The sequence below is a fragment of the Rhizobium sp. A37_96 genome (genome assembly GCF_053521765.1).
The window spans coordinates 1-57,389 of the sequence record NZ_JBNWDS010000021.1; the positions used below are offsets into that span (position 1 = coordinate 1).

Annotated in this window: 52 protein-coding genes and 1 pseudogene (1 of these 53 running past the window's edge); 13 read left to right on the forward strand and 40 right to left on the reverse strand. The window is 59.8% G+C overall.

Annotated elements, in window-relative coordinates:
- From ACQZ6J_RS30545 to ACQZ6J_RS30675, 27 genes and pseudogenes are all read right to left on the reverse strand, one after another.
- Nucleotides 1-318 (reverse strand): electron transfer flavoprotein subunit beta/FixA family protein (locus tag ACQZ6J_RS30545; protein WP_449086772.1); only part of this gene is annotated, 318 nt, incomplete at its 3' end.
- A 60-nt stretch (nt 319-378) separates the two neighbouring features.
- Nucleotides 379-1,194 carry a substrate-binding periplasmic protein gene (locus tag ACQZ6J_RS30550; RefSeq protein WP_449086773.1) on the reverse strand — a complete coding sequence of 272 codons (816 nt, stop codon included), beginning with the start codon at nt 1,192-1,194 and terminating at the stop codon, nt 379-381.
- A 54-nt stretch (nt 1,195-1,248) separates the two neighbouring features.
- On the reverse strand, nt 1,249-1,908 hold the full coding sequence (locus tag ACQZ6J_RS30555) for an amino acid ABC transporter permease (RefSeq protein ID WP_449086774.1): 660 nt from the start codon (nt 1,906-1,908) through the stop codon (nt 1,249-1,251).
- A complete protein-coding gene (locus ACQZ6J_RS30560) occupies nt 1,905-2,546 on the reverse strand; it encodes an amino acid ABC transporter permease (RefSeq protein ID WP_449086775.1) in 642 nt (213 codons plus the stop codon). The genes ACQZ6J_RS30555 and ACQZ6J_RS30560 overlap by 4 nt, the downstream gene beginning before the upstream one ends.
- Nucleotides 2,546-3,307, reverse strand: coding sequence for an amino acid ABC transporter ATP-binding protein (locus tag ACQZ6J_RS30565; protein WP_449086776.1), 762 nt, complete (start codon nt 3,305-3,307; stop codon nt 2,546-2,548). Before ACQZ6J_RS30565 ends, ACQZ6J_RS30560 begins: the two co-directional genes overlap by 1 nt.
- Before the next feature lie 102 nt (nt 3,308-3,409).
- On the reverse strand, nt 3,410-4,558 hold the full coding sequence (locus ACQZ6J_RS30570; RefSeq protein WP_449086777.1) for an NAD(P)/FAD-dependent oxidoreductase: 1,149 nt from the start codon (nt 4,556-4,558) through the stop codon (nt 3,410-3,412).
- A 48-nt stretch (nt 4,559-4,606) separates the two neighbouring features.
- Entirely contained in the window at nt 4,607-5,860 is a 1,254-nt protein-coding gene (locus ACQZ6J_RS30575; RefSeq protein ID WP_449086778.1) for an aspartate aminotransferase family protein, read from the reverse strand.
- Nucleotides 5,861-5,981: 121 nt separating this feature from the next.
- Nucleotides 5,982-7,529: an aldehyde dehydrogenase family protein gene (locus ACQZ6J_RS30580; protein ID WP_449086779.1), complete on the reverse strand. Its 1,548-nt coding sequence runs from the start codon at nt 7,527-7,529 to the stop codon at nt 5,982-5,984.
- Nucleotides 7,530-7,783: 254 nt separating this feature from the next.
- Nucleotides 7,784-8,560 (reverse strand): annotated as a pseudogene (istA, locus tag ACQZ6J_RS30585) (IS21 family transposase); the annotation flags it as partial.
- A gap of 327 nt (nt 8,561-8,887) precedes the next feature.
- A complete protein-coding gene (locus tag ACQZ6J_RS30590) occupies nt 8,888-9,454 on the reverse strand; it encodes a hypothetical protein (protein ID WP_449086780.1) in 567 nt (188 codons plus the stop codon).
- A 566-nt stretch (nt 9,455-10,020) separates the two neighbouring features.
- On the reverse strand, nt 10,021-11,304 hold the full coding sequence (locus tag ACQZ6J_RS30595) for an NAD(P)/FAD-dependent oxidoreductase (RefSeq protein ID WP_449086781.1): 1,284 nt from the start codon (nt 11,302-11,304) through the stop codon (nt 10,021-10,023).
- Between the two features lie 31 nt (nt 11,305-11,335).
- On the reverse strand, nt 11,336-12,481 hold the full coding sequence (locus ACQZ6J_RS30600) for an aldo/keto reductase (protein ID WP_449086782.1): 1,146 nt from the start codon (nt 12,479-12,481) through the stop codon (nt 11,336-11,338).
- Between the two features lie 26 nt (nt 12,482-12,507).
- Entirely contained in the window at nt 12,508-13,242 is a 735-nt protein-coding gene (locus ACQZ6J_RS30605) for an aspartate/glutamate racemase family protein (RefSeq protein WP_163994800.1), read from the reverse strand.
- Nucleotides 13,243-13,312: 70 nt separating this feature from the next.
- Entirely contained in the window at nt 13,313-14,152 is an 840-nt protein-coding gene (locus ACQZ6J_RS30610; protein ID WP_163994798.1) for an ABC transporter substrate-binding protein, read from the reverse strand.
- Between the two features lie 25 nt (nt 14,153-14,177).
- Nucleotides 14,178-14,840, reverse strand: a complete 663-nt coding sequence (locus tag ACQZ6J_RS30615) for an amino acid ABC transporter permease (protein WP_163994795.1) — start codon at nt 14,838-14,840, stop codon at nt 14,178-14,180.
- Nucleotides 14,840-15,484: an amino acid ABC transporter permease gene (locus tag ACQZ6J_RS30620; RefSeq protein ID WP_449086783.1), complete on the reverse strand. Its 645-nt coding sequence runs from the start codon at nt 15,482-15,484 to the stop codon at nt 14,840-14,842. Before ACQZ6J_RS30620 ends, ACQZ6J_RS30615 begins: the two co-directional genes overlap by 1 nt.
- Nucleotides 15,481-16,245 (reverse strand): amino acid ABC transporter ATP-binding protein, encoded by a 765-nt coding sequence (locus ACQZ6J_RS30625; RefSeq protein WP_163994791.1) that lies wholly within the window; start codon nt 16,243-16,245, stop codon nt 15,481-15,483. The genes ACQZ6J_RS30620 and ACQZ6J_RS30625 overlap by 4 nt, the downstream gene beginning before the upstream one ends.
- Nucleotides 16,246-16,564: 319 nt before the next feature.
- A complete protein-coding gene (locus tag ACQZ6J_RS30630; protein ID WP_204326916.1) occupies nt 16,565-16,906 on the reverse strand; it encodes a hypothetical protein in 342 nt (113 codons plus the stop codon).
- Between the two features lie 246 nt (nt 16,907-17,152).
- The gene (locus ACQZ6J_RS30635) at nt 17,153-17,935 is read right to left on the reverse strand and encodes an FkbM family methyltransferase (protein ID WP_449086784.1); all 783 of its coding nucleotides are present in this window, start codon (nt 17,933-17,935) and stop codon (nt 17,153-17,155) included.
- A 569-nt stretch (nt 17,936-18,504) separates the two neighbouring features.
- Complete coding sequence (locus ACQZ6J_RS30640; RefSeq protein WP_163994783.1) at nt 18,505-18,714, reverse strand: hypothetical protein; 210 nt, start codon at nt 18,712-18,714, stop codon at nt 18,505-18,507.
- A gap of 74 nt (nt 18,715-18,788) precedes the next feature.
- Nucleotides 18,789-19,589 (reverse strand): ABC transporter permease, encoded by an 801-nt coding sequence (locus ACQZ6J_RS30645; protein ID WP_163994781.1) that lies wholly within the window; start codon nt 19,587-19,589, stop codon nt 18,789-18,791.
- Nucleotides 19,586-20,440 carry an ABC transporter permease gene (locus ACQZ6J_RS30650; RefSeq protein ID WP_449086785.1) on the reverse strand — a complete coding sequence of 285 codons (855 nt, stop codon included), beginning with the start codon at nt 20,438-20,440 and terminating at the stop codon, nt 19,586-19,588. Before ACQZ6J_RS30650 ends, ACQZ6J_RS30645 begins: the two co-directional genes overlap by 4 nt.
- A 92-nt stretch (nt 20,441-20,532) precedes the next feature.
- Entirely contained in the window at nt 20,533-21,705 is a 1,173-nt protein-coding gene (locus tag ACQZ6J_RS30655) for an ABC transporter substrate-binding protein (protein ID WP_449086786.1), read from the reverse strand.
- Nucleotides 21,706-21,753: 48 nt separating this feature from the next.
- Entirely contained in the window at nt 21,754-22,851 is a 1,098-nt protein-coding gene (locus ACQZ6J_RS30660; protein ID WP_449086787.1) for an ABC transporter ATP-binding protein, read from the reverse strand.
- A 1-nt stretch (nt 22,852) separates the two neighbouring features.
- Nucleotides 22,853-24,916: a hydantoinase/oxoprolinase family protein gene (locus ACQZ6J_RS30665; protein ID WP_449086788.1), complete on the reverse strand. Its 2,064-nt coding sequence runs from the start codon at nt 24,914-24,916 to the stop codon at nt 22,853-22,855.
- Nucleotides 24,916-26,592, reverse strand: coding sequence for a hydantoinase B/oxoprolinase family protein (locus ACQZ6J_RS30670; RefSeq protein WP_449086789.1), 1,677 nt, complete (start codon nt 26,590-26,592; stop codon nt 24,916-24,918). Before ACQZ6J_RS30670 ends, ACQZ6J_RS30665 begins: the two co-directional genes overlap by 1 nt.
- A gap of 113 nt (nt 26,593-26,705) precedes the next feature.
- Nucleotides 26,706-29,372, reverse strand: a complete 2,667-nt coding sequence (locus ACQZ6J_RS30675) for a LuxR C-terminal-related transcriptional regulator (RefSeq protein ID WP_449086790.1) — start codon at nt 29,370-29,372, stop codon at nt 26,706-26,708.
- Nucleotides 29,373-29,754: 382 nt separating this feature from the next.
- Between ACQZ6J_RS30675 and ACQZ6J_RS30680 the strand changes: the two genes are divergently transcribed.
- Nucleotides 29,755-31,035: a DUF882 domain-containing protein gene (locus ACQZ6J_RS30680; RefSeq protein WP_449086815.1), complete on the forward strand. Its 1,281-nt coding sequence runs from the start codon at nt 29,755-29,757 to the stop codon at nt 31,033-31,035.
- A 189-nt stretch (nt 31,036-31,224) separates the two neighbouring features.
- On the opposite strand, the gene ACQZ6J_RS30685 is transcribed toward ACQZ6J_RS30680, so the two are convergent.
- From ACQZ6J_RS30685 to hppD, 8 genes are all read right to left on the reverse strand, one after another.
- On the reverse strand, nt 31,225-32,502 hold the full coding sequence (locus tag ACQZ6J_RS30685) for an ABC transporter permease (RefSeq protein WP_449086791.1): 1,278 nt from the start codon (nt 32,500-32,502) through the stop codon (nt 31,225-31,227).
- Complete coding sequence (locus ACQZ6J_RS30690; protein WP_449086792.1) at nt 32,499-33,185, reverse strand: ABC transporter ATP-binding protein; 687 nt, start codon at nt 33,183-33,185, stop codon at nt 32,499-32,501. Before ACQZ6J_RS30690 ends, ACQZ6J_RS30685 begins: the two co-directional genes overlap by 4 nt.
- Before the next feature lie 4 nt (nt 33,186-33,189).
- Entirely contained in the window at nt 33,190-33,654 is a 465-nt protein-coding gene (locus ACQZ6J_RS30695; RefSeq protein ID WP_449086793.1) for a hypothetical protein, read from the reverse strand.
- Nucleotides 33,655-33,728: 74 nt separating this feature from the next.
- Nucleotides 33,729-35,483: an alkaline phosphatase gene (locus ACQZ6J_RS30700; protein WP_449086794.1), complete on the reverse strand. Its 1,755-nt coding sequence runs from the start codon at nt 35,481-35,483 to the stop codon at nt 33,729-33,731.
- A gap of 208 nt (nt 35,484-35,691) precedes the next feature.
- Nucleotides 35,692-36,324, reverse strand: coding sequence for a maleylacetoacetate isomerase (gene maiA / locus ACQZ6J_RS30705; RefSeq protein WP_163992953.1), 633 nt, complete (start codon nt 36,322-36,324; stop codon nt 35,692-35,694).
- On the reverse strand, nt 36,321-37,346 hold the full coding sequence (locus tag ACQZ6J_RS30710) for a fumarylacetoacetate hydrolase family protein (protein WP_163992955.1): 1,026 nt from the start codon (nt 37,344-37,346) through the stop codon (nt 36,321-36,323). The genes maiA and ACQZ6J_RS30710 overlap by 4 nt, the downstream gene beginning before the upstream one ends.
- Before the next feature lie 37 nt (nt 37,347-37,383).
- Nucleotides 37,384-38,745 carry a homogentisate 1,2-dioxygenase gene (gene hmgA, locus ACQZ6J_RS30715; protein WP_163992958.1) on the reverse strand — a complete coding sequence of 454 codons (1,362 nt, stop codon included), beginning with the start codon at nt 38,743-38,745 and terminating at the stop codon, nt 37,384-37,386.
- Between the two features lie 61 nt (nt 38,746-38,806).
- Nucleotides 38,807-39,916, reverse strand: a complete 1,110-nt coding sequence (gene hppD / locus ACQZ6J_RS30720) for a 4-hydroxyphenylpyruvate dioxygenase (protein ID WP_449086795.1) — start codon at nt 39,914-39,916, stop codon at nt 38,807-38,809.
- Nucleotides 39,917-40,046: 130 nt separating this feature from the next.
- Here hppD and ACQZ6J_RS30725 point away from each other — a divergent pair, with 130 nt between their 5' ends.
- The 9 genes from ACQZ6J_RS30725 to ACQZ6J_RS30765 all read left to right on the forward strand — a co-directional run bounded on the left by ACQZ6J_RS30725 (nt 40,047) and on the right by ACQZ6J_RS30765 (nt 47,657).
- Complete coding sequence (locus ACQZ6J_RS30725) at nt 40,047-40,547, forward strand: Lrp/AsnC family transcriptional regulator (protein WP_163992961.1); 501 nt, start codon at nt 40,047-40,049, stop codon at nt 40,545-40,547.
- A gap of 98 nt (nt 40,548-40,645) precedes the next feature.
- The gene (locus tag ACQZ6J_RS30730; RefSeq protein ID WP_449086796.1) at nt 40,646-41,362 is read left to right on the forward strand and encodes an SAM-dependent methyltransferase; all 717 of its coding nucleotides are present in this window, start codon (nt 40,646-40,648) and stop codon (nt 41,360-41,362) included.
- 173 nt (nt 41,363-41,535) lie between these two features.
- Nucleotides 41,536-42,519, forward strand: coding sequence for a TerC family protein (locus tag ACQZ6J_RS30735; protein WP_163992965.1), 984 nt, complete (start codon nt 41,536-41,538; stop codon nt 42,517-42,519).
- A gap of 72 nt (nt 42,520-42,591) precedes the next feature.
- The gene (locus ACQZ6J_RS30740; RefSeq protein ID WP_449086797.1) at nt 42,592-42,894 is read left to right on the forward strand and encodes a hypothetical protein; all 303 of its coding nucleotides are present in this window, start codon (nt 42,592-42,594) and stop codon (nt 42,892-42,894) included.
- Between the two features lie 47 nt (nt 42,895-42,941).
- Nucleotides 42,942-43,571, forward strand: coding sequence for an exopolysaccharide biosynthesis protein (locus ACQZ6J_RS30745; RefSeq protein WP_449086798.1), 630 nt, complete (start codon nt 42,942-42,944; stop codon nt 43,569-43,571).
- Between the two features lie 175 nt (nt 43,572-43,746).
- Nucleotides 43,747-44,463: a hypothetical protein gene (locus ACQZ6J_RS30750; protein ID WP_449086799.1), complete on the forward strand. Its 717-nt coding sequence runs from the start codon at nt 43,747-43,749 to the stop codon at nt 44,461-44,463.
- Nucleotides 44,464-44,562: 99 nt separating this feature from the next.
- Nucleotides 44,563-45,861, forward strand: a complete 1,299-nt coding sequence (locus tag ACQZ6J_RS30755; protein ID WP_163992970.1) for a flagellar hook protein FlgE — start codon at nt 44,563-44,565, stop codon at nt 45,859-45,861.
- Between the two features lie 172 nt (nt 45,862-46,033).
- Nucleotides 46,034-46,366 (forward strand): hypothetical protein, encoded by a 333-nt coding sequence (locus ACQZ6J_RS30760; protein WP_449086800.1) that lies wholly within the window; start codon nt 46,034-46,036, stop codon nt 46,364-46,366.
- 280 nt (nt 46,367-46,646) lie between these two features.
- Complete coding sequence (locus tag ACQZ6J_RS30765; protein ID WP_449086801.1) at nt 46,647-47,657, forward strand: hypothetical protein; 1,011 nt, start codon at nt 46,647-46,649, stop codon at nt 47,655-47,657.
- A gap of 481 nt (nt 47,658-48,138) precedes the next feature.
- Here ACQZ6J_RS30765 and repC read toward each other — a convergent pair whose 3' ends face one another.
- The 4 genes from repC to ACQZ6J_RS30785 all read right to left on the reverse strand — a co-directional run bounded on the left by repC (nt 48,139) and on the right by ACQZ6J_RS30785 (nt 52,837).
- Entirely contained in the window at nt 48,139-49,455 is a 1,317-nt protein-coding gene (gene repC / locus ACQZ6J_RS30770) for a plasmid replication protein RepC (protein ID WP_449086802.1), read from the reverse strand.
- Nucleotides 49,456-49,610: 155 nt separating this feature from the next.
- Nucleotides 49,611-50,612, reverse strand: a complete 1,002-nt coding sequence (gene repB, locus ACQZ6J_RS30775; protein WP_449086803.1) for a plasmid partitioning protein RepB — start codon at nt 50,610-50,612, stop codon at nt 49,611-49,613.
- A gap of 4 nt (nt 50,613-50,616) precedes the next feature.
- Nucleotides 50,617-51,810 carry a plasmid partitioning protein RepA gene (repA, locus tag ACQZ6J_RS30780; protein ID WP_449086804.1) on the reverse strand — a complete coding sequence of 398 codons (1,194 nt, stop codon included), beginning with the start codon at nt 51,808-51,810 and terminating at the stop codon, nt 50,617-50,619.
- A gap of 541 nt (nt 51,811-52,351) precedes the next feature.
- The gene (locus ACQZ6J_RS30785) at nt 52,352-52,837 is read right to left on the reverse strand and encodes a ProQ/FINO family protein (RefSeq protein WP_449086805.1); all 486 of its coding nucleotides are present in this window, start codon (nt 52,835-52,837) and stop codon (nt 52,352-52,354) included.
- 822 nt (nt 52,838-53,659) lie between these two features.
- Here ACQZ6J_RS30785 and ACQZ6J_RS30790 point away from each other — a divergent pair.
- A complete protein-coding gene (locus tag ACQZ6J_RS30790; protein WP_449086806.1) occupies nt 53,660-54,319 on the forward strand; it encodes a hypothetical protein in 660 nt (219 codons plus the stop codon).
- A 287-nt stretch (nt 54,320-54,606) separates the two neighbouring features.
- On the opposite strand, the gene ACQZ6J_RS30795 is transcribed toward ACQZ6J_RS30790, so the two are convergent.
- The gene (locus tag ACQZ6J_RS30795) at nt 54,607-55,290 is read right to left on the reverse strand and encodes a hypothetical protein (RefSeq protein WP_449086807.1); all 684 of its coding nucleotides are present in this window, start codon (nt 55,288-55,290) and stop codon (nt 54,607-54,609) included.
- A gap of 521 nt (nt 55,291-55,811) precedes the next feature.
- On the opposite strand from ACQZ6J_RS30795, the gene ACQZ6J_RS30800 reads away from it, so the two are divergent.
- Together ACQZ6J_RS30800 and ACQZ6J_RS30805 are read left to right on the forward strand one after the other, a co-directional pair.
- Nucleotides 55,812-56,513: a GntR family transcriptional regulator gene (locus tag ACQZ6J_RS30800; protein WP_163992992.1), complete on the forward strand. Its 702-nt coding sequence runs from the start codon at nt 55,812-55,814 to the stop codon at nt 56,511-56,513.
- Between the two features lie 124 nt (nt 56,514-56,637).
- A protein-coding gene (locus ACQZ6J_RS30805; protein ID WP_449086808.1) for a dihydrodipicolinate synthase family protein crosses the window boundary here: on the forward strand, nt 56,638-57,389 show its 5' portion. 211 nt of this gene lie beyond the right edge of the window; the window shows 752 of its 963 coding nt (coding positions 1-752); its start codon is at nt 56,638-56,640; its stop codon lies beyond the right edge, outside the window.

The window sequence follows — 57,389 nt, forward strand, 5'->3', positions numbered from 1 at the left end:
CTCGGCCACGCCCTTGAGGATCTTGGCGACCGCCAGCGGCTCGACGGCGTCATCGGTCTCGACCAGGATGGCGCGATCCGCACCCATGGCCAGCGCCGTGCGCAGCGTCTCCTCGGCCTTGGCAGGCCCGATCGACACCACCACCACCTCGTCCGCCTTGCCGGCTTCCTTCAGCCGCAGCGCTTCCTCAACCGAAATCTCGTCGAACGGGTTCATCGACATCTTCACGTTCGAAAGCTCAACGCCCGATCCATCCGCCTTCACACGGATCTTCACGTTGTAGTCAACAACCCGCTTCACTGGCACGAGTATCTTCAAATCAATGGCTCCTTGAAACGGCCCGAGGGCATCTCCATCGATGCCCTCGGATACGAGTTGTTAGTTGATGACCTGCGGCTTGCCGACGTTCGCTGCCGACGTGTCGAGACCATAGGCTTTAAGAGCTTTCGCGATATTGCCGTTGGAACGGTCGTCTGCGATGGTCTTGTTGACAGCGTCGACGAAAGCGTCATTCGACTTCGAAAGGAGGAACGAGGTCTGCGATGCGTTGGTGGTGGCAGTAATCCGTGGATCGGCCTTCAACAAGCGAACCTTCACATCGGTCCCCTTGTTGAGTTCGACCGCCGCACCAAAGCCCTCGAGACCGGCCTCGACGCGCTTGGCCTGAACGTCCTGCGCAAGGTTCAATGACGACGGATAGGTTCTGGAGCCGTCGAAGTTATTCTCCATTTCAGTCACCCAGGCGTATCCCTCGACGGTGCCGACCTTCTTGCCAACGAGCTGGTCTACCGTGTCGAACCCTTCCACGGATTCAACAGCGAGCTGATCCAGGTAGACCGGAGTGGAGAGCGTTACGACCTTCTCTCGAGCCGCGGTGCGATAGAAGCCGCCGATGGCGATATCCGCACGTCCGGACTGCACAGCCGCGACAGCCGCCGGATACGTGAAAATCTCATAGGTCACGTCAAGGCAATTGTCCTTGGCGAAGGCTTTCACAAGCTCTCCGTCGATACCGGCGATCGCGCCGTCCTTTTCCGAAGAATATGGAGGGGTGTTCGTGAGCGCGACCGTGAGTTTGCCGGCAGTGACAGTCTCGAACTTGTGCTTCGGGGCGCAGGATTCGGCGTGTGCTACACTCGCGCCAAAGGCCGCCAAGCTTCCCAATGCCACTGCGATTTTAATGGTACCCTTCACTTCTGTTCTCCTTCTGAAAGTGACGAGCTCTTTCTTGTCGAGCTCTTGTTGATGTCAGCCGAGATGGCTTCCAAGGCGCCGTTCGGTCCATGAAACCAGCCAACCGAACGGAATCGTGATCGCGAGGTAAAACAGCCCCGCCAGAACTAGGACATCGAGATAGAGGAAAGTGGCAGCCCCCACCCGATAGGCGCGAGCGAGCAGCTCCGGAATGGCGATCGTGAAGGTGAGAGCGGTTGCCTGAAAGATCAGGATCGCAAATCCCATTAGTGCGGGCACCGCGAAGAGGACACCTTGCGGGATGACGACATACCGCATCGTGTCGCTATGGGTCATGCCCAGGGCCATTCCAGCCTCAATTTCGCGGCGCGGCACGGCGTTAAGGCCCGCCCTCAGAATCTCGGTGGTGTATGCCGCCGTCGTCAGTGCAAGCGCCGTTGCGCCCGAGGCAAACGCATTGATGCTCAGCCCAGCGGAAGGCAGGCCATAGTAGACCATCTGCAAGACCACGAGCGCGGGGGCCCCTCGCCCGATCTCGACGACTGCGATTGCCGCGTAACGGACCAACCTTCCTTTCGATGAGGATGCCAAGGCCAGCAATAAGCCCAGAGGGAGTCCGAAAAGCAGCGCCAGACCGGCAAGCTGCAAACTGACCCAGAGGCCCTTCAAGAGTTGCGGCGACCATTGCAGCCAGTTGCTCATCAATTCATTCATCGAGCGATCCTCCGACGCAATGCCTCGTCCATCGCTCTTGAGAAGAATGCGACCGGGATCGACAGCAGGATGTAGACGGCAGCGGCAAGCAGGAATGGCGTGAATCCACCGCCGGCCGCCTGCGCCTCCTGCGACACGAACATCATCACGTCGCGGACGCCAATCGTGGAGGCGACCGTGCTGTCCTTGAGAAGGCTCACCAGAAAGGTCGCCATTGGCGGGATCGAGACGCGGAGCACCTGCGGGGCCAGAACGTATCGAAGAGTGTCAACTCGTTTCATTCCAAGCGCAGTCGCCGCTTCGTTCTGCCCCTGAGGAAGCGTCAGAAAGCCGCCGCGGTAAATCTCCGCCAAGTAGGCCGCCGATACGAGACCGAGGCCCAGCATGGCGGCCTGCATCGATGAGAGCCTCAAGATTCCGCTGCCCAGTCCGAAAAAGATAATGAAGAGCCATACGACGGGTGGAATCCCTCTTAGGACGTCAATGTAGATGCGCGCAGCTATCCGCGGGAGCCAAAGCTTGGAACGACGCATCAGGACCAAGGGCACCGCGACCACCGCCCCTAGGAAGAAAGCCCCAAGCGTTACGAAAAGCGTCGCCGGTATGCCTTTGAGAAGATTCAGAATCAGACCGCTCATCAGTGACGATCCAGGATTGCGCGGAAGAACTTTTGCGTCCGCGGCGACGAAGGCGTCTTGATCACCTGGTCGGGCGTTCCCTCCTCGATGATCTGGCCGTCCGCCATGACAATCACGCGGTTCGCCACCTCGGCGGCGAAGGCGATCTCGTGAGTCACGACGATCATCGTCATCCCTTCCTCGGCGAGTTCGCGCATCACGGACAGGACTTCAAGACCGAGTTCAGGATCGAGCGCGGAAGTAGGCTCGTCGAACAGCATCACCTTGGGATCCAGCGCCAGTGCCCGTGCGATGGCGATGCGCTGCTGCTGCCCGCCCGAGAGACGTGCGGGATAGGACTGCGCCTTGTCGGCAAGGTCCACGCGTTCGAGCAGTCGCGTCGTCCTAGCGTCGGCCTCAGCCTTCGAACGACCGAGCACGCGCATCTGCGGGAGCGAGATGTTTCGCTCCACAGTCATGTGGGGAAAGAGATTGAACGACTGGAAGACCATCCCGGTCGAGCGTCGGAGCTTCAAAAGATCCGCCGCTGTCAGGTCGTGATCCAGCGAAAACTCGAACTCGCCGACTTTGAGAACTCCTGACGACGGATGCTCCAACATGTTGATTGTGCGGAGCAGCGTGCTCTTGCCTGCGCCGCTCGGACCCACGATCGCCACGACCTCACCCCGCTCGATGTCGAGAGTGACGTTCTTGACCGCATGATATTGCCCGTATCGAACGTTGATGTCCTTTAGCCGGACGATATGGTTTGAATCCTTCATCTTCGATCCGACCCAAGACGCCGCCGAATCCTGTTTCGGCAGCGCGGTGAGTTCTTCCCCTTGTCTTCTGTTTGTTGATTGCAATCTCGTTCTCCCAACGGCTCAGGCGGCCACGTTTCTTTCCGGTGTCGGACGAAGACGCTCGGTGCCCGGCGCCGAGACCGGCGCCCCGTGCAATGCCCAGTCGGCGGCGACCTGTCCAATGGCAGGTCCAAGCTGGATCCCGTAGCCACCGGCGCCGGCCGCAGTGACAATCCGCGGTTCGGAAAGATCGATGGGACCGACGAAGGGCTTGTGATCCTTGGTTTCCGGGTAGAGGCCGGCCCAGCCGCGCCCAAGCCGCGCGCCTGGCAGGTCGGGTACGCGCTCGAGAAGCAATTCCGCCAGGAGGATCTTGGACTCCTCCTCACATTGGTCGTTATATGCGTCCGGGTTGGCGGGTTCCGCCGAAGTCACCTTGTGCACCTCGGCGATCAGCTCGTTCGGCTTCTCATGCCGGAAATTCAAGCCGCTCCCCTCGCCGTTCACGAGATCCATCACCATGGGCATGGTGTAGTCCAGCGGCTCATCCAGTAGGATGGTGACAGCCTCGTGGCGCTCGGGACGGACGTTGAGCGTCTGGCCGAAGAGCGCTGCGATCCGCGGCGCCCAGGCGCCGGCGGCGTTGACCACTGCGTCGCATTCGATGACGTCGCGCGAGGTCGTCAGTGCAAAGCCGTCCCGGCGGCGGTCGACGCCGATGACCCGGCAGAACTGTCGTACCGCGCCGCCAAATGCCTTTACCTTGTCGGTCAGGAGCATGCAAAGCTGATGCGGATCGATGAACCCGTCATCCGGGCCGAAGATGCCCCCAGCAAGACCGCTGACGTCCATGTGAGGAACCAGACGGGTGAGTTCTGAGGCTTCGTAGACCGACGAGGCGAAGCCAGCCTGGCGCTGATACTCGACGGAGCTATGGAAGAGGTCCATCTGTTCCTGCGTCCGGGCGAGACGGAGATAGCCGATGTGATTAAAGTCGAGACCTTCCTGCTCCCAACGACGGAATTGTCGCAGCGAATGCTGCCGCAGCAAAATTTCGAATGGATCCGTGAGCTGGGTTCCAACGACACCGACCGATCGTCCGCTCGAGCCGGACGCGATCGAGTTGGCTTCAAGCACGGTGACCCGTGCTCCCTGCTCGCAAAGATTTATCGCTGTTGACATACCGAGCGTTCCCGCGCCGATAACAACAACATGGGGAGAAGTCTTCATGTTATTCCTACAGTAAAATTCGCCGGCACCGAGGGCCTAAGCGCGTCATCAAAGGCGGGCGACCTCGCCCAGAGTATCGTCGATGGCCGACAGAATGTTGCTCGCGTCCTGGTCCGTCATTGGAGTGGAAAGGGCAAACAGGCCGTAGTTCGCAGAGAGCACGCCTCGGTTCAAAAGACCTTTATGCAGCACGGCGAGCTTCTTGCGCTCGCCCGCGTTGGGGTACACTGACCGATAGTCGGTGATCGGATTGCCTGTGAAGTGCAGCTTGAAGAGCGAACCCAGGCCGACGCACTGGCCGGAAATGCCGTGCTTCGCGTAGGAAGCGTTCGCCCCGTCGCGAATGAACGATCCGATGCGATCCAGGTGATCGAATGCCTGGGGAGTGAGCGCCTCCATGGCAGCAAGTCCCGCCTTCATTGTGACGGGGTTCGCCGTGAAGGTGCCGCCATGCGGCAGAGCCGGCTTCCCTCGGGTCGGGTCGAAGACGCTCATTACATCTGCGCGGCCGGCGACGGCGCCGACCGGATAACCTCCGCCAATGATCTTGCCCAACGAGGTCAGGTCGGGCTTGATATCCCACAGTCCCTGTGCGCCGGAGTATCCGAGCCGGAACGAGATCACTTCATCGAAAATGACCAGTGCTCCAGCCATATGCGCGCTTTCGACCAACGCCTCAAGATATTCGCGGCGCGCCGGAATAAGCCCGGCTCTGTTCGGCATTGGATCGATCAGCACGGCAGCGATTTCAGGCCCGTGGGCTTTGAAGACCGCCTGCAGGACTTCCTCGTCGTTGAATGGAACGACGATCACGTCACTAAGCACACCCTGCGGCGTTCCCTTTGCATATGCGGTGGAAGCTGGCATGTCTCCCCAGTTAGTGGGCGAACTATCGAGGCTAACTTCCGCGAAGTCGTAAGAGCCGTGATAGGCACCTTCGATCTTGACGATCTTCGGTCTGCCGGTGAACGCGCGAGCGGCCTTGATCGCCATCATGACGCCCTCGGTACCCGAGTTTGCGAACCTGATCTGTTCGACCGCTGGAAGTCTCTCGACCAGCAATTCAGCCAGTTCGATCTCGCTCAGCGTCGGCGCTCCGAACGCCGTTCCATCGGGGAGCTGCTTTGCGACCGCTTCGACGGCCTCGGGCTGTGCGTAGCCGTGGATCATCGCCGTGAAGTTGTTGATGCAGTCGTAGTATTCGTTCCCGTCGACGTCCCACACTCTGCAGCCCTCGCCTCGGGTCGCGTAGATAGGAAAGGGATCGATGAAAACGGTCGTGCGGGTGTTGCCACCGGGCATGACCTTCTGGGCGCGCTCGAAGAGCGCCTTCGAAGCCTGGCAGGAGTCGGGATAGATGGGCATGGTCTAATCCTGGATATGTTTCGCAACGAGCGGGCGGTCTACCGACCGCCGTCCCGGTTCATTTCGTCATTATCGTGTGGCTTTGCTCGCGCATGAACTGCGGCAGATAGTAGGGGCCGAGACCGCCCTTGCCGCTCACGCCAGTTCCCTTCCAGCCGCAGAAAGGCTGGGCGCCTGGCCACGCACCGGTCGTTGCGCCGCTAGCGCGGTTGGCATAGAGGACGCCTGCTTCGGCGCGATCCAGGAATAAGTCCAGTTCGTTCTTGTCTTCGGTGTATACGCCTGCAGAGAGACCGTAAGAGACGCTGTTTCCTTCCGCCAGGCCTTCTTCGAGTCCATCAACCCCGCGAACGACGACGAAAGGCATGAAGAGTTCGTCCTTCGTCAAATTGCCGGGACTGTGCAGTTCGACGATCGCAGGAATAAAGTAGTTGGCCGGTTTGCCCTCAATCTGGGCGCCGCCGAAGTGGACCTTACCTTCGGCCTTCGCCTGGGCTACGGCCTTGACGAAGCGATCTACGGTAGCAGAATTGTAGAGTGGTCCCATGAACGTTTCCTGGCGACGCGGATCTCCAACGACAAGCTTCGCTGCGAATGCCTTACAGCGCTCGATGAATTCGTCCTTGATGGAGTTGTCGACATACACGACCGAACATGCGGAGCACTTCTGCCCTTGCAGTCCGAATGCCGAACGAACGACACCTTGAGACGCGCGGTCGAGGTCGGCGTTTTTCGTGACGAAAGCGGGGTTCTTGCCACCCATTTCCGCAAGGACAGGCTTCATCCATGGACCCATGGCCATGTGACGGAAAATGCCCATTCCCGTCTTGTGCGATCCGGTAAACGCGACGCCGTCGACGTTCTCGTTCGTGGTAAGCAGACGGCCGACCTCGGCGCCGCCGAGAACGATATTGAAGACGCCTTCCGGAAGCCCGGCAGCCTTGATCGTCTCGGCGATCAGCAGGCCGCTCAGCGGGCATTCTGGTGAAGGCTTGTAAACGACCGAGTTGCCAGCGAGAAGCGCGCAGACGATCGGGCCAACGGAAAGAGCCACGGGGAAGTTGAAAGGTGCGACGACGGCGAACACCCCGTACGGCTTCAGGACGCTAAGGGCTGTTTCGTTTGGCACCAGTTCATTCATGGGCCGACGGTAGCCGTTGTTGGACTTCAGCTCAGACGGATAGTAGTCGAGCATGTCGAGAACTTCCTCGGCCTCGCCCATAGCCTCGATGCGCGACTTGCCTACTTCGTACAGAGCGGCGATGCCGAGGCGATATTTTGCCTCCGTCAGCGCGGTCTTCCAGCGCGCAGCAAACGCCAGGCGCTCCTCGACCGACACATGGTTCCAGACCTTGGCGCCCCCGCGTGCGGCAGCAATCGCCGCCTCGATGTCGTCGGCGGTGGAGACCGGAAACTCACCAAGAGAGAGAGCTGGATCTATCGGGCTAGCGACGGCTATCGCAGTTCCTGTTGCGAAAGGCGTCTTCCAGGACTTCGCAAGCGTTTCCTTCTCAAATTCCGGGACGACTTTGTCGAGGTATGCATGCACGGCAGAAAGGTCGGCGCCGATGTTCGAGTAGGTGATGCGAGGAAGCGTGTCAGGCATTTTAGTTGTTCCGCTTATCGGTTTTGATACCGATATTCGGTACTAAATCTAAAAATTTGTCAAGCAATTTTGCTTCGCGTTTTTTCGCCTGTGCATGGCTGTTGATGTGTTGGTTTCAGTACCTCTGCCAAGCAACTGTCCGATAATGCTTTAAGGAGCGCTGCGATCCATGAGCAAACAGTTTTGAGGACAGCAGTCGCTGATGCTTCCACCAAATCACTGAACGAAAACGAGTTGCCACAACCAGCGTCGGCTAGGCTCACCGGTCGATTGGCAAAGGATACAGGAACGCTGTAACGGTTACGATCAGATGCAAGAGGCAGGTCGGCGAGACCCCCTGGTGTATTCGACAAAGCCATCGAAGGGACGGGAGATCGGCATGAGAACCCGTGCCTGCGTAGCCCAGATCTCGGCGATGGTGCAGACATCTGACCATGCAGAGTCTGCACCCATAATTCCTTACAGCGCGGCTCCAGCCATTCGTTCAATACCTCCTGCGATGGAAAGCGCCGTCGATTGCCAGAGGCGATGACGCGCGTTCTGCACGTTCTTCTCGACTTGCCCCTTCTCCCATCCGGACGCAGGAGTGCAGAACTCGAGCTCGAATACGTGGTGGCTCGCCATCGCCATGAAACGCGTGTTGACGTCGCGCTCCTTGCCACGGCCAACCCTATCGACTGCCGTGCGCATGTTGTCGTAGATGCCGTGACAGGGAATGCCGCCAAAGACGCGGAATGCATGATTATGAGTGCCAAACAGCATCTCATGCGTCTGAAGAAGATAGGCCAGGACGATGAAAGCGCGGCTGAAGCTTAACTTTGTATGGGCGATCTGCAGCTTGGTGCGCTCATTGCCGATGATCGTCCAGTCTTCTGGCTAGTCGAACTGGAGGGCTTCGCTCGGCTCGAACACCAAGGGCACAAATGTCCCGCGGCCCGCCGTCTGCAATTCCCTCTGCCAATCATCGCACCATTCCCGAGCAAATGCAGCCATGCGATGTGGGACCCATCGTAGCCGAGGCTCATCAGTTCTTCCGAAGGAGCTGGACCAGTCTGTAATAATATCCTTTAAAGTTTCAATGGAGGGAAATCCGCCATTCGTAATGAAGTCCGTACCCCGATGAGCAATCATTGTTTCATTCGACCCGCTAACAGTCCAACTGTAGGCGCCAACGTTGAAGTCGACCAAATCAGCGTGCTCTATTCCCTTCATATCTTTAGAATTCGCAAGTACAGTTGCGTTTCCCACTTGATTGAAAAGAGCAATCTCATCTTTATAAGTAAGCTTTGGAAGTTTACGCCGCGAACAAGCATCCAAGGAGAGAAGCGCGAGCATTATATTTTTTGCGGCTGGGGTGCTCATCTACTACCAGATCCAAAAAAATCATCTACCGTTAGAACGAAGCCGATTGGCCGCATCTCAAGGGGCCGCAAACGTCCTGGTGGATCACTATCGAAGGCGTCTTTAGGAGTGTTTAGCCAAGGAAGGCGTTTGCGAAGTTTTGCAGTCAGCAGTTCGTCTACGATTTCGAGATCTAGACCCGTGAAAACAACTCCAGGAAAATACATGCCTAACTTTGCCGGATCGACTTCGTAAACAGTTTTCGAGTTATCTTCATCCGCGAAAGCTACAAAAGTAGGTAGCTGGCTATTGTCGATATTATATCGTCGGCGTCCTCGGGCATTCCTCAACATTTCAACATCTGAAGAACTTAAATTCCCAACACTATTTTTTACTCCGAAGGTCTTTAGGACCTTAAACTCATAAATATTATAAACTATACCCCCGCTGGGAGGCCTTCGGATGGGCAAAATATAAACTGTACCCTTGCCGCCGAGATCGAAAATCAATGCTTCGCCATAGAGTCGCGTGGTACCACCCGCTCCAATTAAACTGTGCGTCACCTTTGAATAGCTGATCTCCATTACGGACGAACTCTCGACCGGCCGACCGTCGACGGTGGCCGATGCGATGACTTTGAAGCGCACCGTCGCGCCCTCACCTTGGCATGAGGCGAGAGTCAATGCGCAAAGTGACGCCAAAAAACTTCTGCGCCTCATCGGCAACCCATGATCCTGCGGAAAAAATTCATATCGCGGAAGGGCCGATAACCCTTACGCGCAAACGTCGCGCCAACGTTCACCCACCAAGCCCCAAATTTTGCGCCTCATCACACGCGCCTCAGAAGAGCGACTGTGATCACACTACCCGTAACACGGGCAAAGCGAACCCCGCAATGACTGCACCTGGAGAGGATTGCAACTTATCAACGAAACCTGCGAGGCGAATATCCAGAATGTGTCTCGGCCAAGCTTCGATGGAAAGACACCGGAACATCTGCGCGCGATTGCAAATTACCGAAATACAGACACATCCGGCCTTGTCGAGCGTCCCAGCATGGCCGCAGAGGGAGGTTCGCCGTGCATCAGCCGTCGAAATCAGGCCTCGCCGACACGGGGCTCATTGCCATATCTGCGGAGAATTCGCACACCTATAACCGTTCGCCGGCAAAATGCGCGATCTGGGCGCCGACCTCGTAATAGGCTTCCTTGAGGCCCCTCAGCGAAGGCTGCTCCGTATCGCTGACGGGGAGCGGAAGATCGGCTTCGGGCAGGTCGCCGAGAATATGGCTCGCCAGCGTCCGCCCAAAGACCGTACCCGGTGCGATGCCGCGGCCGTTGTAGCCGGAAAAGCCTATGATGTTGCGCTCGAAGCGGTGAAACCGCGGCAGGGCGTTGTCCGTCATGCCGATCTTGCCATACCATTCATATTCGAAATCCACCGGCCCCAATTGCGGAAATAGCCGCGCAAGCGAACGCTTCGCCCAGCCAGCGTGAATGGCCCGGCCGGCATTGCGCAGGGCGCCGACGCTGCCGAAGACGAGGCGGCCGGCTCTGTCCATGCGAAACGAGGACAGAATTTCCTTGGTATCCCACACCCCTTCCCGGCCTGGAAGAATGGTGTTGCGAAGATCCGGCGGCAGCGGCCGGGTGGCAAGGTTGAAATAGGGAAGATGCACCTGTTCCCGACGCACCTCTGCCCACGGTCCCTCGCTATAGGCATCGGTGGCAACGACGATCCATTCGGCGACCGCAGATCCCTTTTCGGTTGACACCTTCCAACCCGCGCCGTCCCGGGTGCACGACCGGACAGGAGATCCGGTATACAGGCAGGCTCCGGCGCGCAGCGCGGCACGGGCCAGACCGCGCACATAGGCGAGCGGCTGCAATGTGCCTGCACGACGATCGAGAAGGGAGCCCGCATAGGCTTTCGTCCCGGTGCGCGCGGCCGTCTGCGTGGCATCCAGCAATTCGACAGGTGCGCCGCGCTTTTGCCACTGGCGGGCACGTTCGGTGATTTCCTTCAGGCCGGTTTTGCCGACGGCGCAGTGCAGGGTGCCGTTGTGCTCAAGCTCGCATTCGATCCCATGCCTGTCTATGACGGACATGACGATCTGCGGCCCCTCGCCCAAGAGCCGGAGAAGGCGTTCGCCGTGGACATCGCCAAGCTCGCCGGGCAGATCGTCCGGCATGACCCACATACCGGCATTGATAAGCCCGACATTGCGGCCGGAACCGCCAAAACCGATCTCGGCGCCTTCGAGCACCACAACCCTCAATCCCGCCTCGGCAAGATGCAGGGCGGTCGAAAGACCGGTGAAGCCTCCACCGACGATCGCAACGTCCGCGACCACGTCAGTCGTCAGGGTCAAGGTTCGAGGAGCCTCGCCGGCCGTCCTTTCCCACAGGCCATGGGAGCGTGCGTCGTTCAACATGGTCATGGCTCCTTTCGATCTCCCCGCGCCTCTACGGGCGCTCTTTGTCCTTCGGCTGGCCGAACGCATAATCCGTGACCTTGGGCAAGAGGATGTCGCGTCGATAGCTCGGCGGCTTGTCGCCGACGGATGTGCCCGTATTCAGGATGCCGGCCTGATAGTCATCGGCAAAAAGCGAATAGGGATAGGGCGCGTCGATGGCGGTGACGCCATCGAGCTCGGAGCGCAACTCGCTCGGGATCGTAAAATCCAAAGCAGCCAGGTTATCCTCCAGCTGCGAAAGCCTGCTTGCGCCGACGATTGCGGCGGCGACCCCTGGGCGGTTCACGCACCAGTTCAGCGCCACCTGCGCCATGCTGCGCCCGATCTCGCCGGCGATCCTCTCCAGCGCGGCGAGAATGCGCGTGTTGCGTTCGGTAAACAATCCGAGACCACTGCCGGAGTCGTCCTGCGAAAGCCGTCCCTGCTCCAGCGCGCCTGAGCGATACTTCCCGGACAGAAGTCCCATGGCGAGCGGGCTCCATGCCGTGATGCCAAGCCCGATTGCCTCTGAGAGCGGCATGAACTCGTGCTCGATGCTGCGCTCAACCAGCGAATAGGGCAGCTGCAGGCAGATCGGCTGCGTAAGCGCGTGCGCCTCGGCCCAGGTCTGTGCCCGGGCGGCATACCAGCCCGGCACATCGGAAAATCCGGCATAACGGATCTTGCCGGCACGCACGAGGTCGTCGAACGTCCGCATGACCTCTTCGGCGGGCGTCATCCGATCCCAAGTGTGGAGAAGATAGAGATCGATGTAATCGGTCTTCAGACGCTTCAGCGAAGCATCGACCGCCTGCATCATGGCCTTGCGCCCGTTGCCGCCGGCATTCGGATTGCCGGAGGAAAGGCTGTTGGAGAATTTCGTCGCTATGACGACGGCGTCACGCACACCTGCCTCGGCGACGAAGGTGCCGACAAGTTCCTCGCTCAGTCCACCGGCATATGAATTCGCCGTATCGATGAAATTGCCTCCGGCGGCGATATAGCGACTGAAAATCTCGCGGGCCGCCGGCGCGTCCGCACCCCAGCTTCCGGCGATGCCGCGAATGCCGCCATTGCCGAATGTCATGGTTCCGAGCGCCAGGCGGCTGACGCGCAATCCCGAACGTCCCAGAAGATAATAGTGATCGACAGACATGGTTGGCTTCCTGACAGAAATCGGCGCTACATGTTGCCGGCGTAGGGTCGCCGGGCAATGCTTTGCTGGACGTAGTTGATCATCGTTATGAAATCGAAGACCGGGCGGCCAGTAGCAGCTTGCACGGCATATGCATATGGCGGCAGATCACTGCATTCCAACAGGATCGAGCGTATCTCAGGATAGCTTTCGATCAGAGCACGGGCGACCTGCGTGACCTCCCGCTCGATCTCCCCGGAATCCAGCGTTCCTTTCTCCTCGAGAACGGCCTCGCGAAACTCCCTCTGCCCCTCCATGCCCGCAATCGCCAGGGGAATGCTCGCGGGGACGTTGCAGGCCTCGAAATGCCGCGGGGTCAGCCGCGATGCATTTGCCGTGATTATGCCGACGCTGCCGCCGCAAAGCGCGTGCATGAATGGAATCTGCATCAGGCTCGAGAGGAAGACGGGGATATCGAGCGCTGCCGCCACTTCCTCCTGAAAATAGGCCATGAAGCCGCAGGCGCCGGTAATGGCCTTGACCCCCCGGCTCTGCAAATCGAGGGCCGCCTCGACGAAGGCCTCCTTCAAGGCTGGATCGCGCTGATTGAGAAGCCGGTCGATCGACGCGCCGCGCACTTCCTGAAATCGAACCGGGTAAGTGTAGGTCGTTGCATTCCCGACATTGCCGGGAACGCAGGGGTAGGCCGCATCGAGGATCAGGATGCCGATCTGCTCTCCGTACCATGACTGCGTCCTGCGCGTTACCGTGTAGACCGTCATCGTTCATGTCTCCAAATGACTATTTGCAAAAGTGCGGGATCGGCTCCCTAAAGCTCCGTCGGAGACGAGGCTATTGTACGAGACGAGCCGCGCCGGTTTCGGCCGCCGTGCCGTCAAGACCATAGGATTTGAGAATCTTGACGATCGTGCCGTCCGTGTGCATCGCCTCGATATCGCTGTCGAGAGCTTCGCCGAATTCCTTTGCCTTCAAGGAATAGGGGAAGGCGGCTTGTGCTGCTTCCTTCGTTGCCTTGACGCGCGGATCGGCGGCCGCGACCGCGACTTTGACGTCCTTCAGCGCACCCTTCTGTTCGGCGACCACGCCCGTCGAGTAACCGTCGACTGCGACGTCGATCCGGCCGGCGAACAAATCCTGCTGCATGTTGACGGAGTTCGGATAGAGTTTCAGCGACGCGCCGAGCATCGTCTTGAGATCGGCAACCCAGAGATAGCCCTGAACGGTACCCACCTTCTTGCCCTCGAGATCGGAGACGTTCTTGAACCCCTGCTTCGAATAGATTGCCATCTGGTCGGTATAAAGCGGCGCGGACAGGTTCATGGCCTTCGCGCGTTCCGCGGTGCGATACCAGTCGCCGGTCGTGATATCGGCCTGACCGGAGAGGACATATTGGATCGCCGCGGCAGGATCGACGGCGACGGCCTTGACTTTCAGGCATTCGCGCTCGGCGAATTCGGCGGCGATGTCGCCGTCGATACCCTTCATGTTGCCGCTGTCGTCAAGGTAGGAATGCGGCGCATAGGTCGTGACCGCCACCGTCAGCGTGCCCGGCTCGATCGTGGTGAATTTGTGCTTGGGCACGCAATCCGCAGCATGGGCGACCTGTGCCGACAGGAGTATCGCGGCGAAGCCGGACAGAAGAAGGTTGGTCTTGGATGTCAATGAAGGCATGCCGGAATTCCTTGTCTGTTGCGAGTTAACGTTGGGCATAAAGGCTCGCCCGCTTCTCAACGTGCTCGACGAGGAGAGCGGCCGGGATTGAAATGCAGGCGTAGAGCGCTCCGGCGCACAGCAGGGCCGGGAAATAGCGGAATGTGGTCGACCCGATTTCGTAGGCGCGGCTTACCAGCTCCGGAAGCGCGATCGTGAAGCACAGGGACGTGCCCTGGAAAATTAGAATGGAGAAGCCGAGAAGGGCGGGCAATGCGACGCGCAGACCCTGCGGCATCAACACGAAACGCAGCTCGTCGATCCGGCCAAGACCGAGCGCCTCGGCCGCCTCGCGTTGTCCATGGGCAATCGACTGGAGGCTCGCTCGAATAATTTCGCTCGTGTAGGCGCCGGTGTTCCAGGCAAGCGCGATCACGGCCGCCGCAAAGGACTCGATCGTCAGTCCAACGCCCGGCAATCCGAAATAGATGAATTGCAGAAGAACCAGCGCCGGTGCGCCGCGTCCCACCTCCACAAGGATGAGCGATATGGCCCGCAGCGCCTTGTTGCGCGCCAGCACGCCCAATGCCAGCAGGAGCCCGAAGGGAATACCGAACAGCAGGCTGAGCACGGTCACCTGCAGACTGATGGAAAGACCGCCGAGGAGGTCGGGCATCCACGAGGCGATTTCCTCATAGCTTGGAAACATCAGCGTGCCACCTTCGATCGGAGATGAGCGTCCGCCACCCGCGACAGCCAGGCGACCGGGAGGCTGAGGACAATGTAGAAAATCCCGACGAAGGCGAAGATTTCCAGGCCGCGGAACGTCAGCTGCGAAAGCTGGTTGCCCTGATAGGCAAGTTCCGCCACACCGATCGTCGAGGCGACCGCCGTTTCCTTCATCAAGCCGATCAGATAGCTTGCCGCCGAGGGCAGAGCCACCCTGAAGGCTTGCGGTGCCACGACGTCCCTGATCGTCGACCAGCGGCCGAGATCGAGAGCCGCACAGGCCTCCCATTGACCATGGTGGAGTGCATTGAGTGCGCCACGATAGATTTCCGCCATATTCGCAGCGGCGATCAAGCCGAGGCCCGTCAGTGCGGCGGCGAAAGGGCTGATCGCAAAATAGCTCATCCCGACACCGAAGAAGATGATGAATAGCCACAGGATCGGCGGGATGGCACGCACGATCTGGATCACCACCGTGGCGAAGATGCGCAGGGCAAAAAGCCGGCTTCGGCGCGCGGCCAGAAGGGGAATGGCGAGAATGGCACCGATCGCGAAGGAGCCGACGGTCAGAGCGACCGTCCACGCAAGACCCCGGCTGAACAGGAGGAGATCGGCGGCACTCATCGATCATGCACCGCCCGAAGGAAGCGACGGGTGCGTTCATGCTGCGGATTGCGCATCACCTCGGCGGAAGGACCTTTCTCGACGATCCGGCCGTCCGCCATGATCATCACGGTATCCGAGACGTTTTCGGCAAAGCCCATTTCATGGGTTACCACGATCATCGTCATGCCGCTTTCGGCCAGCTCGCGCATGACCGCAAGCACCTCGAGCCCAAGTTCCGGATCAAGCGCGGACGTCGGCTCGTCAAACAGCATCACCTCGGGATCGAGCGCCAGCGCGCGGGCAATGGCGATGCGCTGCTGCTGCCCGCCCGAACAGCGTCCCGGAAATTGCGCGGCCTTGTCGCTGAGGCCAACCCGGCTCAACAGCTGCATCGAGCGTTCGTCCGCCTCGGCGCGGCTGCGGCCAAGCACCCGTTCCTGCGCCAGGCTGACATTGCGCAGCACCGACATGTGAGGGAAGAGGTTGAAGGACTGAAAAACCATGCCGACGCGCCGTCGCAGGCTGGAAAGCTCGACACGCGAAACGGGCTGAGCCGCGTTGATGGTCGTCGGGCCTATGGTGATCGTACCGCCCGACGGCGGCTCCAGATAGTTGATGCAGCGAAGCAGCGTGCTCTTGCCTGAACCGCTTGGTCCGATGATCGCGAGAACCTCGCCCGCGCTCACCTCCAGGTCGATTTCGTTCAGGACAATGTGCGATCCATAACTCTTGCTCAGCGCATGCAGGCCGATGAGCGTCTTGCCGGTAGCAACTGTCATATCCGGAACAACCCCATGCTGCCGCCGGAATAAAACTTGCAAGTTCTCGCCTTGGCAAATGACGCAGCCAAATTAGCAGCCTCCCGATGACACACGTCATGCCGGGCCGCGAGCGACCTCATTCATGGCCATGTTTCGTTTGCTTTGCGGTCGCTTCGTGTTGAAGCAACTCCGTTCCCACTTTGATTAAGGAGACAGTATCATCCTGGCGCAGCGGCGGGACTGCGAAAAAAATGCCAGTAAACATAACTTCAGGTTATGAATCAGCTGCGCTGTTTTGCAGCGATTTGCGGGGACGGGCCTTCTGAGCTTTTCTTCTTCAGGCCGGGTGCATCTTGAGAATGTGCTGGACTTCGTGCAACGGCATGCCCGGCTGATCGCCGGCTGCTGTCATCATCCCCCGACCGTTCCTGCCGCCCCCGTCCTGCAGCGTCCGCATCGCATCGATGACTTTCTTGAAATCCTCACCACCCTCCGGGTAGGACGGCGATGCGAGGCCGTCTACCACGCCGCTGCAGACCATCTGGATCTTATAAACGTAGCGTGGCTCCTCGGCGCCCCGGTGCTCGATACCCTTTGACACGCGGTAGTACATGTTGCCGGGATGCGGTTCGCTTGCCGGCACGTCGATATAGCTTATCGGGAAGTAGACTTTGGGCATCGCAAATTCCTCAATCCATAGCTCCTACGGAACCTGGATGATGGAATCGTGTGCTGCCAATTGCCCCACTCTCCCTTCAAGCCCCATAGTAGACCCCGCCGAAAATATCGAGCGGGGCCATAGTTTGAGTATCTGCTCCTGAAACACAATTTTTCCACCCCCCGAGCAGGTGACATGCAAAAATCCGGCTTAGGATATCGTGGCGTTGATCGCGGTTCGGAACACGGACGGTTCCGAACCGGCTCCTCACTGGACCCGAGGTATCGCCGCCAGAAAGAAGCGACCGGTGGGCACGGGGTCGGATTTTGCCCGCAGCTGGAACGCGTCGGTATGGTTGTCAATCGCGCTATACAGGTCATAGCCTTCTTCGAAGACGGCCAGAACGTCGCGGTTGCGGCCGCCGAATTGCCCGATCGTGTCGTCGCCATGGACTTCGATGAGCCACGAGGCCTGCGATCCCAGTGTCTCGCGTGCGCCCTTGAGAGCGTGCACCTCGAAGCCTTCGATATCCATGTAGACGAGGTCAGGAACACCGTAGGTCTTCGTCATCGTGTCGATGGAAATGCCATCGACGCTCACTGCCCGGAATTCCTTCTCACTCAGCGCAACCGACCCGTTGCCGCGCTGCGTGAAGAGCACAGGCCCGTCTTCATGCACGACGGCTGCGTGGCGCACTTCGATATTGTCCATGGAGTTCATGTCGGCGTTGCGCTTTGCCAACTCCGCGTTCGGCAGGGAAGCCTCGATTGCGACGACTCTTCCATTCGGACCGACCTGCTTGGCAAGCATCATGGCGACGACCCCTTGATGGGCGCCAAGATCAAACACCAGCGCGCCGGGATTCAGTCCCCGCCCTGCAAGCAGAGCAAATTCCTGCGGTAGGTCGATGTCCCGCCCATACCATTGTTGAGCGACCCTATCTTCAATGATGACGCGAAGGTGGTGTCCACCATACGTCCGGCTCGCAATATGCGGCCTGAAACTCATGTCCGAGACCAAGTGCTTGACGGTACGCATCTTGTTGGTCAAGGAGGGAAATAGTTCGAACGCTGACTGCTTGATTGAATGATACATGGATAATACTAAAACCTGTCGCTGGAATTGAATATTCCCCGTAGATAAATTCTACCCGCAGGTTTGTCATCCGAAACTACTTATGATGGTTAAATCGAAAAGCCGGCACACCGATGACTGGCGTTGTCCATAAATGGCACTCTGTAGCATTCTGTCTCTCCAGCGGTCATCCCAATCTCGCCGGAGGCACGGAGAGGCGAACCTTCCCCAAGTCCACCCCTTGATTTTGGTTGGCCTGACCCGTGGGTGCAGAAATTGGCGTCGTTATGCCTGTCCCGAACTGACCCACATCGAATTAACCTTGATTGCATCTTCATGGAAGCCTCGCATGTTCAGACTTGCGTGCGGGAACGCCCGGAAACGAGGGATCGGACTGCCGACGGCATTTCTGCCGGTCCATTCGAACAGATGCCTTTAGGTAAATATCCGACTGGAAGCTTGTTGGCTCTTCGCAGCCTCCCCCGCGATGGCCAAGCTCCTCGCCTCGTGTCGCCTGCACAATGGCGCAGCCGGATGTCGGTACTCTACTTTTTCTTCAGAACCGGGTCCCATCCACCCTGGATGTTTCTCACAAAGCGGCGGTTCCCCTTATAATAGGTGACGGCGCCTGTCCGGCCGACCTTGATCGACGTCGGCGGTAATTGCGTCGCCGCCTTCAGCCGCTCGAGCATGTCAAGCGCCTCCTGCCTCTTTCCAGCGCGGATCAGCGCCATCAACTTCGATTCTTGTTTCATCCTCTATACTCCCATTCATGGAGGACTAAGGGTGGACGGAGTGTGTGATCGGTCAGTCGCGTTGGCATATCCGGTCACCCCGCTCGGCGTTGCGTGAGCAGCGAGCGCAGTGCCACGGCCACCACGCAAACGCTGGAGACAAGGAAGATTGCGCCGGACATGGCGTAGATCGTCGGTGAAGCGCCGGCATTCATCTTGCCGAACAGCACCACCGGCAAGGTGTTTTGCCGGCCCGCCAGATAGAAGGCGCGCGTAAATTCATTGAGGGACAGCAGGAACGAAAAGATGAAGGCGCTGACGAGGCCCGGCCGGATCAACGGCAGGGTGATATCCCAGAATTGCCGGAAGCGGCCGGCGCCCAGATCGTCAGCGGCCATGAGGTAGGTCCGCTTGACCGCGGTAAAACTTGTCAGGATGACGATGAAGGCGAAGGGCATCGCCCATAGCAGATGGCCGGCAATCACCGTCAGGGCCGATGACTTCACGCCGACACGCGTGATGACGGTCGATAGCGCCAGCCCCTGTATGACCCCCGGCACGAACATCGGCAGAAGCACGGTCAGGAACCAAAGCCCACGCCCACGGTGAAGCTCGCGATGGGCCAGCGCCGCCCCGAGCGAGAGCAAAGTCGCGATAACTGCGGTCGCAAGCGCGATGACGATCGATTGGCCGAGCGCGGCAACGAGCGCGTTTTCCGCCCCGAGTGCAAGATACCACTTCAGCGTAATGTCGGAAAAATGCGGCAAACCCGGCTGCAAGGCCGGGTTGAACGAAACCCCGAGGAGATAGAGCGGCGGCGCATAGATCACGGCGAGACCGAGAACCGTCAGCGTCCAGATGACGATGCGAGGGCTCGTTCCTTCCCTGACGATCATTGGCCGCGCTCCTCGAACAACGAGGAGAGACCGAATATGGCGTTTCCGATCAGCACCAGCCCGAAGACGATGACGAGCATGAGCGTCGAAATCGCAAAGGCGAGCGGGAAATTGGCGACGCGCATGACGTCGTTGATCATCACGGAAACGATCGATGCGCCGGCACCGCCGAGCATCTGCACCTCCGTCGAGGAGCCGGCCACCATGACGAAGACGAACAGGAAACCCGCGAAAACGCCGGAATAGGTCAAGGGCAGCAGCACGGTGCGCCCCATCGTCCAGAAGCCGGCGCCAAGATCGCGCGATGCCGCCAGCGCGATCGGATCGACACGGCGCATGGAGAGCAGGACAGGAAAGGTTGCAAACGGCAGATAGGAAGCGACGAGCCCGACGATGACGGCGAAATCGCTGAACAGCAGCCAGTCGAGCGGCGCATCCGTAATGCCGGCTTGCTGGAGAAGCGTATTGATGACGCCGGTGCGGCCAAGCAGCAGCCGCCAGGAGAAGGAGCGAATGAGATAGGACGTGAAAAACGGGATAGTCAGAAGTGCGGCAAGCACGACCGAGAGCGTGCGTCCCGCAAGGAAATACATCGCGTAAGCCGTCGGGTAGGCGATAACGAGGCAAATGGCTGATGTCAGGAACGCCTTGCCGAGCGTCGACAGGAACACGCTCCAGCGCCCCGCCTCCAGGATGGCGCCATAAGCTGCCAGGCTGAACTCCGGCTTGATCCAGTAGGTGGCCGAGTCCCAGGCGCAAAAGCTCCAGATCACGACGAGGATGAGCGGCGCAAGGCCGAGCACGAAGATCGCCGCAAGCGGAGCAGCCAGCAATAGAACTGATGTCTTCATGGTCGAGCTCCGCTTCTACAGGCGTTGATCCCATCGGCTCGGGGCCGGCCTGTCCTCGGACAGATGAGCCGGCCCCGGTCCATCGCGCCACATCAGGCGTTGCGCAGCTTCTGCCACCATTCCTCGTAGAGTTGGAAATTGTCCGGGCGGCAATTCTGCCAGTAGACCTTTCCGGAAAACTTTGCCTTCACATGATCGGCGAGCTTGGCGACATCGTCGGCCTTGTATTCGTCGGAATGAGCCTTGGCGTAGGCGAGATTGTTGTCGGTCGGCACGAGATAGCCGCGCGCCTGGCCCAGTTCGCAGCCATAAAAACCGGCAAGCAGACCATCGACGAACTTGTGGGCGGCATCCGCCTTGCCTCGTTCCGCGGCCCCCTTCAGCAATACGGTATTGTTGCCCCAACCCTCATAGCCTTCGACGGGAGCGGCGTATTCCACCTGAAGCCCGCGCTTGCGGCCTTCATAAACGATCGGCTCCCAGCCCGTCATGGCATCGACTTCCTCGTTCGCCACCAGCTGGACGCCCTGTTCCCAGCCATTCCAGAATGTGCGGAACTGGCCATCCTTCTTGTGCTTGATCAGAAACTCCATGACGAGCCCGAGTTCGGATTCCGTTAGGTTGCCCGGCTCCTTGATCGGCTTGTTCTCGGCTTCCTTGAGGTAGATCGCCGTGAAGATGGCGCTGTTGATCCAGGCATCTTCCATGGCGACCCGGCCCTTGAGCTTCGGATCGAAGATGACGCCGTAGCTGTCGACCTTGCCGAGCTTGTCGGGGCGGTAAATAATGGAGTCGGCGTTGACGACGGTGGGAATGCCGTATTGCTTGCCTTCATAAGTCAGGGTCGGGATGTCCTTGGCCCACTGCCAGATACCGGCAAAATTCGGGATCTTGGAAACGTCCCAGGGAGCGATCAGCCCCTGCTTGGCAAGTTCCCGCTCGGCGCCGCCCTGAAAGCCGCCGACATCGAAGAGATCGTTGGCGTTGCCGGCGGCAAGGCGCGCGACCACCGGACCGACGTCGTTGCCGTTGTCGGTAAATTCGGGCGAAACGCCGCTCTGTTGCGCAAATTCCTGCCATTTGTCGCCGATATCGAGCGTGGCGGTTGCCCAGAATGCGACGGCTGCGTCATCGGCCATGGCGCGCGTAGCAGTCAATCCGCCCACGGAAAGCGCGGCCGCACCGGCGCCCATCAGTTTGAGCATGTCACGGCGTTGCATGTTGCTCCTCAACGCGGAGGAGACGAGATCATTGCCTTTGTTCATCGTGTCATTCCCTTCCCTCATTTTTGCTCATGTCAGCTATTTCGGGTTCTACTCATCGCCTCCAGCCAGGGCCGGAATTCCGGAACGATCAATCAGGAGCGCGGCACCCGGCCTCAGACACACACGCACGCTTTCGCCCGGCAAGGGCGGCGTTGCGTCCGCACTGGTCGTTAATACCACGCGCTGGCTGTCGGCAAACGCGAGCGTAACGTCATGGCTCAGTCCACGATAGATGCTTTCGACAACCTTAAGTTCAATTGTTTCGGCCGCCTCTTCGGCCGCCGGCACAAGCTCAATCCGGTCGGGGCGGATCGCGACAAGGGCGTTCGCCGGCGGCGCACTTCCGGAAAAGGTCGCGCTCACCCGCTGACCGGCAATGGTCGCTATGGCCTTGTCGCCTGAAATCGAGATGCTTTCAGGTCTCAGGAGCGTATCAATGCCGACGAAACGGGCAACAAAGGCATTGGCGGGCGCCTCGAAGAAGCGGGCCGGCACATCCGTCTGCTCGATCCGCCCCTTGTGCATCACGGCCATGCGATCGGAAAGGCTGAGGGCCTCGTCCTGATTGTGGGTCACGAGAATGAAGGTCGCGCCTGTCCGCTTGTGGAGCCGACCGAATTCGTCGCGCATCTGCTGGCGCAGCCGCTCGTCAAGCCCGGTCAGAGGCTCGTCGAGCAGGAGGATGCCCGGCTCCATGACGAGCGCGCGGGCAAGCGCTACGCGCTGGCGTTGGCCGCCGGAAAGAAGGTTGACATCGCGATCCGCAAAGCCGGAAAGCTCGACCAGATCCAGGGCATCCTCGACCTTGGCCTTAAGCGCGGCGCCGGAGAGCCCACGCAGTTTCAGCCCGTAGCCGACATTCCGGGCGACATTCATATGCGGGAAGAGGCCAAGCGACTGGAATACGGTGTTGACCGGACGGCGATTGGCGGGAACGCTCGCCATATCCTTTCCGTCGAAGAGCACGCGACCCGAGGTGGGACTGTCGAAACCGCCGATCAGCTTCAACAGCGAACTCTTGCCGCAACCCGAGGAGCCGAGCAGCGTAAAGAACTCCCCAGCCCGGATGTCGAGCGTCACGTCATCGACCGCACGCATCGGCCCGTAACTTCTGACGATGTGGTCGAGGCCGATCGCGATCGCCATGTCAGACGCTTCCCCCATCGCCTTCGCGAATGAGCAGCAATCCCTGCTCGCTCACGTCAAGCTCCTGTCCCGCAACCACCAGCAACGTTGCGGTCGCCTCCTCGACGATAAGAGGGCCGGCGATCTTCTCGGAAGACGGCAGTCGCGTGCGCTCGTAGACGGGGCAGGAAACCCAACCGGTCGCTCCGCCGAAATAGACCTCGCGACGCCCCTTGAAGGCCGCGTCCAGCGTTCGGCCGGCGCGGTCGAGTGTCGGGATGGCGATGACCGGCCCGTGCAGCACAGCCTCCAGGTGAACCATCGTGATCTCGACCGGTGAACCGGGCAGGCGGAACGTATAGGCCCGCTCATGGGCCGCGTGGAAGCGCTCCGCAAAGCTTTCGGCATCGTCATCGGGCTCGAAAAGCGCGAAAACGCCATGTTCCTGACCGCGATAACGCGCCTCGACGCGGCAGGCATAGCGTATCTCGGCGGCGTTGCCCTTGGCGAAATAGACAACCGCGTCGCGTTTCAGCTCGTCGAAACGCCGCTTGAGACTGCTTATGGCCTCCGCTCCGAGCGGCGCAAACCAGGTGCTGCGGAAGTCGGCCCGGGGCTCTGCCGCCAACATGCCCCAAGCCGAAAAGATGCCGGGATGCGGCGGCACGACTGTCATCTTCACGCCGAGATCGCGGCCAAGACGCGCGGCAAGCGCGGGGCCGGCGCCGCCGGAAATGACGAATGCAGCATCGCGAGGATCATGTCCACGCTGGACGGTGACGAGCTTCAGCGCGTTGATCATCGACGCATGGGCGATCTCGACGATGGCAAGAGCTGCGTCCTCGACCGAAAGTCCCATGGGCGTGGCAACGGTTGCTATTGCGGCAGCGGCCTGGGATTTGTCGAGCTGCATCTGCCCGCCGGCAAAGCTTGCCGGATCGAAAATACCGAGCGTCAACAGCGCGTCGGACAGGGTCGGCCTGTCTCCGCCCCGACCGTAGCAGGCCGGCCCCGGTGTCGAGCCGGCGCTCTCCGGTCCGACGCAGAGCGCGCCACGCCCGTCGATATGGGCGATGGAGCCGCCGCCGGCGCCGATTTCGACGATATCGACAACCGGCACCTGCACCGGATAGCCTGGAGCGATACGGGTATGCTCGAGCTTGTATTCGCTGTCGAGCGTCGGGCGGCTGTCATGGATCAGCGAGCATTTTGCCGTGGTACCGCCGACATCGAGCGAAAGCACTTCGGATTCGCCGAGTACGGCGCCGATGCGCGCCGCACCCGCGACACCGCCAGCCGGGCCGGATTCGACAAGCGTCAGCGGGCTCATCTGCGCCTGATCGAAGGTGGAGATGCCGCCGTTGGACTGCATGGCATAATAGGGGCAGGTGAGATCACGCTCGGTCAGCGCGCTTTCGAGCCGCGCGAAATAGCGCTTGATGATCGGCTGCACATAGGCGTTGAGAACCGTCGTATTCGAGCGTTCATATTCCCGCCACTGGCGGGAGACCTCGTGACTGGCGCAGACCGTCAAATTCGGCAGCGCTTCGGCGAGCACTTTTGCGCAGAGAATTTCGTGTTCGGGATTGGCGTAGCTGTGAAGGAAGATCACGGCCACCGCCTCCACGTTGCGGGCGCGGCACTCGCGGATGATCGGCTCGAGATCGCCAAGCTCGATGGGCATCAGCACCTGACCATCGGCATTCAGGCGTTCGCGTACCTCGAAGCGCAGGCTGCGCGGCACGAAGGGCTCCGGGCTCTTGAACTGAAGATTGTAGAGATCGGGGCGATTGCCGCGGCCGATTTCCAGCACGTCACGAAAACCGGCGGTGGTTACAAGCGCTGTTTTGACGCCCTTGCGCTCGGTAATGGCGTTGATAACGGTCGTCCCGCCATGTGCGAAAAAGATGACGTCGCGCGTCGAAAGCCCGTCCTTGTTCTCGGCAAGCTCGATCGCCGCAAGGACGCCTTCGGATTGATCGTGAACCGTCGTCAGGCTCTTGGCCGTAAAGATCTCGCCCGTGCGCTCATCATAGCCGACGAGGTCGGTAAAGGTGCCGCCCACATCGGTCGCCAGTCTGATCATTACGACGTCCTCTCTTCATATCCGTATTCGCTGCGTGCCACCTCGCTGGTGATATAGCCGTCCTCGACGTCGCGGCGGACGTGTTCCGGTTCGCGAGCGTGCGGTTCGCCCCAGCCGCCGCCGCCGCCGGTGATGATCCGCACCAGATCGCCACGGTTCAGCCCGATATGCGGCTCACGGCCGAAATTCCGAAGCTCGCCGCCGGCCTTATCCACTTGCAGGAGATTGATGCTTCCGGGCTTGCCCCCTTCGATGCCCCAGGGCGGCGTGTCCGTGCGGCCGAAGCTGCAATAGGCCGATGCGCCGTCTCCAAGGACCTCATAGTCGCGGATGACGCCGAAGCCGCCGCGATGGCGGCCGGCACCGGAGCCGCCCTCGAGGTTGAGCGCATAACGGCGCACGAGCAAAGGAAAGCGCGCTTCGATGACTTCGACGGAATAATTATAGGTATCGCCATCGGTGAGCGCGATCAGTGCATTGGCACCGTCGCCATTCTTGCTTGCGCCCCAGCCGCCATGCTGCGGCTCGATATGGATGAATGGCTGGCCGGCCGCATCCTGGCCGGCAATATAGACGACGCACAGGCTCGTATAGGAACCGGCCGAGAAACGCCCGGGCATGAGTTTGGCAAGAGCCTTCCAGACGAGTTCCGAGGCATGCACCGAGCCTTCGTAGTACCAGCCCGTCGGAGACGGCTTCTCGGCCGTGAAAACCGAACCCTTCGGCGCGACGACGGTGAGCGGTCGGAACCAGCCCTCGTTGGAGGGCGCCTGCGGCGCGACCAGAGCCTTGAAAATGGTGCGCACGGCCGACTGCAGCGCACCCGCCGCGCAGTTGATCGGTCCGGCGACTGCCGGCGGGCAGCCGGTGAAATCCGCCGTCAGGCAGTCTCCCGCAATCGTGACAGCCACCTTGACCGCGATAGGATCGGTCGTCACGCCATCGCCGTCGATGATATCTTCCGCTTCATAGCGCCCGTCGGGCAGTGCAGCGATAGCGGCGCGCGCCTGCTTTTCGCTGACCGCAAGGAGATGATCGAACGCGGCCTCCACGATATCGATTCCGTATTTGCGCGCAAGCTCACCCATGCGGCGAGCGGCAACGCGAACGGTCGCCACCTGTGCGGTCAGGTCGCCGATGGCGATTTCGGGCAGGCGGACATTCTCGCGAATGATCCGCAGAACCTCGCCCGAAAAGCGATCGCTGCGGACGACCTTCACACCGGGCAGCCGCAACCCCTCCTGGAAAACCGAGATGGCATTCGGCGCAAGCGAGCCTGGAACAGACCCACCGACATCGAGATAATGGGCGACGTTGATGGCATAGGCGAGAATCCGGCCGTCGAAGAAAATCGGCTTGACGATGGCAAAGTCGCAGGCATGCGTGCCGCCGGAATAAGGATCATTGGTCAGCAGAATGTCGCCGTCTTCCAGATCGTCGCCATAGAGCGCAATCAGCGATCTGACCTGGGTGCCGAACGTGCCGGTAAACAGGGTGATGCCGTTCATCTGCGCGACCAGCTGTCCATCGCGCGTCAGCAGGCCGCAGGCGAAATCCAGCACCTCGTAGATCACCGGGCTCATCGAGGTTCTGGCCATGACCACGCCCATCTCGTCGACGGTAGCCGCCAGCTTGCCCTCGATGATCTCCTGGGTCACAGGATCGACGATGATCACGAATCTACTCCTCGTCCTTGGTTCGCATGAAGGCAGATTAGGTGTTTTTTTCCTCGCCGAAAGCCTTCCCGATGGGTGGGTGGGAATAGCGAAACCCACCCGTTCGGGCAGGCCTATCGATTGAGCGTGCCCTTTTGGCGCGCTGCCGTCACGGCGGCCGTCCGCGTCGAGACGTTGAGCTTGGCGAAGATGTTGCGCAGGTGAAATTTGATAGTGTTGTCGGAAAGCGCCAGCATCCGGCCGATTTCCTTGTTGGAAAGGCCTGAGCTCAGCAATTCGAGCACCATGCGCTCCCGGCCGGTAAAGGTGGATCCGCCATCATCGACAGTTGCTTCCCGCGTCGCCTCCCCGCCCATGAGCAAGGATTGGAGACGCTTGCGGATGACGTTTGCAACGCTCGGATGATTGGCGAGCGCGCGAAGTTCTCCCAGGCCAGCGGCATAGTCGAGACGCAGCAGCGCCCTGTAGTCGTCGAGGGGCATGGTCAGGACGAGATCGGAAAGACGGGCGGCGGCGAGATCCGTGCGGCCTTCGGCAACCAGAATGCCAGTCTCGATGAGGGTCAGCTCTATCGCACGCGGCACATGCGGACGCTGTGACTGGCGCGTCCTGAATTGATCGAAGACCTCCCGCGCCTTGGAACTCTCGCCGAGTGCCAGGTAGGCGCGCGTCCAGAAGATCGCCGGCGTTGCGCCGCGCAGATGGATGGCGAGCGTGTTGGCCCGATCTGCGCCGATTGCCTGCATACCGAAGCCGTTGGCCTCGGCGTGCCGGATCGCCTGATCGAGATCGCCGGACGATATGAGAAGCATGGCGCGCTCTCCGTCGATCAGACGGGTGAGCCGATCAAAGCCACGACGACGCGCCGCTGCGCGGATACGGTCCATGGCGGCATGCGCGGCCAGCAAATCTCCCCGCATCCGCAGCACCCGCTGTTCGGCCATGAAGCCGGCGGCGAGAAGATCAAACCAGGTATCATGGCGTTCAAGATGCGGCAGCGCCCATCCGAGTATTTCCTCCGCGGTCTCCACCTCACCGCTCATCGACAGGACTTCGGCCTTCAGGACCTGGCCAACGGCATCGAGATCGCTGCCGGGCGCTATATTGGTCTGCGCTTCGCAGATCAGCTCGTCATAGGCCGCAAGCGCGCTTGCGCAATCGCCGGAGAGAAAGAAGGCCTGGCCGATATGCGTGTAGAGGTGCATCGCACCGAAATCGGCGCCGCCGTCGCGGAAGGCGCGAATGGCCAGATGGCCGTAGTGCAGCGCGCGATCAAGCTCGCTACGGATCAGGAAATTGTAGGAAAGCATGTTGAGCGCCAGCGCCTGATGGATGAGCTCCATACCTTCCGGCTGCCGCAAGTCGTCCTCCAGCGCGGAAAGATCGGCCGCGCTTGCCCAGTGGTCCGTATAAAGCGCCAGAAGAATGCGCACGACGCGCAGATCCTTTGCCAGGATGGGATCGCCGGCAGCCCGCCGTTCGGCGATGACGAGATAATGATTGGCTGCGGCAAGCTGGGCGGCCTTGGCGTTGAAGATCGAAAGCCCCAGTGTCGCCAGCGGAAACCGGACCAGATCGATCTCCGAAGCGCGCCCGCTTAAGGCCTGAAAAAGCGTTGCGCCGCCGCGCGTGGTCGCATAGACGCGCCGCCAGCCTCCGGCAGTTTCAACGATGCGCGCGGCAAGATTGGCGTCACCGGCCGAAAGCGCATGGTGAACGGCGCGATCTATATCGCCCCTGCCCTCGAACCAATGGGCCGCCCGGTTCAAAGCTCGCGCGGCATCGATGCCCCTTCGACCGGCAGTTTCCTTGAGGAACTCGTTGAAGACGGGGTGGAAGCGCATCCAGTTGCCGGGGCCGGCAAGCAGCGTCACGGGAAGGGCATATTCGTTCAGCCGCTCGATCATGGCGGCGCGCTCGCTGCTCTCCAGCGCCGCCTCGAGAAGCGGTTGATTGAACGCCGGCAGCGCTGCAATCTCGACCAGAAACAGACGGATATCCTCGGGCAGATGTTCAAACACCTGCTCGGAGAGATAGGAGCCCATATCGGCGCCGCCGCCATCGAAAGTGGCCAGGATGGCATCGCTTTGTTCGGAGTCCGAGACCAGCAGGCTAACCATCTGCAGCGCGACGGCCCAGCCCTCGGTGCGGCGATTGAAAGAGCCGACCTGCTCCTCGGTCAGATCTGCGCCCTTGCCATCAAACAATTCCCGCGCTTCCGCGTCGCTAAAGCCGAGTTCGGCAACACCGAATTGCTTGAACTCGCCGCGCAGCCGCAAAGCCGAAAGCGGAAAGCGCGGCGGACTGCGGCTCACCAGCACCAGCTTGACATGCTCCAGCGAAAGATCGGCAAGGATCTTCGCCATCAACGCCTCGGTCGCATCCGTCTGGGCGAAATGATAGTCGTCCAGGAAGATGACGACCGGCTCATCGATCTTGCGCAGGCGTGTTCCAAGCACGGAAAGAAGCGCCGCGGCCGGCAGATTGCCGGCGTCTGCTCCATCCTCGTCCAGAAGCGTTTGAAGACCATCGATCAGGGCAAGCAGGAAGGCTTCCTGATTGGCGTGCTCGGCATCGAGGGATACCCAGCAAAGCTTGACGCCATCCTCCTTCAGCATGTCATGCCATTGGACGGCGAGCGACGTCTTGCCGTAGCCTGCGGGCGCCACGATAGCCGTCAAACGGCGGAGGCCGGCGCGCCGAAGCTGCCGCAACAGGTCGCTACGCTTAATGGTTTGCTGCCCGCTGGACGGCGGAGCAAATCGATTCTGTCCGCTCATGGGCCGCGATGATGCTGTCTTGGCAGGCAGTTTGCAACCCGCGCGAAAACGTTTGCAAAGCCGGTTTATCCACATGGTTCGAATGCCGCCGCGAGATCCTACGACCGCTGCTTTTCCGCCCGGCCGCAGCCATGAGCCCGGAGTTCTTCAAGATGCGGAGTGACTGCCACGAAAGGGCCGGCTTCAGTCCCCATGAAAGCGCTCGAACCGGCAAAATCGCGCCATTTTCCGCTATAAACGGTCCGTTAGGGATTTATTGACCATAATTGGAGGTATAGCGATGCCGCGGGCGCGGCGCCTCTGATATCTGTGTCTGTTAGCAAGGGCGAAAGTCGTATCCGTGCATCAAGCGATCTTCTCCATTTCGGCGACAAGCTTCGCCATGATCTCCTCGTTCGTCGCCTGCCGCGTGGCATTGGCCGCGATGCTGATACTCGGCGCCTTTGCCGGCTCCGCCGCGGCCGAGGACAGGGCGCTCAAGCTCTTCTTCACGCATACGGGCGAAAGGGCGACCATCGTCTTCAAGCGCGGTGGCAAATACGATCCGAGAGGCCTTGCCCAAATCAACCGCTTCCTGCGCGATTGGCGAAAAAACGAGCCGACCCGGATCGATCCGGAACTGCTCGACCTTGTCTGGGAGGTCTACGATCGCAGCGGTGCGCGGGAACCCATTCATGTCGTCTCGGCCTATCGCTCTCCGTCGACCAACGGCATGCTGCGCAATCGCTCGCGCAGCTCCGGCGTCGCAAAGCACAGCCAGCATACGCTCGGAAAGGCGATGGATTTCTATATTCCAGGCGTGAAGCTCGCGAGCCTGCGCGCGATCGCCATGCAAATGCAGATCGGCGGCGTGGGCTTCTATCCCAATTCCGGATCGCCGTTCGTCCATCTGGATGTCGGCAGGGTCCGCGCATGGCCGAGGATGTCGCGTCAGGAACTCGCACGACTTTTCCCGAACGGACGGACACTGCATATGCCGGCGGACGGAAGACCTCTGCCGGGCTATGAGGTTGCCGTCACGCAATCCCGGAAGCGGCCGTCTCAACCGAGCGCCAAGATCGAAGCCGTCTTTGACGACGATGACGGCCCGTCGATCGCGTCTCGCGGGGATAAGCCGAACGCCAGTCTTCTGACCAGCATGCTTCCGACACCCAAGAGCCGGGCCGCAAGTGGGCTGGAACTTCAGCTTGCCAAGCGGGTGACAGAGGAACATAAGGCGCCGCCTTTTGCCGACCTTGCAGCCTATAGCGTGCCGCTGCCGGCATGGCGGCCCGCCAGCATTGTCGCCATTCCGACAGTCGCCCCGGAAAGACCGGCGCCTGCCGCGCTGGCAAGCCTGGTGGTCGGGCGAAACGATGCGGGAAGACTGGTGGTTGCCGGCCATTCGGAGACAGCGAACGATGGCGCCATGGCAAGGATGCAGCCGATGACGGCGCTCCCCATCTACGCCTCCCAGGACGTATCGGCGGGCGTCGGGTCGATGTCGACCGGGGCGATCGTCGCCTGGGCGCTGCAGCCGCCGGGGATGGCAATCAACATGACGCTCCCGGATCTCGTCGGTGCGCCGATCCCCATGGAAGACGATGTCGCCGACATTCAGGAGGGTAGCGCCAGTTACGATGGTGACGATTTCGATGTCGAACGGTTCGGCTTCGAAGGCTGAACGGCCATTCGCTTCGGGTAAGCTCATTCGATCGTCGCAGCCGTCGGGGACCGCCTCGAGACCAGGCCCTTCAGCTCAAAATCGATCCGACGAAGCCATATGTCTTCGGCGCGTCGGACGGCAATTCGATTTCAGCCGACATGCCCATGAAGCGGGCGCGCTCCCGCCAATCTTGTGGCCAACCGGTCGTCAGGCGCGCAGCGCGGCGGCCGGGCTGGAGCGTAAGGCGCTGAACGCGGGCACGACGGAGATGATTGCCGCGACGGCCGCGAAACCGCCAACGAGCCATAGATCATCGAAAGTGAAGCCGACAGGCAGATGGACCGCGGTCGATGCGGCAAGTCTGGCGGAGATCACCAACGCTGCGGTATAGCCGAGCGCGATACCAAGCAGGATGCCGGCGGCAAAAAGGATAAAGAGCTCGCCCCATACGAGAGTGACGATCGAGCCGACCGGTGTGCCGAGCGCGCGCAAGGCGCCGATCTGCCGACGCCGCGAGCCGACATGCATGACCGTGACCAGCACGATCGCGGCAATCACGATCGCCTGTGTTCCAAGGGCGATGCCCAGAAGCAGGCTACGGGCATCGCCAAGCGTCGCGTAGAGCCTGGTCAATACTTCCGCGGGAAAGACGCCGAGCGTCGTGCCGGTGCGATATTCCTGCCGCAGGCGATAGGCATCGGCAATCGTCTTCGGCTTGACGAGAACGGCCGGAACACCCGGCGTCTGCGCGTCGAAATACTCATCGAGCGGCGCATCGGCATCGACATGGCCGTGCTCATGTCCATGGCCTTCCTCCTGCGCCGCCGGTTCGGCACCATGCGGCTCAGCCGCATCGCCGTCGTGGTCGTGGTGCTCGTCTCCATGCATTCCGTGCAGCAGCCAGACCGCACGGATCGGCACGAGGATCGCGCGATCCCATGCAGTACCCGTCGGCGCCATGCGGCCGGTGACCCTATAGGCAATGGCCGTATGGGTTTCGCCACCGGCCTCGGCCGAGCCGTGCATGGGCTTGATCTCCGCGCCCGTCGACAAGGCGACATCGGAGCCCACCATCGCTTCTCCCAAGCGCGAGAAGATCACCCCCTGCGACAGCGATGGCGAAAGGGACGTTATCAGGCCGGTCGTCGTGCCGACAATCGGATGCCCGTAAGCGGAATCGCCGAAGCCGACCGGTGCCGCCAGCTCCACGCGCGGGTCGTTGGCAAGACGGGAAAGAACGGCTCCCTCCATCAGCGGCAGCGGCGCCGGCTGCAGGAAGACGGCCGAAAGCGCCAGCTGCGTCTCGCTGCCGGCAGCCCCCACAAGCAGATCGAATTTTTCAGCGGCGCGCGCGCTGCCCAGCCGTACGGCCCGCTCCTGCAGCGTGACCGTCACGCTCAAGGCGACCGACAGGGCAATCAGCACAACGACGGCAAGCGCCCCGCTCCAGAAGCGCCTGAGATCGGCAAGAATGAAGGTGATCATTGTGCGCCGGCCTCTTGAATGTCTTCCTCCATGCGGCCGCTCGCCAGATTGATGCGGCGGCCCAGTCGTTCGGCAAGCGACGCGTCATGCGTGACAACCACAAGCGTCGTCCCTTCCTCGGCCGCAAGCTGCAGCAGGAGTTCGGCAACCTCCTTGCCCGCCTGCCGGTCGAGGCTGGCGGTCGGCTCGTCCGCGACGACGACGCCTGGACGCGATAAAAGGGCGCGCGCAACGGCAACACGCTGCATCTCTCCGCGCGATAGCGTCTCGATCTTCTGCTGCGGACGGGCAATACCGGTTGCGGACAACAGGTAAAGCGCGCGATCCCGCTCGTGAGGTGCGAGACGCCGCGTGAGCCTGACCGGCAGCACGACGTTCTCGAAGGCGGACAAGCCGGGAAAGAGATGAAAGTCCTGCATGACGAGGCCGATGTTGCGCGCGCGAAACGCGTCGCGCCGGCCAGAGGAAAGACGGGTGATCTCCGTGCCGCTCCACGAAACGCTGCCGCGCGTGACCTTCTCCAGGCCGGTGATGGCGTTGACGAAGGTGCTTTTGCCTGAGCCGGATGCGCCGGTGATCGCGAGCCTGCCGCCCGCCGGCAGATGGAAACGCTCGATCGCGAGCACAGGCGTAGCCAAGCCGGGAAACTGCATTTCAAGACTGAAGACATCAAGCGCAAGCATATGATCAGGCCGTCCTGAAAGATGCATCCCTGAGACGCAACTGGCTGATGAAGCCGGTTTCGGGATCGGTCCAGGAGCCGTATTCCAGCACGCCCTGCGCAAGGATCGGCGCGTTGTACTGCACGAAGGTCTGCCTGCTTGAGAGATAGACGACCATGATGTTGTCAGGCCAGTCGGCATCGGAAGAGCAGAAGGGGCAAAGCGACATCGGAATTTCCGTCAGCACGAAGAAGGCTGCCTCCGCCTTCAAGGGCGGCGCCATGAAGCCGTTGATGGCGATTTCCTTGCCGCTCAATTGCTTCACCCTGTCGGAAAACTCCAGACCAAGCGGTCCGAAGCTCTTGTAGAGCTCGCCGAAGCCAAGCTTCTCGGCAGCCTTCGCACGCACGGCAATGCCCATGACCGGCAAAGTCGCGGCAACGGCCAAGAAGGTCCGGCGATTGATGGTGGCGATCTGGCTTTTGGACATCGCGTACCCCTTGAGAGAAAGAGAGACAGGCGGCCTTGAAGCCACCTGTCCATAGTCGGATTGTCTCTGACGAGTTAGATCTTTTCAGAGCCGAGCGCGAAGGTGTCGGCCAGCACGCGGTAAACATCGCTCTGTTCCATGTAACCGCGGAAGCCTTCGGCACCGGGACCAACCGCCTGCAGCACGATATCGTCCACGGCATGGACGCCGCTGTCTTCGTCCTTCGGAATATTGCCCTGCACGAAGACGGCGCCGGGCACGTCCTTGTAGGCTTCGTTGGCAACATATTCCTTCTTCTCGTTCTGGATTGCCGGAACGAAAGGGCCGTCGAGCTTCGGACGGAAGGTCTCGTAATGGTCGGGACCATTGTTGGCGGCCATGAACAGGCGACGGGAAACGTCGACGCGGTCCGGATAGCCGTCGCCATCCTTGTCCTCGTAGTTCGGAAAACCGGCAGCAGCATAGGTGCCGACCTTGTCGCGCATTTCCGTGCCCGGCTTTTCATCGTCGACAGTGCCGATGATCGAGACGCCATGCGTATGGTCGCCTGTGACGACGATCAGCGTGTCGGGGTTTTTCGCCTGAAACTCGCGGGCAACGGCAACCGCCTTGTCGAACTCGATCGTTTCGATCAAAGCGCGATCCCAGTCGAGCGGATGGCTCATCTTGTCGATGGATGCGCCCTCGACAACCAGGAAAAAGCCTTCCGGATTCTTGGCAAGCTTGTCGAGCGCGACCTCGGTCATGTCGACGAGGCCCGGCTGGTTCGGGAACTTGTCGACGGTGCCCTTCTTGAGGAATTCGCGATCGAGCGTGACGTCGAGATTGCCTGTGTGGAAGAGGCCGAGCAGCTTGTCCTGGTTCGAGCCGGCGGCGCTTGCCAATTCGGTCTTGTCGGTGGCAACGGCATAGCCGGCGTCCTTGAAGAGCGCGATGTAGTCCTTGTCGTCCTTGCGCTTGGAGCCCGGTACGCTCTTCGCCAGGAAATAGGCCGAGCCGCCGCCGAGCAGGACATCCGGCTTGACGTCATACATCATGCCGACAATCTCGGCCTTGTCGCCGCGCTTGCGCGTATGGGACACGAGCGCGGCAGGCGTCGCGTCCTCGAGTTCGGACGTGGTCACGATGCCGAGCGACTTCTTGCCGGTACGGCGCAGGGCCTCGCCGATCGTCTCGACCTTCGGATCATCCAGGCTTGCCGGTGTGCGGTCGGCATAGACGCCGAGCGCGTTCACGGCCGATTTGTGCCCCGTCATATAGGCCGACATGGTGTTGGCGCTGTCCGTGGCGATGGCCGATGTCGAGGAGGTACCGATGAAGGCGACCGGCGGAATGTCATCCATGGCGAGACGGCCGTTGGCCTTGCCTTCGGTCATGCCCTTGGACATGATACGGGCGCCGGTGCGATGCGCGACGGAGAGGCCGTCGCCGAGCAGGAAGATGATGTTCTTGGCCTTGGGCGCAGCGGACGTGCCGTAGACGTCCCAGTTGACCGACTTTCTCTCGTCACCGGCCGAAACCTCGACCTTGTATTGGCCGGGCTTTGCGAGCTTGACGCCACGCAGGATCAGAGCGGATCCGAGCACCTTGTCTTCGGTCCCCTTTTCCTCGGCGACGAAATCGGCAGCCTTGCCGAAAACCGCATCATAGCTTTCGCCGTTGACGGTGACTTTCACGTCCTCAGGCTTTACCACCTTGCTGAACTCGACCTTGAAATCGAAAGGCGAGCCGGCGAGTACCGTTGCCCGGTCCAACGGATAGACTGTCGCTGCATGGGCTGCGCCGGACATTACGGTCGCAGACATCATGGCGAGAAGAAGTTTACGCATTTATACCCCCTGCGTTGGTTGCTTCCCTCTCCCCACTTATAAAAGCCACATGACAATCACATAAAAAACACGCGACTTTCTGCAACCGGTAATTCAAAAGGCGACATCGCTAAGGAATGCTGATTGTATGTATAGCATCTAAAAGACGCGTGTTTATAGCTGCAGCGCCGACGCTCCGACACCTGGCACATTCGGCTTCGGGTCGTGCTTAGACCTTGACGCGATCCGGATGCGCAGCCTGAAAGGCAGGTAGTTTCGCGCAGTTTTCGTCGATTTCGACGATGCGCCTGAGGTCGGTCAGGTCCACGCCCCAGCGGCGGGCGTTATAGACCTGTGGAACGAGACAGATATCCGCCAGGGTCGGCGTATCGCCGAAACCGAACGCACCGTCGAACTTGCGCAGCATGATCTCGAGCTTGCGAAGGCCGCTGGCGATGAAATGCCTCATCCAGTCCTCGCGAGCGTCGGCCTTATCCGTCATCGTCGCGACATGGGCGGCTACATGCATATTGCATATGGGATGGATATCCATGGCAATCGCGTAGGCGAGTTCGCGCACATGCTGCCGATCTGTGATTTCCGGCGGGATCAATCCGCCATCGGGCCGAAGCTCGGCCAGATATTCGATGATTGCCAGCGACTGCGTCATGATCCTTCCATCGATCACCAGCGTCGGCACGAATCCCTGCGGGTTGAGGTCCAGGTAATCCGGACTCTTCTGTTCGCCATCCAACAGATTGATCGGGACGGTTCTGTAGCCGATCCCGAGGATGTTGAGCGCAATGCGAACGCGGTAACTCGCCGACGATCTCCAGTAATCGTAAAGAACGACGTCGCTCATCGCGCCTGCGGTCCTTCGTATCGCTGGACGGTCTGTTCGATCGCCCCGAAAATCGAATGCCCAGCGCGATCCTGCATCTCGATACGGACCTGATCGCCGAAACGCATGAACTGTGTCTTCGGAGATCCGGTTTCGATTGTCTCGATCATCCGGATCTCGGCGATGCAGGAATAGCCGTCGCCACCTTTCTCGACCGGCCTTCCCGGCCCGCCATTAAGCTTGTTGGATACCGTTCCCGAACCGATGATCGTGCCGGCGACGAGGCTGCGCGTTTTGGCGGCGTGGGCGATCAGTTGACCGAAATCGAACGTCATGTCGACGCCGGCATTCGCCTTGCCGAAGGGTTTGCCGTTCAACGCCACCAGGAGCGGCAGGTGCAGCCTGCCGCCATCCCATGCATCGCCAAGCTCATCCGGCGTGACGGCAACCGGAGAGAACGCCGATGACGGCTTGGACTGGAAGAAACCGAAGCCCTTCGCCAATTCCTGCGGGATCAGGCCGCGCAGCGACACGTCGTTGACGAGCATCACCAGCTTGATGGCGTGGCGCGCCGCCTCCGGACCGATCCCCATGGGAACGTCGCCGACCACGACGGCCACCTCGCCTTCCATGTCGATGCCATAGGCTTCATCGGCCGCAAGGATGGGATCGCGCGGCGCCAGGAAGCCGTCGGAGCCGCCCTGGTACATCAGCGGATCGACCCAGAAGCTTGCCGGCATTTCGGCATGGCGCGCCTTGCGCACCAGCTCGACATGGTTGACGTAGGCTGAGCCGTCGGCCCACTGATAGGCTCGCGGCAGCGGCGAGGCGGCATCGTGTTCGTGAAACCGTATCGTCGGTTCCGCGCCTGTTTCGATGCCTTCCGCAATCAAGGCGAGCCTCGGCGCTACGTGCTCCCAATCGTCAAGGGCAGCCTGCAGGCTGCGGGCGATGTGCCCGACCTCGGAACAACGGGTCAGATCACGCGAAACGACCACGAGCCGGCCGTCCCTTGTGGAGTCTTTCAAAGTCGCGAGCTTCATGGTCCGGTTCCAATATCGAAGAATGGATGGCTGATCGTCACTTGATCCCGGGAGTACCGTCGAACCGGCGCTCCAGACCATCCCAGCATTCCATGTAATCGTCCTGCAGTGTTTCGAGTTCAGCGGCATATTTCGTCAGCTGCTGCGGAAATCTGGTCTCGAACATAAAGGCCATTGTCTGATCCAGCTTCACCGGTTTCAGCTCGGAATTGGACGCTTTCTCAAAGCCGGAGGCGTCCGGGCCGTGGGGCAGCATCATATTGTGCAGGCTCATGCCACCCGGCACGAAGCCCTTTTCCTTCGCATCATACTGGCCGTGGATCAGGCCCATGAATTCGCTCATGATGTTGCGGTGATACCAGGGGGGCCGGAACGTATGTTCGGCAACCAGCCAGCGCGGCGGGAAGATGACGAAATCGACATTCGCGGTGCCGGCACTTTCTGTCGGCGCGGTCAGCACCGTGAAGATCGACGGATCGGGATGATCGAACAGGATGGCGCCGACCGGTGAGAATGTCCGCAGGTCGTATTTGTAAGGAATGTAGTTGCCGTGCCAGGCGACGACGTCGAGGGGCGAGTGGCCGATGTCGGTGACGTAGAACTTGCCGCACCATTTGACATGCACGCGGCACGGCGTTTCCTTGTCCTCATAGGCGGCAACGGGGGTCTTGAAGTCACGCGGGTTGGCAAGGCAATTCGCGCCGATCGGCCCGCGCTCCGGCAGCGTGAACTTCGCGCCGTAGTTCTCGCAGACATAGCCGCGCCAGACCTGCTCATCGCCTCTGCGCGTCACCTTGAACATCATGCCGCGCGGGATGACGCAGATTTCCAGAGGCTCGACATCCATGACGCCCATTTCCGTGAAGACCCGGATGGCGCCGACCTGGGGAACGAGGAGCAGCTCTCCGTCTGCATCGAAGAAGTAGTCGTCGATCATATCCTCGTTGAAGACGTAGGCGTGGGCGGCCATGCCGGTCTGGGTCAGCACGTCGCCGCCGGTGGTGATCGTGCGGATGCCTTCCAGAAAATTCAGCCGTTCGGACGGCGTCGGCACCGGGTCCCAGCGAAGCTGGCCGAGCGGCAGCGAATGATCGTCCAGGCAGGGTGCCGATTTCCAGAAAGGATAGGAGGCATTGGAAAAGCGCCGGGTGTGACGGACGCTTGGGCGGATGCGATAGAGCCATGACCGCTCGTTCGTTCCGCGCGGAGCAGTGAATGGCGAGCCGGAAAGCTGCTCGGCGTAGAGACCGTAATTGCATTTCTGCGGGCTGTTCTGGCCCTGAGGCAATGCGCCAGGGAGGGCTTCCGTTTCGAAATCGTTGCCGAAACCCGGCATGTACTGCAGCTTATCCGTCGCCGTGGCCTGGCGGTCGGACGCCTTGGATATCGTCTGGTCCATGCTTCACTCCTCCCGAAGACTGAAAGCGACCCCACGCTTGGGCAGGGTCGCCCGAAAAAGCTCACTCGGCCGCCGTGCCGATGACGCCACGCTTGATCTGGTCCGCTTCGATCGACTCGAAGAGGGCGCGGAAATTGCCTTCGCCGAACCCTTCGTCGCCCTTGCGCTGGATGAACTCGAAGAAGATCGGGCCGATGACGGTCTTGGAAAAGATCTGCAGCAGGATCTTGGTCATGCCACCATTCACCACGCCTTCACCGTCGATGAGGATACCATGGTTTTTCATGCGTTCGATGGGTTCTTCGTGCCCGTTCACCCGCGCATAGGACATATCGTAATAGGTCTCCGGCGGGCCCGGCATGAAGCGCAAGCCGTTGTCGGCAAGCGTGTCCGTCGCCTGATAGATATCATCCGTTCCAACGGCGATGTGCTGGATGCCCTCGCCCTTGTACTTCTTCAGGAATTCTTCGATCTGACTGGTGTCGTCCTTCGATTCATTCAGCGGGATGCGGATCTTGCCGCAGGGGGACGTGATGGCCCGGCTCACGAGACCGGTGATACGCCCGTCGATATCGAAGAAGTGGATCTGCTTGAAATTGAACAGGTCGCGATAGAAGTCCCACCACTTGTCCATGTTGCCGCGAAAGACATTGTGCGTCAGATGGTCGAGATAGTAGAAGCCGACACCTTCGGGGCGCGGGTCGCGCTCGCCGAGCCAATCGAACTCGGCCTCGTAGGCCGATCCCTTCTTGCCGTAGGTCTCGACAAAATAAAGCAGCGAACCGCCGATGCCGACGATTGCCGGAACATCGAGCGCCTTGTCATTACCCTCATAGGGAACCGCGCCTTTTGAGACCGCATGATCGAAGGCGTGCCTGGCATCGACGACACGCCAAGCCATCGACGGCGCCGCGGGGCCGTGATCCGCGATGAAGCGAGCGGCATGGCTGCCGGGCTCGGCGTTCAGGATGTAGTTGATGTCGCCCTGGCGCCAGACGGTGATGTCTTTCGTCTTGTGCTTGGCAACCGTGACGTAACCCATGCGGGTGAAGAGCTCGCGCAGCTTCTCTGGCTCGGGATGAGCGAATTCAACGAACTCGAAGCCATCGGTGCCGGCCGGGTTATCGGCGGTGATTTCCGACGGCGGCGCATCGTGTGGAAAAGGACCCATTTTCTCCTCCTCGGAAGACTGGACTTTGACTGTGCAAAGTATGGCCCAAAACGCACGCAAAGTGCTTGCATTATCGCTGCGAACTGAGAATATTATACACGATCTGTGAGCACTTTGAAAGATTCATGCAATGGATGAGCCACTCGACAAATTGGATCTGCGTCTGCTCGAAGAGCTTCAGAAGGACGGCAGGCTGACGAACAATGAGTTGGGCGAGCGGATTGCCCTTTCCCCCTCTCAATGCTCGCGCCGGCGCAGCAGGCTGGAGGCTGAGGGATATATTCGCGGCTACCAGGCCAATCTCGACAGGCAGAGGCTGGGCCTGGATATGCTGGTGGTGATTTCGGTGACGCTCGCCACGCACAACAGGGACAATGCCCGCCGGTTTTCGCAGCTGATCAACGGGCTGCCGGAAGTTCTGGAAGCCTATGCGCTGACCGGAGAAATGGATTATCACCTGAAGGTCGCGACGCGCGGACTGGCCGGCCTTTCAAGATTCGTCAACGACGTGCTGCTGCCGCACGAGTCGGTACAGCATGTGAAGACTTCGATCGTCCTCGACACGCTCAAGACCTTTGAAGGGTTTCCGGTCCCCTCTTCGCACGGCTGGCATGGCGACAGCCTTCGATGACGGCGGCCACATCTTTAGCGCGTTAAGGGGCTTGCTTTCGGCCCCTGCTGCCTTTCCTATCACGCCAGGCAGTACACCCCTAGCGAGGATAGACTTGCATGGCATGCACGGACGTACAGGCGCGAACTATCGAGGAATTCGCCGAGATCCTACTGAAGTGTAACCATCTATATCACCCAAGCAGCGACTCCATTGCCTTGCGCAACGCTGTCGAAAGCAGACGCCAGATCGAGATATTCGACTACAGCAGCTCCGCCGATGCATTTACGCGCGCTTTCGGGATGCGCAATTCTCTGAAGTGCCTGCAGGCGCTCACCAATCTGAAAGCTGCCGTGCATGGATATAAGAATGTATGCGATCTCGGCTGCGGCTCGGGCGCCTTCAGCCTGGCCTTTGCCTATCTTGCCGACAATCCCGGGCTGGAGCTTCACGGTCTGGATGTGTCGGCGCATCAACTCTCTCTTGCCAGGGAACTCATGTCGGCGGCCGAGCTGCCGGGGCGTTTCCAGTTCGAGCAACGAAACCTGCCGGCGCAGATCGGCTACCACCCCGATCTGACGATTTCCTCCTATTGGTTTTGTGAGAACGAGCATGTCATTTCCGATCCCGCGCTTTTCGATCTGATGGTCGGGCGCGAACTGCTGATCGTCGATTATGAAAAGATCATCGATCGCATAGCGACAGGTCTTCCTGACGGATTCCATATTCTGGCGCGATACAGCGCTCATGTCGAAATTCCCGCAGCGTTGACCGATTTCGTCGCGCAGGAAAGGGCAAGCGTCTATAGCCTCCACATCGGACGGACGTCGGACTAGAGAACCGGGCGAAATTACCGTTCCCTTGCGAACTGTTGCTACGCCCCTTGAAACGCGAACGCCCCCTTCCCAGCTATTGGCCAACCCGCTGGTCCGGGCCCCTCTGGTGAGAGCCGTCGGCGCTCTTGCGATGTCGGACCGTTCCGACATCGCGCCGACCGAGGTTCTCCGTCATGGAAACTTCCTTGCTCTTCGTGGAGTGGCTTGGAAAGCCGCTCTGGATGTGGGCGAGCTTCCTTGCGCTCGTCATTGCCATCCTCTCATTCGACCTTGGTGTCCTGCATAAAGAAAACAAGGAGATAGGTGTCGGCGAGAGCATCAAGCTCTCGGTGCTCTATATCTCCCTCGGCCTCGCCTTCGGCGGCTGGATATGGTGGTATCTCGGCGCCAATTCCGGTCTTGCCTATATGACCGGCTTCGTCGTCGAAAAGACGCTGGCTCTCGACAACGTCTTCGTCATCGCCCTCATCTTTTCTTTCTTCGCCGTTCCGCGCCTTTATCAGCACCGCGTACTCTTCTGGGGCATCCTGGGCGTCATCGTGCTGCGCGCGATCATGATCGGCGTCGGCGCGACGCTGGTGGCCGAATTCTCGTGGCTTCTCTATGTCTTCGCGGCGTTCCTCATCGGTACCGGCATCAAGATGCTGGTCGTAAAGGATGCCGAGCCGGATGTTTCCAAAAACCCGCTCGTCCGCTTCATGCGCAGCCGCTTCAACGTCACCGACCACCATCACGGCGAGCGCTTCTTCGTCAGGCAGCCGCATCCGCAGACAGGCAGGATGGTCTGGTTCATAACGCCGCTCTTCATGGCGCTTGCGCTGATCGAAGTGGCCGACGTCATCTTTGCAGTGGATTCGGTTCCCGCGATCTTCGCCATCACCACCGATCCGTTCATCGTCTATACGTCGAACATCTTCGCCATCCTTGGCTTGCGGGCCCTCTACTTCGCGTTGGCGGCCATGATCCATCGCTTCCAGTATCTGAAGCCGGCGCTCGCCATCGTGCTGGTCTTCATCGGCTCGAAGATCTTCATTGCCGATATGCTGGGCCTGGAGAAATTCCCGGCCGCCCTCTCCCTCGGCATCACCTTCGCCATCATCGCAAGCGGCGTGGCTTGGAGCCTGCTGAAAACGCGCGACAGGGCCGAACGCGCATAATGCAACGAGATGCCCGCGTGCTGCGGGCATCCTGCCCTCCCCGCTCCCACTGATTTTCCGAAAGGCAGACACATGATTTCCAATCTCATCGCGTCCCTCTTTGCAACCTTTGCTCTCAATCCGCTTCAGGCCGAAATCGAACGGCATGCCGCCGCCGCAGGCCAACCGATCGAAATCGTCAGGCAATCGCAGGCCTGTCTGTCATCTCAGATTCCGCTGCTGGTGCAGCGCGCATCGGAAGACACGGTCTGGACGATCACCACCGTCATCGGCGTCTCGACCGGCTGGAGCAATCCCGTTGATCTGCTCGACAAGAACAATCCGGCCTGCGCGACCGTCATGGGCCTGTTCAAAAATGCCGCCATCGAGACGTGAAGAGGCGCGATGCCAAGTGTCCCGACAACCCGGCGCGGTGAAATCGAATGATGGAACAGGCAACGGACGCGACGCAGGAGAACGCAGGAATCTCTGTTCGCCTGCATGAATTGCTCAAGCTCGCGCAAGCGCAAGGTGGCATCTCGATTGGCGAGATGCTGAGTGGCCTTGGCAGCGCGAGCATCGCCTTCACCATCCTGTTTCTCGCCTTGCCTGCGCTCTCTCCCATACCCGGGCCTTTCGGCATCGTCTTCGGAAGTGCGCTCGCCGTGGCGGCGGCGCAGATCGCGATGGGCCGTCGGACGATATGGCTCCCGGCGTTCCTCAGCAGACGCAGACTGTCGCCGGCGGTCGTTGAAATCATGGTGCGCTATAGCGCGCCGATCCTTGCAAAGGTCGAGACCATGGTGCGTCCCGGGCGCCTGGCCGTCTTCACGGGCGGAACAATGCAATGGCTGCTGTCATTTCCAATCTTCCTGCTGGGGGTCGCCATCGTTTTGCCGATCCCGCTCGGCAACTATATGCCGGTCGTCGCCCTTGTCGTTATCGCCGTCGCCCTCATGGCGCGGGACGGGGTGCTGATCCTTGCGGCTCTGTTCGTCTCGGCACTTGCCTTTGCTGCGACGGCCGGGTTGATACACATGACAGTTGCGGGCTTGAGCGCAATCGGATCGTAGTCGCCACGATCTCATGGCGCATTTCGATTATCTGCTTTGCGGCCAGTTGCCGCGGACAGCCACATTGGCATTTTGTGCCTTGCCAATGGCAAGGCTCCCGCCATCTATCCGCTGGCGAGCCTGTCAGGCACAAGGTTCGGCCCATACATCGTTTGCGCGCAGGATTTTATCGCCAATGCTCTTCACAGCCTCTTCACTCGTCCGCTTCCTTGCCCTGAGCGGTTCCATCGCCATCACCCTTGGCACGCAGACCGTAGTGGCGCAGGACATGTCCGCTCCGTCGCAATGGTCGGATACGCCGACCTCGCGACTGGAGGCGCTTGCCATCCTCCAGACCTTGAATGCCGATCTCCTCAGCAATGCCAGCGCGACGCTGACGCTCGACCGGTGGTGCGCCACGCACAAGCTTGCACCCGATGGATCCAAAATCGTCGCTCAGCGTGTACGCGGGCAGGACAAGCCGGCTGACGCTACGGTCCGAAAGCTGCTCGCCATCAGCCCCGATGAATCCGTCGCCTATCGGCGCGTTCGCCTTGCCTGCGGCGATCGGGTCCTGTCCGAGGCAGACAATTGGTATCTGCCGGCAAGGCTGACGACGGAGATGAACAAGGCTCTCGATACGAGCGACATCGCCTTCGGCCGCGCGGTTCAGGCGCTCAATTTCACGCGCACGAATCTGTCGGCCAAATTGCTTTGGGCACCCCTGCCGGAGGGATGGGACACGGGAACCAAACTGCCGCCATCCGGCACGGTGCCGCTTACCTTGCCTCCATTCCTCCTCGAGCACCATGCCGTGCTGAAGCTCCCGGATGGTACGCCGTTCAGCGCGCTGGTCGAAAGCTATACCAGCCGCGTACTGGATTTCCCGGCTCCCCATATCGCGCCGCAATAGGTCTTCAGCGGCTTTTCGACCTCAAGGCATTGGGAAAAAGCCAGTTTCACACAAGTCACTCTGGTTATCGTGGTGGCATCAGCAACGTGCGAGGAACCAATGAGCATCTTTGGTAGCATGAAAACGGCGGTTTCAGGCATGAATGCGCAGGCAAACCGCCTTAGCACCGTGTCGGACAACATCGCGAACGTCAACACAACGGCCTATAAGTCGGCAAGTGCCAGCTTTTCATCGTTGATCCTGCCCTCGGGCGGCGGCAACTACAATTCCGGCAGCGTCGAGACGAATGTCAGCTATTCGGTTTCGCAGCAGGGTGACACCGTCTCGACCTCGTCGACCAGCGACCTGTCGATCCAGGGCGCCGGCTTCTTCGTCGTGCAGGGCGCCGACGGCAAGACGGTCCTGACGCGCGCAGGCGACTTCGTGCCCGATGCCAACGGCAATCTCGTGAATTCAGCCGGCTACACCTTGATGGGTTATTCCTATCAGTCGGGAGCGCCCGCCGTCGTCGTCAACGGCTTCGATGGCCTGGTGCCGATCAATGTCAATCAGAGCGGTCTTGCCAGTTCGCCGTCGACTTCGGGCAGCTTTACCGGCAACCTCAATTCAAATGCGTCGGTCGTCGTACCAAGTTCGACCGAGACACTTCCGAGTGCGAACCAGGCGACCACCACGGCGAACACCCAGAAGAGCTCCGTCGTCGCCTACGACAAGCTCGGCAATACTGTCATGTATGATATCTATTATACCAAGACGCAGGCAGCCGATCCGACGGCAACCCCGCCGACGACGGATCAGTGGGAAGTAAGCGTCTATCGCAACGCCGACGCCAATACCTCCGGCACCAGTTCTTTCCCTTATTCCTCGGGGCCGCTCGCCACCAGCACGTTGAAATTTGATTCAAACGGAAATATGACGAGCGGCGGAACCTTCAACATTACCGACCCGAAAACCGGTGGTTCGATCGCGATGGATCTGACCCAGATGACCCAGAAGGCGACCGATTTCAGCTCGAAGGGTTCGACCGACGGACAGGCTGCAAGCCCGGTGACCGGCGTCTCGATCGACAAGAACGGCGTCGTCTATGCCAACTACAAGACAGGCGACCCGAAGGCGATCTATCAGATCCCGCTGGCGACCGTCGCAAGCCCGGACAAGCTGACGCTTCTGAGCGGCAACGTCTATCAGGCCAATGCCGATTCCGGCGTCACCGTCACAAGCTTCGCCAACAGCAACGGCCTTGGCTACATCCAGTCGAACTCGCTGGAAGCATCGAACGTCGACCTGGCCGGCCAGCTGACCGACATGATCCAGGCGCAGAAGAGCTACACGGCCAACTCCAAGGTCTTCCAGACAGGCTCCGACCTGCTGGACGTACTCGTCAATCTCCAGCGCTGATTTTCAGCCTGCGAAGTCAAAGGGCCCTTCGGGGCCCTTTTTTGTTTTCTGGTTCGACGCGAAGCCCATCTCGAGTTTCCGGTATCCCGTCATGCCTCATACCCGACCGCATCCTAGTAAGATTCGTTCGGGCGCAGCGTGCTAACGTCTCGTGGAAATGAGCAGTGGCGTCATGGTGATCTTGGACAATGGCTTTGTCCCGAGCTTTGACTGCGATCAACGAATAGGCGCGATATTCCTGAGCACCTTGCTTTCGCAGGTCGTGATCGTTGCCGGCGAGTATCGGATGAATCGGACCAAACTGAATATCACCTTCGATCGCGATCCCGACTGGCTAAGCAAACGATCGCTGCAAATCGCCTATCTGGCGATTGCGCAGTCCGACAAGCTCCGGCCGATTTTCATCCATCTTCAAGGTCGGCCCGGCTCGAAGGAGCTTTTCGAGCTGGCGCCGGAGGCAATGGCAGATTATTCCCGCTATCGAGCGAGCCAGAGGGCTCGATAGTTTCCAAGGCCGCCCGCCCGAAGTTCGCCATATTTGCGCCGCGATCGGTAAGGAATGCTGCGAAGCGGGTCGAGAAAATCCAATGGCGAGCGAAGAATTTGCCGTCGCGGCCAGGAAACGTCGCCTCCGTTAGGTCTACGTTCAGCAAAGCAGCGCACAACTATGGTTTCTGGATCTGAGTGCATGGCAGTCGCGCTTGTGGGGCAGGCAGGCTGTCGATACCGCTGTAGCCGGCAGCGGCGCGTTCAGGTCCGAGATGTTTGATAGGAGATCCAATTCCGTGCGGTCGAGATACGCCCTCCGAAGCATCGTCAGGATGCTCAGCCTTTGCTCCCTTTCCATCATTGTCCCCGCAGCAGCATCGCAATCCCTTGCCGCAGAGCGTCAATCGGAAATTCCGTCATGGCTGACCGCTTATGTCGGCCAAGGCGAAGGCCAGATCGCCCAGCCGATTCTGCAAAGAGCCCGCGCGCTTTACATGCGCAAGGTCAGCGAGGGCAAAGTCAGAAATCCCTGCTATTTCGCCATGGACGCGACGCGCCCCAACAATCCGGCCGACGGCAAGTCGGCCGGTCGGTTCTATATCGTCTGCGAGGCGACGCAGACGTTCCGCGTCGTCTCCTCCGGGCACGGCAGCGGCCGGGATCTCAAAGGCGTCGCAGACTTCGGCAACGGCCGGATGTGTGCCAGGAATTTTGGCAATGCGATGGATTCGAACCTGACGATGGGCGGCTCCTATGTGACCGAGGAAACGAAGACGAGCTTCAAGGGCTATTATCGGCTCTCCCAAAGCAAGGATGCCGCTTTCCTGCGCACCTTCATCCAGTTCGATGGCGAGGGTGAAACCGCGAATGCGCGCGCCCGGGCGATAGGCGGACATGCCGCGGCGAAGGTCGCCGGAATATGCATGAAGAAGGATCCGCAAAGTCCCTATGCCAACCGTGACGGATATGTGCCGCTCGGAAAGCTGGTGGAATATGCCGGCGGCCGCAGCGATGGCTGCACGAGCTGGTCGGCCTCGGATGCTAGCCAGATCATCTCCATGGTGAAGGACAATCCGACAACTCTTTACATCTATCCGGAGTCCTCGGACATCAAAGCGGTTGCCAAGGCCGTTGCCGCCGGCCGCTCGCCGGCGCAGTCAGGCTTGTACTGGAACGAGTCCTGCCTGAAGGAAATCGGCACGCCGAAGTTCTGGCCCAGGGAAACCCTTGAGCCGATCATCGTTCAATACAAGAAGGACCATCCGGCACCGCCCGCCCGGCCGATACCAATTTGTGATCCGCAGTAATATCCGTTCCGCCTCGGCCGGAGAATTAGACAAGCGACGGTCCGGAACGGGATCGTCGTTTTCGTTTTGGGGATGCTTCCGCGATGCACGCCTGCTCCGGCGCGAATTATGCGATTGCTTAACCTCTCACTCTCTGAGTGCGGAAGCGACTTCCGAGTCGAAACATATGGACATTTGCCGGCAAAAGCGGCATAAAAATCGGGCGTTCTCGGGTATCGGACACGTCTTTCACGGTTGATCTTGTCATTTCGACTGAATTTTGTACCCTTCCTAGCCAATTGATTTTATTCAAATAAGCGTCCAAAGCGGAAGCTATTCGGTACTTTGCTACCGCTCGATCTACAACGGTCGTGCAGAACCTTTGGCTCACCGAATGAAATCGCTGATGCCTCGGATGGTTTCAGTGATCCTGTGGTCCGTATAGAACCCTGGGTTAATGACAGAACCGGATCCCGGTCTTCAGTATCGGTACGGTGCCGAGTTACGCCGCTTTGTGGGCAGGCAGGGCCGTATTTGCCCGCAACAGGCTCATAAGCATGGGACCAATGGCAAACTCTCCTTTCTGTGTACGTCGCGTCAGATCGCGGAGATAACCCCCAGCGGAGTTGATATGTTCTGCGCGTTGCAGGATGCAGGCCATCACCGTCGCGGCGTTTTCGATCCCCATGGTAGCGCAGGCCTCCTGATAGGCAGCCGTGCTGATATCGAGCATTGATTTGACGATAATCGAGGCGGCGAGCAGATCCCGCCAGCTGCCGATTTCACCTGCCGGTCCATAAGACACAATCTCCGGGCAGGCACGCAGAACGAGATCCAACGGGAATGATTTCAGCTCAGTCCGTACCTTTGGAGTTTCGGTATCGGTGTGAGAACGGCGAGGTACGAAGGATGCGGCGCTAAAACGAGCTGAAGCCGTCTCAATTCCTTCAGAGACAGGAGCTCTCTGCGGAACATCGAGGCTTGTGGGTCCCGATTTCTGCTGTTCTGCCCAGGTTTCAGATTCAATTTGAGATTCGGAGTCTGAATTCTGTATGTGCCGCTCATTCTGATAGGGATTGCCGCCTAATTTCGAGGCTTTTGCGTGTGTTTCCAATCGGTTGATAATTTCGGCGTGCAGACGGCCGAGTTTATCCAAAAGAGTTTCCAGCTCTTGTGTCGTCGGAGAACGGGCCAGGCCATCGATCAGGCAGCGAAAGCCGGTATGGACCGTTTCCCATGGACCTTCGATCGCCTCCGCAATGGCGGTTTCGATGAGCTTGGTGATATCGCGCCGGTGAAGGCTTATGCGTTCGCGCAGGCTCTGGACGTGAAGGCGCTCCGCGGCGACCTGGGCTGCCAGGCGTTCGATCTCTTCGGCACGGGTCAGCAGAGGCGCCAGCGAGAAACCATAGGCCTCGCTGAGGTCCCCTGCCCTGCTCCGACGAGCATAACGCTTGCCGTTGGGGCTATCCCTGCGGACAAGCAGACCGGCAGCGATAAGTGCTGCCAGGTGGCGGCGGATGGTCTGCTCGGCCATGCCATGGGCTCGCAGAGACAATTGCGCGTTCGACGGAAATACGATCAGGTTGGCATCATCCGAGAGTTCGTTCTTCGGATAGAAGCTCAAGAGCGCATTGAGAACTGCTAGCGCCCGGTCGGTTACCCCGAGAAGAGGTTTCGCCTCGCAAAGCGCACGATGAATTTTCCATTTGTCGACGGACTTGACTGGCTTGTCATGTTCAGCTCGTCTTTGAGCCATCAACATGGCAAGCGTCATCGGCCGCCGCCCAAAAGGCGTCGTCACATATTCGGCTTCCATTTTCTTTCACCTACGTTGTGGCAAAAGAACTCTGCTCACCAAAACGGCGCCAAATACTCTTGACTGTGATTCGGGGAAATGCGATTCTCGATTTGCTTAAGATCAGAGAAGGGCTTCCACGACAGCGTCGTTTGGGGGCCTTTTTCTTTTGCGGGTTACGTTTCCTTTCGCTGTTGAAACTCATTGAAGAGAGATCTCAGTCTTTCTTCAACGAACTGGTCGAAACCGGGCGCAGCCTTGCTGTCAAAAACAAAAGTGGCGCGCGCCGGCGTTCGCTTAAAAGTTACCGGAATGCCGGTTATGGATGATGGCTGTGCGGTCGATTTGGCTGAAACCGGCTTGCCTGTCGCCAAAGCCAGCGCCTGCTGGAAGCGTTCGTCGCTCGACATCTTGCGGTGGTTGTCCGCGGACAACTCGGCAATGATCGGCTCTGGCGCGATGCTTTCCAGACGTTCTCCCAATTCGAGCCAACGCCGCCGTCCGATTTCAGGAGCAGGGCCTATGGCGCTGATAAGAGCCATGGGCACCTGTCTGGTCACGATCAGCATCTTCGAGAGGGCCGCCTTGTCCACGCCAAGCGCGGCCATGATGATATCACGGCCGAAATCGCGCTGCTCGAGGCGCAAGGCAAACAGGGCCCGCTCTATGTAGGACAGATTGGTGCGTGCGCTGTTTTCCTGGCCTTGGCTGACCACCAGCTGATCGTCGGTGAGCTGGCGCACGACAGCCCGCACCTTGATGCCGAGTTCCTTCGCAGCCGCCAAACGGCGGTGTCCGTAGGCGACTTGAAAACGTCCCCTCGATTCCGGATGCGGACGCACAAGAATCGGAACCTGCTGCCCGTGCTCGCGTATCTGGTCGACAAGCTGGCCGAGTTCGACCACGTCTATTTCAAGACGATCGGCAACGAACGAGCCGTCGATCAGCTCCGGTTCGAGTTCGACGACGGTTTGCCCCTCAGCCAGCTGCCGTTCGAGATCGCTGGCCCGCTCCATCTTTTCCGTGATGTTGCCAAGCGTTCTGGTGATGCCTCCGACCGGGCCGGAGCCCCTCGCCTGCGGCAGGAAGCCGGCAATGGGGCGGCTATCCTTTGCAGATGGCGCGTCTGTGCGCCCAGTGTTGGGCGCCGAGATTTCCAGGAGATTTTTTCGCGCCATCTACTTATTTCCTTCCCCAGGTCAGGCGGATATGCGTCTCGATCTCGCTGTTGACGAGATTGAGCGAATCCATAGCGCGGTCGTAGGTGCCCCTGGTGAACTGAGCACGATCGACCTCATAAAGGGTTTGTTTGGTGACGCCGGCATCGGCAACGGCCGTCGACTTGACCATGGCGTTCTGAAGCATCCGGTTACCGAAGATGGCTCTCATGAAACCGGTCATCTGGCTTTGCGGCCCGTCATTGGGCTCGAAGCGCGTGACGAGATAGCGCATCCAGTCATAGCTGGTGCGGCCGCCTGCCTTTTCGACCACGGACATGAGTTCGCTGGTCATGGTGAGGAACTGCGACATCGACATGACGTCGAGCATCTGCGGGTGAACGGTGATGAGGATCGATGTCGCAGCGCAGAGCGCGGACATCGTCAGAAAACCGAGCTGCGGCGGGCAGTCGATGACCACCACGTCGTAGAAACTCTCGATCTCGGTCAGAACTTCGCCAATGCGCGCAAAGAACATCGTTTCGGCCCGACCCGCCGCCATTGCTCGTGGTGTCTCGTGCTCGAATTCCATGAGCTCGAGATTTCCGGGGATCAAATGCATGTTCGGCGTATAGGTCGAACGAACGATGTCAGCGATCGGGCGGGGCTCTTCATAGCGAATTGCGCCGTAGAGCGTTTCGTTTTCACCGACATCGATCTCTGGCTGATGCCCGAAGAGGGCCGACAGAGACGCCTGGGGATCGAGATCGATCGCAAGTACGCGATAGCCCCTCAGCGCCAGATACTGGGCGAGGTGAGCGGCGGTGGTGGTCTTGCCCGAACCGCCCTTGAAATTCATGACCGAGATGACCTGGAGTTTTTCAGACCCGCGGCGCCACGGCACGTATTTCGGTGTTCCGTTCCGTTCGTCCAGAACCTTGCGGATCCGGTCCATATCCTCCGCCGCATAAAGCCGCCGTCCGTTGGCAAGCGGATCCGGTCCGTGGCCCTCGGCTGCGATCTGGCGAAGATAGCCCTCTCCAATACCGATGAACGCGGCAGCCTCGGCTGGCGAGAACATCCGCATAGTTTTCTGTGACTGCGGCGGGAAGATCTTTGCCTGATGCTGCTGGAGCTGATACGACAATTCTTGCGCATCTGTCGCCAGAAGCGTTGGAAGGTGCTCTTGATCTTCTTGGAGCGCGAGACTCGGCTGCATCGTTATTTTCCCAATTAACTGCGCAATTGTGACGGAATGCTACTGAACTACGCAGTTATAATATGCGCCGATTCGTGTCCGTTTTACAAATGCTTAGATAAAAGGCAGCTTTTGAGTGGTTTTTCGTGCATCAACAGGGTGCCGCCACGTTTGCCGAGCGGCGCTTTACTATCTCGTCGGTTCAGAGCAGGCGCGACCGCACGGTGATTCGGATGCCGGGTGCGTTAGCATCGCGCACGCTGTAGTCCGCGGACTACAGCGGTGACGGGCCTGTCGTAATTCGATGGTGATGGCGATTGCGCGGAGCAAGCCCTTCTTTTCGATAGGGGCGCATTTTATCCGGTAGTCCGCGGACTACCGGCGCATTTCAAGTGCCGTTTGCTGCTGGCCAAAAACGAAGGCGTTCCCGTCTTCGGCCGTAGGATGCTCAGTCGAGTGGAGTAGAAACCTTAACCGTCAGCGCTGGTTAAGCATCGCTTTCCAGCGGACGGCTTGTCGATTTCATTTTGATGAGGTTTGCGCGGCTATAAGCGACCACGCGTCAGCGGGCGACGCGATCGGACCGTTTGCTGCGACCGAGGAGCGACGCGCGAATGAGTTCGGCCTTGCTGACGGCGGGCGGTGGGGGAGCCGGCTCGTCGCGATGGGTACTGGACTTGGCGGGTGCCTGCCGCAGCGCATTCAGTCGCTCCTGAGCGGCAAGCCTGTCCTCAGCCGAAAGCGGCTCGACGGGATTGCCGGCGAGATCATGCCGCATCGAGTCAGATTGAGCGCAAGCATAATAATATCGTTTGGAATGGAGAAACGCGCTGGTGGAGCGGCGCAACGACATGACCGGCACGTCGGGTTTCAGAAGCGGCCGGATTTCGTTCCAGAGGCCGAGCGCGAAAGGACGGATCGTATCGCCGGCCTTTGCGGGCAGGATGTCGATCGGGCGAAGCAAGAGCGAGTTGATCGCGGCCGCCTTCTTCACGTCGAGCTCGGTCGCGGCGATCGGTCCGCGATTGGTCGTCCAAGGTTCTTCCATGAAATCGTTCCTCTGCGTGCAAATCAATTACGGATTGATTGTGAAGTGATTTTGACGGAACGGAAAGAAATCCGTCCTCGCTATTTGCCCTCAAACCAAGTCGATGACCATATATTGGGTGGCGTTGCACTCAGCAAGTTTGGTTAACGGGATTTTATGATTGTGCGGTTAGCTTTCGCCATGCCGCGAGATGTACCGCGTACGCGGCGCTCCTTCGCTTAAGCTGTAATCCGTAACAGGCAGCTTGCAAAAGTGTCGCAGTGTCGCATGCCTCGATTTTCGTTTGACACGGCAACAGCGTTGCAATGCGCCAGGCGCGATTTTCCGACCGGCACATCTTCTGAACGGCTCATCAATCAATGTAAGAGTGTACAGCGACGGACCGCCGCATCGTTCCGCCGAAGCCATCGCGGCGGCGCATGGTGCGTATTGGTTGTCCGCGGCGAATGCGGGGCCGCAATCATCTTCCGTAATAGCCATCCCCACATTTTCTCATTATCCGCACCTCCATCTGTCGAGAGAGGAGATCAGGTTCACTCGAACGGGGCGACAGAAGGGGAGGGGCACGACGCGCCGTCGTGCAATCGGATCGAAGCAGGCCGGGATTTCTTGGCCATCTGATAATGCGTGCTTGTCTGCATCAGGATCGGATTCGATTGGAATGGCACCATGAAGGGGCAGGTTGCCCACCTGTCCTCCGGAGTGCGACCGAGGCGAACGTGCTGTCGGTCAACGCCTCGAAGCGAGGCGGCTCGTCATCAGAAGCAACATCGGCATTCGTTCGGGTTCGCTCCATGGGCACATCGATAGGAGACGCGAACAATGACGAAGATTCTGGAGATAGCCGTAAGAAGCGGCTTGGCTCGTGCCTGCTGCGACGGTACATGCAATGGCGTGATCGGAAACCCAAGCTCGCATGATTCAACCGTCATCTGGGACCATATCTTGAATATAACAGCATCTCTGTCACTCGGCACCGTTCTTGCTCTTTCGCTCGGCTCGAATGCCCTCGCGTTCGAGAAATCGACTTTCTTCGATGCCGCACTTTGCAAGCCGCCATATTCGACAGCCTCCGCCACGAGAATGTACGATGAGGCCGAAAAGCTCGCGAAGGCCGATACGTCACTCATGACTGCGGCCGTCTATAAACTGCCCGCGGACTTCGGCAGGCAAGGCTTCAAGACGGACGAAGTCGTCTTCGCCGGCACCAGCTTCGGTGTGCTGGTGGAGGGTCTGCGTGCCGACGATCTTGCCAAGTCTTATCACCTGTCATCGGACGGCCTTGGCAATCTCTTCGGAACCGCGACGAAATCATACGGACGCGCGTTGGCAAAGGCAGAGCAGCCTGCCGCCGACATGGGTATCGTATCCGTCATCGCCCGAGAGTCGGCAGCCTTCCCGGGCAAGACCTTGCTGGCTTGCGAGTTCGTCTCGCACGAAGACCTCGAAGCGATGAAGAGCCTGCAATCCCAGTCAAAGTAAGGTGGGTTTACGCACTGCGCAAAGCTCTTTGAGCCAGGCTGGAAGGCAGTGGTCATACTGCCTTCCACAAAATGAGAGCCATCTTCTCGGCCGGGCGGGCGATAGCTTCATTCATACTTGCATGAAATACATGTATGACGCCATGCATGAATGGCGGAAGTAAATTGGCGAATAGCTTCACTTAAAGAGAGCGTTAACCATGTTCTCAAGCTATTGAGCCAGCCGGCGTTTGATGCGTTCGATAGCAGCCGGCCGGGTACGCAGGGTCAAAACCCCACGCCACGCGGTCACTGTCGTTTGCCGACGGTCAGTCGCCCGGTGCTCCCGTCTGACAGCTTCACCTTCCCCCAGGCTGACATGAGGTCGGGCTCTCTTGTCACCTCGACTTTCCCGGTACGGCCATCCGAGCATTTGACCGGAAGAGTGACTGTCGGGCGGCGGTCACTCAGGTCGTAGGTGCCTGAACATTTCACCGAGCGGCGTGACGATAGCACCGAGAAGCGGCCGTTGCCGTGTGACGCTATGGTCGAGCCTTTGAATGTCTCGCCAGAGTCCATTCTTGCTGAAACAGGAAGGACGATGTCGCCTCTGTCGCGACCCTGCGGTTTCAGAGGACGCGAACCGGCGATCCTCAATGCCCGCAAAATGCTCGGAACCATAACGTGGCTTTGGGCAAACTGAACGTAGTCCTCGTAGGGAATGGCACCTTTTGCGTAAGCGGTGAGCACGCGGCGGCAAAACTCGCGTCGGACATCGGCTCCGGAAACGCCCATGAGTCTGGCGAGTTGCGCCTGGATTTCAGGTGTAATGGCGCCGTGACTGCATGCCTCGATGTTCCAGTTGAGAGCCGACGGGTCGCTCAACATATTCTTATCGTATTCGTAACCGCCCTTGCTTGTGACGGATGCGGCCATCGACGGCCCGGAAAAAACCAGCGTACCGATGGCCGCCAGAACCATAAGCTTTTTCATTCTGCTCCCATTTTCTATTTCTGTGCTGGAACTTGCCCGTCGTCTCGGGTGAGATCTGTGCGGGCTATGACCTCTATTTCAGTATCCGACCCTCGCCGTTCGCAATTTTTATTGTGGTGCCGCTCCCTCCAAGCTATCCCCATAGCAACCGTGCATAAGTCATTTTTTCATCCACTCATACGCGCAAATTTTCGCAAAGTTAATGGCGCTTGCCGCTTACCAAACGATCATTTGTCGGTAATTCTCTTTTGGGTAAGCATCTGATGGATGCCATCCCGAAGCGTGATCTGCTAGATGCGAAGGCGAGTGAACCTCGATCGGTTGTCAGCGTATTGAACCGCGGAGGCGCCGGCCGGCCGAGGAACCCCGATCCAGCACTCCAATGCCGCAAGCCCTAATCATGATTGTCCCGATCAAATGCCGAACCCAGCTTCGTTTGAGAGCTGCGGGAGCGCAGAGTGCCGTTGATTTACCGGACACGCCCCTTTATTTCTCACCCTGAAAGAAGAGGTCGGCAAACCATGGATAATGAAACAAGCCTCAGAAACGAGCGCAAGCGCGGCTCCGGCGTGAAGGTGGTCTATGATATCTTGCGGGACGAGATTCTGGATCTGGAACTGCCGCCGGGCAGTCCTATCGACGAGGTGCAGCTTTCCGAGCGTTTCGGTATGTCGCGCACGCCGATCCGCGAAGCGCTGGTGCGGCTCGCAGGCGAGGGGCTGATCGATACGCTGCCCAACCGCTCGACGATGGTGTCGCCGATCGATTTCCTCAACATGCATAGCTATTTCGACGCGCTTGTCCTGATGTACCGGGTCACGACGCAGCTTGCCGCCAAATACCACCGGCCGGAGGATCTGGAGGTCGTGCGGGCTCTCCAGGCGGAATTCGCGGCCGCAGTCGAGGCACAGGATGCGCTCGCCATGATCTCCACCAATGCCGCGCTGCATCTTGCGATCGCCGAGGCTGGCCGCAATCCCTATTTCACCGGCCTTTTCACACGGCTATTGAATGAGGGCCGGCGCATTCTGCGCCTCTACTATCAATCTTATAATGATCGCCTGCCACGCCGCTTCGTCGAGGAGCACGACGAAATCATCGCGGCTGTCGCCGCGCGCGATACGGAGCTTGCCGAACGTCTTGCGCGCGAGCATGCGGAACAGATCGTCAGCCAGGTCCAGAAATTGCTGGTGCGTGGAGACCGTCTCGATATCCAGCTGTAGCTTTGCATATTTCTTGTCGACAAATTAAATACAAAGGTATATCAATGTTGCAAAGACGGTAAGGCACGGCGGCGAACGCGGCTGGGCTGGTTGCCGATCCACCCCCAGCCAAGAGGATAGACAGATGAAGTCCAGCATTTTCTCCGGCGTGATCCCCGCCCTGATGACCCCGTGCAAAGCCGATCGCAGCCCCGATTTCGACGCGCTTGTGCGCAAGGGCAAGCAATTGATCGCCGATGGCATGTCGGCAGTGGTGTATTGCGGCTCGATGGGCGATTGGCCGCTCCTGACCGACGCGCAGCGCATGGAAGGCGTCGAGCGCCTGGTCAAAGCGGGCGTGCCCGTCATCGTCGGCACCGGCGCCGTCAACACGGCATCGGCCGTCGCCCATGCCGCGCATGCACAGAAGGTCGGCGCTCAGGGCCTGATGGTCATTCCCCGCGTCCTGTCGCGCGGTTCGGTGATCGCTGCCCAGAAGTCGCATTTCAAGGCAATCCTGACCGCCGCGCCGGATCTTCCGGCCGTCATCTACAACAGCCCTTATTATGGCTTTGCGACGCGTGCCGATCTGTTTTTCGCATTGCGGGCCGAGCATGCCAACCTCGTCGGCTTCAAGGAGTTCGGTGGCCCGGCCGATATGCGTTATGCCGCCGAAAACATCACCAGCCGCGATGACGACGTATCGCTGATGATCGGCGTCGACACGGCCGTCTTCCACGGTTTCGTCAACTGCGGCGCAACCGGCGCCATCACAGGCATCGGCAACGTTCTGCCCAAGGAAGTCATCCATCTTTGCAATCTCGCACAGGCTGCTGCCACAGGCGACGTCGATGCGCGCCAGCGCGCGCTTGAACTCGAGCAGGCGCTTGCCATCCT

Excerpts from the sequence above, each read along its gene's own strand:
- ACQZ6J_RS30555 (WP_449086774.1), bottom strand. The coding sequence starts at position 1,908 with ATGAATGAATTGATGAGCAACTGGCTGCAATGGTCGCCGCAACTCTTG.
- ACQZ6J_RS30560 (WP_449086775.1), bottom strand. The coding sequence starts at position 2,546 with ATGAGCGGTCTGATTCTGAATCTTCTCAAAGGCATACCGGCGACGCTT.
- ACQZ6J_RS30565 (WP_449086776.1), bottom strand. The coding sequence starts at position 3,307 with ATGAAGGATTCAAACCATATCGTCCGGCTAAAGGACATCAACGTTCGA.
- ACQZ6J_RS30570 (WP_449086777.1), bottom strand. The coding sequence starts at position 4,558 with ATGAAGACTTCTCCCCATGTTGTTGTTATCGGCGCGGGAACGCTCGGT.
- ACQZ6J_RS30575 (WP_449086778.1), bottom strand. The coding sequence starts at position 5,860 with ATGCCCGGTGGCAACACCCGCACGACCGTTTTCATCGATCCCTTTCCT.
- ACQZ6J_RS30580 (WP_449086779.1), bottom strand. The coding sequence starts at position 7,529 with ATGCCTGACACGCTTCCTCGCATCACCTACTCGAACATCGGCGCCGAC.
- ACQZ6J_RS30590 (WP_449086780.1), bottom strand. The coding sequence starts at position 9,454 with ATGGAGATCAGCTATTCAAAGGTGACGCACAGTTTAATTGGAGCGGGT.
- ACQZ6J_RS30595 (WP_449086781.1), bottom strand. The coding sequence starts at position 11,304 with ATGTTGAACGACGCACGCTCCCATGGCCTGTGGGAAAGGACGGCCGGC.
- ACQZ6J_RS30600 (WP_449086782.1), bottom strand. The coding sequence starts at position 12,481 with ATGTCTGTCGATCACTATTATCTTCTGGGACGTTCGGGATTGCGCGTC.
- ACQZ6J_RS30605 (WP_163994800.1), bottom strand. The coding sequence starts at position 13,242 with ATGACGGTCTACACGGTAACGCGCAGGACGCAGTCATGGTACGGAGAG.
- ACQZ6J_RS30610 (WP_163994798.1), bottom strand. The coding sequence starts at position 14,152 with ATGCCTTCATTGACATCCAAGACCAACCTTCTTCTGTCCGGCTTCGCC.
- ACQZ6J_RS30615 (WP_163994795.1), bottom strand. The coding sequence starts at position 14,840 with ATGTTTCCAAGCTATGAGGAAATCGCCTCGTGGATGCCCGACCTCCTC.
- ACQZ6J_RS30620 (WP_449086783.1), bottom strand. The coding sequence starts at position 15,484 with ATGAGTGCCGCCGATCTCCTCCTGTTCAGCCGGGGTCTTGCGTGGACG.
- ACQZ6J_RS30625 (WP_163994791.1), bottom strand. The coding sequence starts at position 16,245 with ATGACAGTTGCTACCGGCAAGACGCTCATCGGCCTGCATGCGCTGAGC.
- ACQZ6J_RS30630 (WP_204326916.1), bottom strand. The coding sequence starts at position 16,906 with ATGCCCAAAGTCTACTTCCCGATAAGCTATATCGACGTGCCGGCAAGC.
- ACQZ6J_RS30640 (WP_163994783.1), bottom strand. The coding sequence starts at position 18,714 with ATGAAACAAGAATCGAAGTTGATGGCGCTGATCCGCGCTGGAAAGAGG.
- ACQZ6J_RS30645 (WP_163994781.1), bottom strand. The coding sequence starts at position 19,589 with ATGATCGTCAGGGAAGGAACGAGCCCTCGCATCGTCATCTGGACGCTG.
- ACQZ6J_RS30650 (WP_449086785.1), bottom strand. The coding sequence starts at position 20,440 with ATGAAGACATCAGTTCTATTGCTGGCTGCTCCGCTTGCGGCGATCTTC.
- ACQZ6J_RS30655 (WP_449086786.1), bottom strand. The coding sequence starts at position 21,705 with ATGAACAAAGGCAATGATCTCGTCTCCTCCGCGTTGAGGAGCAACATG.
- ACQZ6J_RS30660 (WP_449086787.1), bottom strand. The coding sequence starts at position 22,851 with ATGGCGATCGCGATCGGCCTCGACCACATCGTCAGAAGTTACGGGCCG.
- ACQZ6J_RS30665 (WP_449086788.1), bottom strand. The coding sequence starts at position 24,916 with ATGATCAGACTGGCGACCGATGTGGGCGGCACCTTTACCGACCTCGTC.
- ACQZ6J_RS30675 (WP_449086790.1), bottom strand. The coding sequence starts at position 29,372 with ATGAGCGGACAGAATCGATTTGCTCCGCCGTCCAGCGGGCAGCAAACC.
- ACQZ6J_RS30680 (WP_449086815.1), top strand. The coding sequence starts at position 29,755 with ATGATCTCCTCGTTCGTCGCCTGCCGCGTGGCATTGGCCGCGATGCTG.
- ACQZ6J_RS30685 (WP_449086791.1), bottom strand. The coding sequence starts at position 32,502 with ATGATCACCTTCATTCTTGCCGATCTCAGGCGCTTCTGGAGCGGGGCG.
- ACQZ6J_RS30690 (WP_449086792.1), bottom strand. The coding sequence starts at position 33,185 with ATGCTTGCGCTTGATGTCTTCAGTCTTGAAATGCAGTTTCCCGGCTTG.
- ACQZ6J_RS30695 (WP_449086793.1), bottom strand. The coding sequence starts at position 33,654 with ATGTCCAAAAGCCAGATCGCCACCATCAATCGCCGGACCTTCTTGGCC.
- ACQZ6J_RS30700 (WP_449086794.1), bottom strand. The coding sequence starts at position 35,483 with ATGCGTAAACTTCTTCTCGCCATGATGTCTGCGACCGTAATGTCCGGC.
- maiA (WP_163992953.1), bottom strand. The coding sequence starts at position 36,324 with ATGAGCGACGTCGTTCTTTACGATTACTGGAGATCGTCGGCGAGTTAC.
- ACQZ6J_RS30710 (WP_163992955.1), bottom strand. The coding sequence starts at position 37,346 with ATGAAGCTCGCGACTTTGAAAGACTCCACAAGGGACGGCCGGCTCGTG.
- hmgA (WP_163992958.1), bottom strand. The coding sequence starts at position 38,745 with ATGGACCAGACGATATCCAAGGCGTCCGACCGCCAGGCCACGGCGACG.
- hppD (WP_449086795.1), bottom strand. The coding sequence starts at position 39,916 with ATGGGTCCTTTTCCACACGATGCGCCGCCGTCGGAAATCACCGCCGAT.
- ACQZ6J_RS30725 (WP_163992961.1), top strand. The coding sequence starts at position 40,047 with ATGGATGAGCCACTCGACAAATTGGATCTGCGTCTGCTCGAAGAGCTT.
- ACQZ6J_RS30730 (WP_449086796.1), top strand. The coding sequence starts at position 40,646 with ATGGCATGCACGGACGTACAGGCGCGAACTATCGAGGAATTCGCCGAG.
- ACQZ6J_RS30735 (WP_163992965.1), top strand. The coding sequence starts at position 41,536 with ATGGAAACTTCCTTGCTCTTCGTGGAGTGGCTTGGAAAGCCGCTCTGG.
- ACQZ6J_RS30740 (WP_449086797.1), top strand. The coding sequence starts at position 42,592 with ATGATTTCCAATCTCATCGCGTCCCTCTTTGCAACCTTTGCTCTCAAT.
- ACQZ6J_RS30745 (WP_449086798.1), top strand. The coding sequence starts at position 42,942 with ATGATGGAACAGGCAACGGACGCGACGCAGGAGAACGCAGGAATCTCT.
- ACQZ6J_RS30750 (WP_449086799.1), top strand. The coding sequence starts at position 43,747 with ATGCTCTTCACAGCCTCTTCACTCGTCCGCTTCCTTGCCCTGAGCGGT.
- ACQZ6J_RS30755 (WP_163992970.1), top strand. The coding sequence starts at position 44,563 with ATGAGCATCTTTGGTAGCATGAAAACGGCGGTTTCAGGCATGAATGCG.
- ACQZ6J_RS30760 (WP_449086800.1), top strand. The coding sequence starts at position 46,034 with ATGGTGATCTTGGACAATGGCTTTGTCCCGAGCTTTGACTGCGATCAA.
- repC (WP_449086802.1), bottom strand. The coding sequence starts at position 49,455 with ATGGAAGCCGAATATGTGACGACGCCTTTTGGGCGGCGGCCGATGACG.
- repB (WP_449086803.1), bottom strand. The coding sequence starts at position 50,612 with ATGGCGCGAAAAAATCTCCTGGAAATCTCGGCGCCCAACACTGGGCGC.
- repA (WP_449086804.1), bottom strand. The coding sequence starts at position 51,810 with ATGCAGCCGAGTCTCGCGCTCCAAGAAGATCAAGAGCACCTTCCAACG.
- ACQZ6J_RS30785 (WP_449086805.1), bottom strand. The coding sequence starts at position 52,837 with ATGGAAGAACCTTGGACGACCAATCGCGGACCGATCGCCGCGACCGAG.
- ACQZ6J_RS30790 (WP_449086806.1), top strand. The coding sequence starts at position 53,660 with ATGACGAAGATTCTGGAGATAGCCGTAAGAAGCGGCTTGGCTCGTGCC.
- ACQZ6J_RS30795 (WP_449086807.1), bottom strand. The coding sequence starts at position 55,290 with ATGAAAAAGCTTATGGTTCTGGCGGCCATCGGTACGCTGGTTTTTTCC.
- ACQZ6J_RS30800 (WP_163992992.1), top strand. The coding sequence starts at position 55,812 with ATGGATAATGAAACAAGCCTCAGAAACGAGCGCAAGCGCGGCTCCGGC.